This is a genomic window from Microlunatus ginsengisoli (assembly GCF_039537205.1).
GTDB classification, from domain to species: domain Bacteria; phylum Actinomycetota; class Actinomycetes; order Propionibacteriales; family Propionibacteriaceae; genus Microlunatus; species Microlunatus ginsengisoli.
Genome location: NZ_BAABAB010000004.1, coordinates 35,306 through 76,569 on the forward strand (window position 1 = coordinate 35,306; position 41,264 = coordinate 76,569).

The 41,264-nt window shown below is 68.2% G+C and carries 32 protein-coding genes and 2 pseudogenes; 17 read left to right on the top strand and 17 right to left on the bottom strand.

Annotation, left to right across the window (positions count from 1 at the left end):
• The 6 genes from ABD747_RS02155 to ABD747_RS02180 form a co-directional block, all read right to left on the bottom strand.
• On the bottom strand, window positions 1-797 hold a 797-nt coding region (locus ABD747_RS02155; protein ID WP_344801437.1), incomplete at its 3' end, for a thiamine pyrophosphate-binding protein.
• 2 nt (window positions 798-799) lie between these two features.
• Entirely contained in the window at window positions 800-3,820 is a 3,021-nt protein-coding gene (locus ABD747_RS02160) for an FAD-binding and (Fe-S)-binding domain-containing protein (protein WP_344801438.1), read from the bottom strand.
• Window positions 3,817-4,284: a hypothetical protein gene (locus tag ABD747_RS02165; RefSeq protein WP_344801439.1), complete on the bottom strand. Its 468-nt coding sequence runs from the start codon at window positions 4,282-4,284 to the stop codon at window positions 3,817-3,819. Before ABD747_RS02165 ends, ABD747_RS02160 begins: the two co-directional genes overlap by 4 nt.
• A 124-nt stretch (window positions 4,285-4,408) precedes the next feature.
• Window positions 4,409-6,181, bottom strand: a complete 1,773-nt coding sequence (locus ABD747_RS02170) for a glycoside hydrolase family 15 protein (RefSeq protein ID WP_344801440.1) — start codon at window positions 6,179-6,181, stop codon at window positions 4,409-4,411.
• Window positions 6,178-6,543, bottom strand: coding sequence for a hypothetical protein (locus tag ABD747_RS02175; RefSeq protein ID WP_344801441.1), 366 nt, complete (start codon window positions 6,541-6,543; stop codon window positions 6,178-6,180). The genes ABD747_RS02170 and ABD747_RS02175 overlap by 4 nt, the downstream gene beginning before the upstream one ends.
• Entirely contained in the window at window positions 6,540-7,544 is a 1,005-nt protein-coding gene (locus tag ABD747_RS02180) for an SDR family oxidoreductase (protein ID WP_344801442.1), read from the bottom strand. Before ABD747_RS02180 ends, ABD747_RS02175 begins: the two co-directional genes overlap by 4 nt.
• Before the next feature lie 99 nt (window positions 7,545-7,643).
• On the opposite strand from ABD747_RS02180, the gene ABD747_RS02185 reads away from it, so the two are divergent.
• Genes ABD747_RS02185 through ABD747_RS02200 form a run of 4 tightly spaced genes read left to right on the top strand, consistent with a single transcriptional unit; the run spans window position 7,644 to window position 11,237 of the window.
• Window positions 7,644-8,105, top strand: a complete 462-nt coding sequence (locus ABD747_RS02185) for a MarR family winged helix-turn-helix transcriptional regulator (protein WP_344801443.1) — start codon at window positions 7,644-7,646, stop codon at window positions 8,103-8,105.
• 58 nt (window positions 8,106-8,163) lie between these two features.
• Complete coding sequence (locus tag ABD747_RS02190) at window positions 8,164-9,330, top strand: permease (protein ID WP_344801444.1); 1,167 nt, start codon at window positions 8,164-8,166, stop codon at window positions 9,328-9,330.
• A 52-nt stretch (window positions 9,331-9,382) separates the two neighbouring features.
• The gene (locus ABD747_RS02195; protein ID WP_344801445.1) at window positions 9,383-10,759 is read left to right on the top strand and encodes a DUF2254 domain-containing protein; all 1,377 of its coding nucleotides are present in this window, start codon (window positions 9,383-9,385) and stop codon (window positions 10,757-10,759) included.
• A gap of 10 nt (window positions 10,760-10,769) precedes the next feature.
• The gene (locus tag ABD747_RS02200) at window positions 10,770-11,237 is read left to right on the top strand and encodes a hypothetical protein (protein WP_344801446.1); all 468 of its coding nucleotides are present in this window, start codon (window positions 10,770-10,772) and stop codon (window positions 11,235-11,237) included.
• A 68-nt stretch (window positions 11,238-11,305) separates the two neighbouring features.
• Here ABD747_RS02200 and ABD747_RS02205 read toward each other — a convergent pair whose 3' ends face one another.
• Together ABD747_RS02205 and ABD747_RS02210 are read right to left on the bottom strand one after the other, a co-directional pair.
• On the bottom strand, window positions 11,306-11,986 hold the full coding sequence (locus ABD747_RS02205; RefSeq protein ID WP_344801447.1) for an LmeA family phospholipid-binding protein: 681 nt from the start codon (window positions 11,984-11,986) through the stop codon (window positions 11,306-11,308).
• Window positions 11,987-12,092: 106 nt separating this feature from the next.
• Window positions 12,093-14,339 (bottom strand): MMPL family transporter, encoded by a 2,247-nt coding sequence (locus ABD747_RS02210; RefSeq protein ID WP_344801448.1) that lies wholly within the window; start codon window positions 14,337-14,339, stop codon window positions 12,093-12,095.
• A gap of 97 nt (window positions 14,340-14,436) precedes the next feature.
• Here ABD747_RS02210 and ABD747_RS02215 point away from each other — a divergent pair, with 97 nt between their 5' ends.
• Window positions 14,437-14,973 carry a hypothetical protein gene (locus ABD747_RS02215; protein ID WP_344801449.1) on the top strand — a complete coding sequence of 179 codons (537 nt, stop codon included), beginning with the start codon at window positions 14,437-14,439 and terminating at the stop codon, window positions 14,971-14,973.
• Between the two features lie 341 nt (window positions 14,974-15,314).
• Window positions 15,315-15,590 carry a hypothetical protein gene (locus ABD747_RS02220; protein ID WP_344801450.1) on the top strand — a complete coding sequence of 92 codons (276 nt, stop codon included), beginning with the start codon at window positions 15,315-15,317 and terminating at the stop codon, window positions 15,588-15,590.
• Between the two features lie 59 nt (window positions 15,591-15,649).
• Here the strand turns inward: ABD747_RS02220 and ABD747_RS02225 are convergent, their stop codons facing one another.
• Entirely contained in the window at window positions 15,650-16,672 is a 1,023-nt protein-coding gene (locus ABD747_RS02225; RefSeq protein ID WP_344801451.1) for a glycoside hydrolase family 25 domain-containing protein, read from the bottom strand.
• 172 nt (window positions 16,673-16,844) lie between these two features.
• Here ABD747_RS02225 and ABD747_RS02230 point away from each other — a divergent pair, with 172 nt between their 5' ends.
• From ABD747_RS02230 to ABD747_RS02240, 3 genes are all read left to right on the top strand, one after another.
• Window positions 16,845-17,045: a hypothetical protein gene (locus ABD747_RS02230; protein WP_344801452.1), complete on the top strand. Its 201-nt coding sequence runs from the start codon at window positions 16,845-16,847 to the stop codon at window positions 17,043-17,045.
• A 65-nt stretch (window positions 17,046-17,110) separates the two neighbouring features.
• On the top strand, window positions 17,111-17,818 hold the full coding sequence (locus tag ABD747_RS02235; protein WP_344801453.1) for a maleylpyruvate isomerase family mycothiol-dependent enzyme: 708 nt from the start codon (window positions 17,111-17,113) through the stop codon (window positions 17,816-17,818).
• Window positions 17,818-17,943, top strand: coding sequence for a hypothetical protein (locus ABD747_RS02240; RefSeq protein ID WP_344801454.1), 126 nt, complete (start codon window positions 17,818-17,820; stop codon window positions 17,941-17,943). The genes ABD747_RS02235 and ABD747_RS02240 overlap by 1 nt, the downstream gene beginning before the upstream one ends.
• Before the next feature lie 37 nt (window positions 17,944-17,980).
• On the opposite strand, the gene ABD747_RS02245 is transcribed toward ABD747_RS02240, so the two are convergent.
• On the bottom strand, window positions 17,981-19,630 hold the full coding sequence (locus ABD747_RS02245; protein ID WP_344801455.1) for a hypothetical protein: 1,650 nt from the start codon (window positions 19,628-19,630) through the stop codon (window positions 17,981-17,983).
• Window positions 19,631-20,045: 415 nt separating this feature from the next.
• Between ABD747_RS02245 and ABD747_RS02250 the strand changes: the two genes are divergently transcribed.
• A complete protein-coding gene (locus ABD747_RS02250; RefSeq protein WP_344801456.1) occupies window positions 20,046-20,507 on the top strand; it encodes a nitroreductase family deazaflavin-dependent oxidoreductase in 462 nt (153 codons plus the stop codon).
• A 1,400-nt stretch (window positions 20,508-21,907) separates the two neighbouring features.
• Entirely contained in the window at window positions 21,908-22,378 is a 471-nt protein-coding gene (locus tag ABD747_RS02255) for a MarR family winged helix-turn-helix transcriptional regulator (RefSeq protein WP_344801457.1), read from the top strand.
• 592 nt (window positions 22,379-22,970) lie between these two features.
• On the opposite strand, the gene ABD747_RS02260 is transcribed toward ABD747_RS02255, so the two are convergent.
• Window positions 22,971-24,263, bottom strand: coding sequence for an ArsB/NhaD family transporter (locus ABD747_RS02260; protein ID WP_425562468.1), 1,293 nt, complete (start codon window positions 24,261-24,263; stop codon window positions 22,971-22,973).
• A gap of 34 nt (window positions 24,264-24,297) precedes the next feature.
• Complete coding sequence (locus tag ABD747_RS02265; protein ID WP_344801459.1) at window positions 24,298-24,744, bottom strand: CBS domain-containing protein; 447 nt, start codon at window positions 24,742-24,744, stop codon at window positions 24,298-24,300.
• Window positions 24,745-25,198: 454 nt separating this feature from the next.
• On the opposite strand from ABD747_RS02265, the gene ABD747_RS02270 reads away from it, so the two are divergent.
• The 4 genes and pseudogenes from ABD747_RS02270 to ABD747_RS02280 form a co-directional block, all read left to right on the top strand.
• Complete coding sequence (locus ABD747_RS02270) at window positions 25,199-26,104, top strand: ABC transporter ATP-binding protein (RefSeq protein ID WP_344801460.1); 906 nt, start codon at window positions 25,199-25,201, stop codon at window positions 26,102-26,104.
• Complete coding sequence (locus tag ABD747_RS02275; RefSeq protein WP_344801461.1) at window positions 26,101-27,738, top strand: ABC transporter permease; 1,638 nt, start codon at window positions 26,101-26,103, stop codon at window positions 27,736-27,738. Before ABD747_RS02270 ends, ABD747_RS02275 begins: the two co-directional genes overlap by 4 nt.
• 183 nt (window positions 27,739-27,921) lie before the next feature.
• Window positions 27,922-28,023, top strand: a pseudogene (locus ABD747_RS26650) (Tn3 family transposase); the annotation flags it as partial.
• A gap of 56 nt (window positions 28,024-28,079) precedes the next feature.
• A pseudogene (locus tag ABD747_RS02280) lies at window positions 28,080-28,325 on the top strand (Tn3 family transposase); the annotation flags it as partial.
• Window positions 28,326-28,354: 29 nt separating this feature from the next.
• On the opposite strand, the gene ABD747_RS02285 reads toward ABD747_RS02280, so the two are convergent.
• The 4 genes from ABD747_RS02285 to ABD747_RS02300 are packed head-to-tail and all read right to left on the bottom strand — an operon-like array spanning window position 28,355 to window position 33,250.
• Entirely contained in the window at window positions 28,355-28,804 is a 450-nt protein-coding gene (locus tag ABD747_RS02285) for a hypothetical protein (protein ID WP_344801462.1), read from the bottom strand.
• Complete coding sequence (locus ABD747_RS02290; protein WP_344801463.1) at window positions 28,801-30,405, bottom strand: type IV secretory system conjugative DNA transfer family protein; 1,605 nt, start codon at window positions 30,403-30,405, stop codon at window positions 28,801-28,803. Before ABD747_RS02290 ends, ABD747_RS02285 begins: the two co-directional genes overlap by 4 nt.
• Window positions 30,402-32,129, bottom strand: coding sequence for a hypothetical protein (locus ABD747_RS02295; protein WP_344801464.1), 1,728 nt, complete (start codon window positions 32,127-32,129; stop codon window positions 30,402-30,404). Before ABD747_RS02295 ends, ABD747_RS02290 begins: the two co-directional genes overlap by 4 nt.
• Window positions 32,126-33,250 (bottom strand): hypothetical protein, encoded by a 1,125-nt coding sequence (locus ABD747_RS02300; RefSeq protein WP_344801465.1) that lies wholly within the window; start codon window positions 33,248-33,250, stop codon window positions 32,126-32,128. Before ABD747_RS02300 ends, ABD747_RS02295 begins: the two co-directional genes overlap by 4 nt.
• Before the next feature lie 117 nt (window positions 33,251-33,367).
• Between ABD747_RS02300 and ABD747_RS02305 the strand changes: the two genes are divergently transcribed.
• A complete protein-coding gene (locus ABD747_RS02305) occupies window positions 33,368-36,367 on the top strand; it encodes a Tn3 family transposase (RefSeq protein WP_344801466.1) in 3,000 nt (999 codons plus the stop codon).
• A gap of 103 nt (window positions 36,368-36,470) precedes the next feature.
• Here ABD747_RS02305 and ABD747_RS02310 read toward each other — a convergent pair whose 3' ends face one another.
• Complete coding sequence (locus tag ABD747_RS02310; RefSeq protein WP_344801467.1) at window positions 36,471-40,100, bottom strand: PLL family lectin; 3,630 nt, start codon at window positions 40,098-40,100, stop codon at window positions 36,471-36,473.
• A 785-nt stretch (window positions 40,101-40,885) separates the two neighbouring features.
• Here ABD747_RS02310 and ABD747_RS02315 point away from each other — a divergent pair.
• On the top strand, window positions 40,886-41,264 hold a 379-nt coding region (locus ABD747_RS02315; RefSeq protein WP_344801468.1), incomplete at its 3' end, for a hypothetical protein.

The window sequence follows — 41,264 nt, forward strand, 5'->3', positions numbered from 1 at the left end:
TCATACGACGGTCGGGTGCCGAGCAGGCCGATCGACCCGGTGACCCAGCCGATCTCGTCGGACAACACGTCCTTGCCGAGCAGGGCCTTCGCCACACCGGCGCCGAGGAGGTCGGCGACCTCGCTGACCTCGGCGACGGCGCCGCGGGCGCCCTGGCCGACCAGCATGGCGACCTTCGATCCGGCATTCAACACGTCGGCGGCCCGTTGCAGGTCGGCGGCTGCGGGCTGCGGGACGGCCCAGGTCACATCCAGGCTGGACGGGACCATCTTGAACGCGTGCGCCGGCGGTGTGTAGTCCAGCTCCTGCACGTCCGACGGGATGATCACCGCGGTCACCGTCCGCTGGCTGCCGGCGATCCGGATCGCCCGGTCCAGCACGTTCGGCAGCTGTTCGGGGACGGTCACCATCTCGCAGTACTGGCCGGCGACGTCCTTGTACAGGCTGACCAGGTCGACTTCTTGCTGGTAGGAACCGCCCATCGCCGAGCGGGCCGTCTGGCCGACGATGGCGACCACACCGACATGATCGAGCTTGGCGTCGTACAACCCGTTCAGCAGGTGGATCGCACCCGGGCCGCTGGTCGCGGTGCAGACCGCCACTTTTCCGCTGAACTTGGCGTAGCCGCCGGCCTCGAAGGCGGCCATCTCCTCGTGCCGGGCCTGGACGAACCTCGGCTTGTTCTCCGCCTTCTCCCACGCGGCTAGCAGCCCGTTGATGCCGTCCCCGGCATAGCCGAAGACCTGCTCGACACCCCAGTCCCGCAGACGCTGCAGGACATAGTCGGCGACAGTCATGCTCATGATGGTGGTGTTCCCTTCGTGGTGGTGGTTGACGTGCCGCGCCTCGTCCCGAACGGTCGGCGCGGCCGGCGGCTGATGGCGTGTTCGGGGTAGCGGCCGATCTCGGTCCGGTCCAGGCCGGCGGCCAGCAGCTCGGCGAGGTGGACGGCCCGGCGAGTGGTATCGCCCTGCTCGATCTGGGTACGGCAGCTGAATCCATCGGCCAGGATCACGCTGCGCTGATCGGCGGCCCGCAACCTCGGCAGCAGGACCCGCTCCCCGGCCGCGCGAGACACCTCGTAGTGGCCCTGTTCGAACCCGAAATTCCCGGCCAGTCCGCAGCATCCCGCCTTCAGGTCGGTGCCGTGCACCCCGGCCGCCGCCAACAGCTCCGCGTCGGGCCCATTGCCCATAATGGCGTGCTGATGGCAGTGAGTCTGGACCAGCGCGTTGACGTTCAGCTGCGGCGGTTGCCAGTCCGGCGCCCGCTGCCGGAGCAGTTCGGCCAACGTGACGGTCTGTTTGGACAGGCGGCGCATGTCCTCGTCGCCGCCGAGCAGCTCCGGTCCGTCGGCCCGGAACATGGCGGTACAGGATGGCTCCAGTCCGACGACCGGGGTTCCGGCGCGGATCTCGTCGCGCAGCACCCGGAGCGTGCGCCCCAGGACCCGGCGGGCGATGCCGAGCTGTCCGGTGGAGACCCAGGTCAGGCCGCAGCACACCGGCCGGGTCGGCACCCGGACCTCGAAACCGGCATGGGTCAACACGCGCACCGCGGCCTGGGCGATGCCGGGGTGGAAGTGGTTGGTGAACGTGTCCGGCCACAGCAGCACCGGACCTCGTGTCGCCTGGACCGGCGGCGGTCGGTGGGATCGCCACCAACTGGCGAAGGTCTGGCCGGCGAAGACCGGAAGGTCGCGCTCCGGTGCGATGCCACCCAACCGTTTCAGCCCTGTTGCCACCGGCCCGATCCCGGTGATGAGGTTGACCAGTGGGGCGAGCAGGCTGGCCGGTCGGGTCAGGGCGGGCAGCCAGCCCATCGAGTAGTGAGCCCTGGGCCGCAGCCGGCCCCGGTAGTGGTGGGCGAGGAATTCGGCCTTGTAGGTGGCCATGTCGACGTTGACCGGGCAGTCGGTCTTGCAGCCTTTGCAGGCCAGGCACAGGTCGAGGGCGTCGCGGACCTCGGTGGAGCGCCAGCCGTCGGTGATCACGTCACCGCGGAGCATCTCGAACAGCAGCCGGGCGCGGCCGCGCGTCGAGTGCTCCTCCTCCCGGGTCACCATGTAGGAGGGACACATCACCTGCTCGTCGCTGACCGAGTTGCGGCAGGTGCCGATGCCGACGCAGCGCAGCACGGCCGTGGAGAACCGGCCCTTGTCCTCCGGATAGGAGAAGTAGGTTGACGGTTCGGCGTGGCTGTACGCCGGGCCGAGCCTCAGTTGGCCGTCGAGCGGCTGCGGGGCGACGACCTTGCCCGGGTTCATCCGGTCGTCCGGGTCGAACAGTGTCTTCACGGTGCCAAACAGGGCGACCACATCGGCACCGAACATCTTCGGCAGCAGCTCACCGCGGGCCCGGCCGTCACCGTGTTCGCCGGACAGTGAACCGCCGTAGGAGACGACCAGGTCGGCGGCGCGTTCAATGTAGGCGCGGAAGTGCGCGATCCCGTCTGCGGTACGGAGCTCGAACGGGATCCGGCAGTGGATGCAGCCCTGCCCGAAGTGGCCGTAGAGCGAGGTTTCGTCCTCGGCGTAGCCGAACTCGGTGAGCAGCTCACGCAGGTCACGCAGGTAGTCGCCGAGCCGTTCCGGCGGCACGGCGGAGTCCTCCCAGCCGGGCCAGTTGTCGTGTTGACCGATCGGGTGGGCGGTGGCGCCGAGCCCGGCCTCGCGGACCTCGACCAGCTCGTCCTCCTTGGCCGGGTCGTCGTAGAACTTGACCTGCGGCTCGTGCTCGGTGCCCTCCAGCGCCTCGATCAAGCCCTGGGCCTTGGCATCGGCCTCGTCGGTGTCGGCGCCGGCGAACTGGATCATCAGCCAACCACCGCCCCGCGGCAGTTCCTTGGTCGCTCCGTGCGCCAGCCCGGCCTGCTTCTCGAGTTGGACCAGGACCTGGTCCAGGCCTTCGAGCTGCCACGGTTCGTGCGGCAAAATCGCGGGCACGGCGTCGCCGGCGGCGGCGATGTCGTGGTAGCCGAGCACCACCATGGACTTGGCCTTCGGCACCTCGACCAGGGTCAGTTCGGCCTGCAGGACCGTCACCAAGGTGCCTTCGGAGCCGACCAGGGCGCAGGCCAGGTCGAAGTGATTCTCGGGCAGCAGCGAGTCGAGGTTGTAGCCCGAAACCCTCCGCGGAATTGTCGGGTAGCGGGTCCGGATCAGGGCGAGATGCCGGTCGCGGAGCTCGCGCAACGTCGCGTAGATCTCGGCCCGCCGGCCGCCCGCGGCGACGATCTCGGCGTACTCCTGGTCGCTGGTCGGGCCGACCCACATCCGCAGCCCGTCATAGGTGAGGATCTCGAGCCTGACGAGATTGTCGACGGTCTTGCCGTAGGCCTGGGCGGTCGAGCCGCAGGAGTTGTTGCCGATCATGCCGCCGATCGTGCAGGTGCGGTGAGTGGCCGGTTTCGGTCCGTACATCAGGTCGTGGTCGGCCAGCTGCCGGTTCAGATCGTCCAACGCGATCCCCGGCTCGACCACACACGTCCGGGCCTCGACGTCGACCGACACCAGCCGGTGACAGTACTTGGTCCAGTCGATCACCACCGCCGCGTTGGTGGTCTGCCCGGCCAGGCTGGTCCCGCCGCCACGCGACACCACCGGAACCCCGTACCGGGCACACACCGCGACCGCTGCGACCGCATCGTCGACACTGCTGGGGGCAACAACAGCCAGCGGCGGCTGCCGATAGTTGGAGGAATCCACCGCATAGACAGCCCGGCTGCCGTCGTCGAACCGAACCTCGCCGTCGACGGCCGCCCGCAACGCCTGGGACCACGACGGTGAGAGCTGGACGACTTGCGCGTCGGTGGATGTCACCGGTCACCGTCCTCATGGCGCGGCGGCTGTTCGGGCAGCGAGTGCCTCAGTTGCTCGACCGCGTCGGTTTGCATGTCGGCGTGCTCGACCGCGTCGGCCGGGTTCTTGTGGACGATCTTCGGGTCGCTGCCGAACCACAGCGCATGCGGGTTTCCGGCGGGATGGTCGGATCCGGTCGCGTCCTCCGACGGCCTCAGGCCGGCGGCGGAGTTGCTGAACGGGTCGTCGGGCACCACCCCGTTGCCGACCACGTACAGTCGGCCGCCGGCGATCTCTACCGCGACGGCCTGCATCCACGGACCGGGCGGGCAGGCCAGTCCGGCAGCGGCGAACGCCTCCCGCAGCGCCGGGCCGACGATCTCGACGTCCCGGCCGCCGTACTCCTCGTGGACCTGGTTGATCACGGCCTGTTGCAGGGCGCCGACCACGACCTGCTGCGCTGCTTCCGGGGAACGGTCACTCATCGACCCGTCTCCCTGCCCATTGGGACGCTGCTGTTCCCACCTCAACGATTCCTTTCGCTTCTCCATGTCCGACTACCCAGCTACGACCAGGGGACACCGCTTCGGCTTCCCGGCGCGTCGACCCTCATGGCGGGCCCTGGGCCAGCCGTTGGCTGGCTTCGAGCATCAGGGCGTGGACGAAGACCTGAGGCAGGTTGCCGCGGAGCTGGCGTTGCCGGATGTCGAATTCTTCGGAGAACAGGCCGGGTGTGCCCGCGGCCGTCAGCTGCCGATCGAACGACCGGTACGCGTCGACCCGACGACCGGCGGCCAGTTGGGCGATGCTGAGGGCGAACCCGCACATCGAAAACGCGCCCTCGGCATCGCCGAGCGGGCGCTGGTCGACCGCATAGCGGTAGACGTAGCCGTCGCGGACCAGGTCGCGGCCCACCTTGTCGAGAGTGGCAAGGCTCCGCGGATCGGTGGCCGGCAGAGCGCCCCGCACCGGTGGCAGCAGCAGGGCTGCATCGACCCCGGGCCGGTCGGGTCGCTGCCGCCACGCTCCGTCGGCGCCGAGGCAACGCCGCGAGGTCTCGGCCATGATCTGGTCGGCCAGGGTCGCGGCCCGGGCCGCCTGGTCGTGATCGAGACTGCCGGCGACCGCGCGGAGCCCGGCCACGCACGCGAGTCGGGAATGCGTCCACCAAGCCTGCTCCACCTCCCACACCCCAGCGTCCGGCTGCGGCCAACGCTGCTCGATGAGATCGATCACCTGCTTCGCCGCCGCACGGTCGTCGGTGCTGAGATGATCATGGCGGCCGCTGGTCGCGCACAGCTGGAGGATCTCGCCGAGAGAGTCGAGCTGGAACTGGCCGCGGACCCAGTTGCCGACGACGTCTCGACCGCCTGGATAGCCCGGCAGGTCCAGCGTGGCCTCCCTGGGCGGAAGTCGGCCGTCCAGACGGTACGCCGGCGCCAGTCGGTCGCCGTGCTCGAGCACCCGCGCGGTCGTGTGGGCGACCGCCTCGTCCAGCAGCGGAAGCGGCTGCCGCACCCCGGCGGCGATCCCGACATAGGCCTGGTCGCGGAGCCACACGTACCGGTAGTCGTAGTTCCGCCCGGCCTGGGCCCGCTCGGGCAGGCCCAGGGTGGCGGCGGCGACCGTGCCACCGCCCGGTGCGGTCAGACCACGCATTACCGCGTACGACTGCCGGCTCTCGGTGGGCGCCGCTGTGGCGGCGAAGTCGGGCACCGCGGCCGACCACGCGGCCCCGGTGGCGTGCCAGGCCCGGTCGGGGTCGACCGGTTCGCCCAGCTCGGATTCGGCGATCTCCAGGACGAGATCGTGGTGGCCGTCGGCGGGGACCTCGAGCCGGAGCCGGAGGCAACCGTGCCGGTGCTGCGCTTCCGCGGCGCCAGACCAGCGGGCCCGGATGACGCCCGCGCGCAATGACCAGCGTCCGGTGTCGTCCCGCTCGATCGTCACCTTGCCGGTACGTCCGAAGTCGGGAGCCAGATTTAGCGTCACGTCGACCACGGCCGGCTGATCACCGGCGACAATCCGCCGCAGCAGCACGGCACGTCCCGGCTCGCCGGGATAGGCCAGCGCCTCCCGGCACTCGATCGCGCCGGCGTCGGTCATCCAGCGGCTCCGCCAGATCATCGTGCCCGGTTCGTAGAAGCCACCCCAGACGAAGCGGTCGGCGGGGGTGACCCCGTACGTTCCGGGGCCCCCGATCAACGCCGAGAACACCGCCGCGGAATCCCAGCGGGGGACGCACAGCCACGCGACGTCCCCGCGCGGCCCGAGCAGCGCGCCGCGGTACCCGTCAGCGAGGACGGCGTAGTCCCGCAACGCGTGAGGCGGATAGGCCTCCGCCAGGCCCGTCGGGTCGGGAGCGGTCGCCGGAGGATTCACGAGTTCCTGGCCTCGAGTCGTCGGGCCTGCCGTGTCGCGGCGGCGCCGACCAGGGCGACGCCGGCCGAGACGAGTACGGGTCGGCGGCGACCGGGATCGAGGACCGCGAGCGCCACCATGCTGGCGGCGTGTGTCAGGTCGACGGAGGACCAGAACCGACGAAACCGGCCCGGTGCGATGCCCTCGGCGAGGCCCTGGAGCAGGTGGCGAGTGCCGAGTAAGCGCACGGTGCGTGACTCGCCACGCGACGGCTGCCGGCCCTCGACGACCGCCCACAGCCGGTCGCCGCGGGCCAGCAGCACGGCGCCCCAGACGGCGCCGAGAACTCCGGCGACTCTGACCAGCCGGCCCTGGGTGGTCATCGCCTGCGCGCCAGTCCGAGGACGGCCAGGCCGCCGGCCAGCAACGCACCGGCGGCGGCGAGCTGCGGATAGTGCTGCGCCAGCCACTGCTGCGGACTGTGGGCATGGGCCCGGTCGTCGAACACGCCCCGGGCGCCGAAGTCACGGCCGCCTGGGCCGTCCGCCGGCTCCCACAGGTTCACCGGGTCGCCGTCGATCCTGAGATCGCCGGTCTGCTGGGACGCGAACCCGGTCCGACCCAGATAGCGGTCCAGCACACCGGGGACCAGGGCGTTCGCGGCCAGTGTGGCGACGGTGCTGGCGCCGACCCAGTACTCGCGTCGCCGGGGGTGGTCCGCGGCGTAAAGGATGGCCCGCGCCGCCACCTCCGGCTGGTAGATCGGCGGCACCGGCTGCGGATGCTGCGGAAGCCGCGACAGCACCCAGGAGAACTGCGGCGTGTTCAGCGCCGGCATCTGCACCATCGTCACCCGGATCGGACTCCTCTCATGCAACAGCTCACAGCGCAGCGACTCGTGGAACCCCTGGATCGCGTGCTTGGCGCCGCAGTACGCCGTCTGCAACGGGATCCCCCGATACGCCAGCGCCGAACCAACCTGCACGATCGTCCCCGCGTCGCGCGCGCGCATCCGCTTCAGCACCGACATCGTGGCGTACACATAGCCGAGATAGCTGACCTCGGTCGCCCGCCGGTACTCCGCCGGGGTGATGTCGTCGAACCTGGCGAACACCGAGGTGAACGCCACGTTGACCCAGACCGCGATCGGCCCCAGCTCCTCCTCGATTCGCGCTACCGCCGCCTCGACCCGATCCGGGTCGGCCATGTCGATCGGGATCGTGAGCACCTCGGCGCCCAATTCGCGGACCTCCGCGGCAGCGCCGGCCAGCCCGGCCTCCCCCCGCGCCAGCAGGGCCAGCCGATCACCACGACGCGCAAACTCGCGAGCCGCGGCTCGCCCGATTCCCCCGCTCGCCCCCGTGATCGCGACCACTCGACTCATCCGCCTCACCCTCCCGGTGCCGCCCGCGTGCAACGTAAATTCAAAGCTAGCGTATACGCAATAGTTGCTTATAAGCAATGGTTATGGGATTGTGGGGTTGTGGTTGACAGTTCTGTCGCGGCCGACGTCGACGCCGTCATGCGGGCCGCGCGGGTGATCTCGGCCATCATCGCCGGCTCGGTCGCCCAGACCGACGATGCGGTCACCATGCCGCAGCTACGCGCTTTGGTGCTGGTTGCCACCCGGGCCGAGGTGAACGCGAGCGCCGTGGCCCATTCGCTGTCCATCCACCTGTCCAACGCCAGCAGGCTCTGCGACCGTCTAGTCCAGGCCGGCTGGCTCGACCGACGCCAGTCGAGCGATGATCGGCGCAATCTGGTGCTCAGCCTCACCCCGGCCGGATCGCGCCTACTGGCGTCGGTGATGGATCATCGCCGACGAGCCTTCGCCGCCATCCTGCTCCGGATGCCCACGGCCGGCCGCGCCGCTCTGATCGCCGGACTGAACGAGTTCGCCGACACCGCCGGCGAACCGGACGAACGAGACCTGCTGCTGCCATGACGCATCACGAGCCGCCAGATCAAGCGGCACACCCCACAGCGCTCAAAGAGAGGACCCCATGTCGCTGATCGACCACCTGCTCGACGCGCTCTCGGCGACCGGGCACATGGCCTGGCAGATCGGCTGGTCACTGATCCTGGGATTCACCCTGGCTGCGGCCATCCAGGCGCTGGTGTCGAAGGAGAAGATCGCCGACGTCCTGCCCGACGACTCGCCGAAGACGCTGGCGGCCGCAGCCGGGCTCGGCGCGGCATCGTCGAGCTGTTCATACGCCGCCGTGGCACTGGCCCGGACGCTGGTCGGCAAGGGGGCGAACTTCACGTCGGCGATAATCTTCCAACTCGCCTCGACCAATCTCGTCCTCGAGCTCGGCATCATCCTCGCGCTGCTGATCGGCTGGCAGTTCACCCTCGCCGAGTACGCCGGCGGAGCAGTGATGATCGTCCTGGTCGCCGTCGGTTTCCGACGCCTGGTCTCGGCCCGGGCCGTGTCGACGGCCCGGGACCAGGCCGCCCGCGGACTGTCGGGCTCCATGGAGGGGCACGCCGCGATGGACATGTCGGTATCGGGCGAGAGCGGCTTCGCCCGGCGTCTGCTGAGCTCGGACGGCCGGACCGCGGTCTCACACATCTTCGTCATGGAGTGGGCGGCCATCCTGCGCGACCTTGCGATCGGCCTGCTGATCGCCGGCGCAGCGTCGGCGTGGATCCCCGACTCCTTCTGGCAGTCGATCTTCATCTCCGACCACCCGACGCTGGCCAAGATCGTCGACCCGCTGATCGGGCCCGTGGTGGCCATGCTCACCTTCGTCTGCTCGATCGGCAACGTGCCACTGGCCGCGGTGCTGTGGAACGGCGGGATCAGTTTCGGCGGCGTGATCTCGTTCCTGTTCGCCGACCTGCTGATCATCCCGATCCTGTCGATCTACCGGAAGTACTACGGCAAAGCCATGATGCTGAAGCTGCTCGGCATCTTCTACCTCGCCGCGGTCCTTGCCGGATACGCTGTCGACCTGGCCTTCGGAACGCTCGGACTGGTCCCCACCGGCGAACGACACGCCAACACCGGCGACGCCGCCATCTCCTGGAACTACACCACCATCTTGAACATCATCTTCGGCGCGATCGCCGCCCTGCTGGTGATCCGCTTCCTCCGGACCGGCGGACGCCGGATGCTGACGATGATGGGCGGCGAGGCCGGCCAGCCGCGGCAGCGCGCGGACTAGGTGGCGAGCGAGTCGTCGATCGGTCCAGCTCGCCGAACAGGAAGGAACGTTGTTGTCTCACGCCGTCCGCATCCTTCGCCGTGTCGGGGCGGCGTTCGCCGACACGACCCGCACCCAGCTGTGGCCGATCCCGACCTTCGGGATCGCGCTCGCCCTGGCCGGTGCGGCCGGGCTGACCCAGCTCGACGCCGTCGTCGACCAGCGGCTGCCGGGCTCCTTCACCACCTGGATCTTCGGCGGCGACGCCGATGCGGCCCGCTCGATCCTCAGCTCGTTAGCCACCGCCCTGATCACCGTCACCTCGCTCACCTTCTCTCTCACCGTGGTCACATTGCAGCTGGCCAGCAGCCAGTTCTCCCCGCGCCTGCTGCGAACGTTCACCCGCGACCGGTTCGTTCAGCTCACCCTCGCCCTCTTCCTGGGAACGTTCGTCTTCGCCCTGACCGTGCTGCGAACGGTGCGGGCCGGCGACGACCAGCAGCCCGAGTTCGTTCCGCGGATCGCGGTGACGGTCACATATCTCCTCACCATTGCCAGCGTGATCGGGCTGGTGCTCTTCCTCGCCCACCTCGCCGAGGAGATCCGGGTCGAGACGATGCTGCGAAACGTGCACGCGGAGGCCAGCGAAACCGTCCGGCGGACCCTCGAAGGCTCGGACGCCGATCCAAACGGCCGCGTGGAACCGACAGCGGAAGCTCTCCTGCTGTGCGCGGCACGGTCGGGCTTCCTCACCAGCCTCCGGGTCGAATCACTCATCCGGGTGGCGGCCGAACTGAATCTGATCGTGCTCGTCGACCGGCCGGCCGGGGCATCCGTCGTTGCCGGAACGCCGATCGGATTCGCCTGGTCACCGGCGGGTGCGACGCTCGCCCCAGCCGACCGGGACAGCCTACTGGCCGCGTTTGCGAGCGCGGTGGGTATCGGTTTCGAACGAACGTCCCTGGACGACATCAGCTACGGACTTCGCCAGCTCACCGATGTGGCGACCAAGGCGCTCTCCCCCGGCGTGAACGACCCGACCACGGCCACCCATGCGCTGGGACACAGCTCGGCCCTGTTGTGCACGCTGACCGGTCTGCCGCTCGGTGACGAACGGCTGCGAGACGACGCCGGGACGGTGCGGCTGATCAGACGCCGACCCGACCTTGCCGACCTGCTCGAGCTGGCGGTCGACCAGCCTCGCCGATACGGAGCGGGCGAACCCCAAGTGGTCGAGCGCCTCTACCGTCTCCTGCGTGACGTCGGCTGGTCGACCGGGCGGCGCGACCACCACGACGCAGTGCGGCGTGAGCTCGAGCGACTCCGCACCACCATGGCCGACGCGGACAGCAGCCCGGGACAACGCGAGCGGTACGACCAGCTCGGCCGCGACGTCGAAGCCGCCCTGGAGGGCCGCTGGCCGTTACCCGAGGCAGACAGGCACCGATAACGTCGCAGGTATGTCCCCCGCCGAGACATCCTGGCGCCGGAAGCTTCAGCAAGGGCTGCACGCATCGGTTCGCGGCAATGCCCAGGCGTTCGGCTTCTCCATCACCGTCACCGTCACCTTCGGGGTCCTCTCCCAGCTCGAGCCGAAACCACGCTTGATCGACTTGTTCCTGTTCGCCCTGGCCGGGGTCGCCGCCTTCACCGTCCTCAACATCGTGGTCGTTCTCCGAACCGGCGGCAGGACCACCGACGGCACCGGTGAGCGCGCAACGCTGATCGGGACTGCCACCGACTTCCTTGCGGTCGGCGCCGCGGTCGGCGTGGCGATCGGCACCGGCACGCTCCTGCACAACGGCTGGGCATGGCTGCTGGCCCCGTTCGCCGCCGGCGTCGTCTACGTCTTGGTGCAGTCGATCGAACTGGCCGTGGGTCGCGAGGAAGCCGACGGCCACACACATTCCGGACCGGAGCAGCCGTGATCAGCTCTCAACCCCTCACGCAATCAGTCTGCCATCCAGCGGGCTCGACCACCGGTCCGGGAGCCCGCTCAGGGTTCGACGATGACCGCCGAGCCGACAGCTGTCGCCTGGATACCGTCGGGGGTCGGGGTGACCCTGGTCAGGTCGTGACCGAACGGCAGGCTCCCCAGCGGGACGGTCAGGCTGAGACGCTGTCGCAGCAGCAGCCGGCTGGCGCGGTCCAGGTCACCCGAAGCGGTGTCCATGTGGCGCGGAGTCAACCGTAGGGAGCCGTCCTCGGCGGTCAGTTCCACATCCGCGCTGGCTTGGAGGCTGCGGCCCAACACGTCGACCTTCCCGGTGATCGTGACCAGCCCGTCGTCGGCCGGGGCAACCTCCAGCGGCCGCCCGGTGGCGTCGAAGTAGGCGTTCAGGTCCGGATAGGTGATCGCCACATCTTCCGTCGACTGGCCGACGCCGATCCGCCGGACGTCCTGCACGAGGACGTCGTGGAACGGGACCCGCACGTCGAGCAGCTGGGAGTCGAGGCGGTCGACACGCAACGGGCCGCTGGTGATACCGCGGGTCGTCACGTCGACCTCGTCGTAGGACCCGCGGATGACTTGCGGCAGGAAGAACCGGCCCCGCACCGTCACCTCCGGACGTTCAGCTGCGCCGGCGGCACTCTGGATGTTGCGTTCGAGAAGGGACTCCGCCCCGACCCGGGCGAGACTGTCCGCTCCCCACAGCAGCAGCAGCACACCCGCCACGAGCGCCGCAGCCTGCCAGCCGGTGCGCCAGCGCGCGGCTGCTGTCCGTGGCCGCCGGCCAGTCCTGGATCGAGGCGGATTTGTCCGACTCGTTTGACTCGTCTGATCAGTCATCGGCGCCCACCGTAGTCGGAGGATCGCCGCGATAGGGAACGCGTCGGCTCGGCCAGCCGGCCGACCGGCCGAGCAGGGTGAGCACTGCCGGTGTGAGCAACGGTCGGACGACGAGGGTGTCGATCAGCAGGCCGGCGGTCATGGCGAAGGCTATCTGACGAAAGGTGGCGAGCGGGATGATGGCGACCATGGCGAACGTCGCGGCCAGGATCACTCCGGCGGTGGTGATCGCTCGCGAGCTGCGCGGCACTGCGATCATCAACGCCTCCCGCATCGGGCGGCGGCGTGCTTCCCCCCAGATCGATCCGACCGAGAACACGGTGTAGTCCGCGCCGAGCGCGATCAGCAAGACGGCGGCCGCGAACGGTGCGTAGAAGGTGAGACCTTCCTGACCCAGCAGGTCCTGGAACACGAACGCGGTCAGGCCGAGGGCGGCGGCGACGCTCAGCGCGCTACAGGCCAGCAACGCTAGCGGAGCCAGCACCGCCCGCAGATAGAGGATCAAGATCACCAGCTCGATCAGCAGGGCGACCAGCACGGTCACCTGAAGGCTACGACGGGTCAGCTCAACCACCTCGGATGCGATCAAGGTCTGACCGGTCAGCGAAACGCGGGCGTCGGGAAGCCCGGCCTCCGCGACAAGAGCGGTGGCGTGAGCTTGGAGCTGCCGCGCCTGGCTGATAGCGGTCGCGCCCAACGGGTCGGTGCCGTAGACGATGATGTAACGGGCGGCGTCCCCGCTTTGGGCCAGCACCAGGCCTTCGGCCTTGGTGGTGGGCAGGTCGGCCGGACCGAACACCTTGGTGATGCCGGGCTGGCGGCTGATGTCAGTCTGAAGCCGAGCCAGCGCTGCTCGATGGGCGGCGATGCCGGGTTGTTCGACCAGGATCTCGGTCGGGGCGGAGATCCCGCGCAGACCGGACAGGCTGAGCAGGTCCGCTCCTTCGGCCACCGCGTCGTCTCGCGGCAGTGCGGCGGTGAAGGACAGGTCGAGACGTGCATGCGTCAGCGGCCAGGCGGCCAGGCCGAGGAGCAGCACGACGCCGACGGCGGCGACCGCGGCCGGGCGACGCCGGGTCAGCAACCGGATCGCCCGGCCCGACCGCGACCGGCGGCCCTCCACGGCGAGCCCTCCGGGCGCCGGCGATCCGCGCACCGGGAGCACGGTGAACAGCCGCCAGCCCAGGATCGTCATCACGGCCGGCGTGAGTGTCAGGCAGATGGCCAGGCCGACCAGCACGGTCAACGCGAGTGCCGGCCCGAGGCCACGGAAGATCCCGAACGGGGCGGCGAGCAGCGCGATCGTCCCACCCGCCACGGTCAGGCCGGCGACGGCGACGACCTTTGAATCCCGGGCCAGGGCGTGCTGTGCCGATTCGATCTTGGTGTGACCGTGCACGAGTTCGTCCCGGAAGGCGGAAAAGAACAGAACGCAGTAGTCGGTGACCACTCCGAGCAGCAGGGCGACCAGCACCGGCTCCAACTGGGACGGCACCTCGAACCCCAACGCGCCGGCCAGGGTGGTCAACAACGGGAAGTAGACCAGGTACCCGATCGCGGCGATCCCCACGACCGCGAGCGGCGCCAGCAGCGACCGGAACGCCAGCGCCACGACAACGATGATCAAGATCACGCTGGCGATCTCGAACAGATGCAGCCGGGCGTCCAGATAGCCACCTTGGGCAATCTGGGCGGGCACGAACCCGGTCACGTAGGCGCTCGCGGACGGCTGGTTGTTGAAGTGTGCCGCGTACTGGTTGGCCAGCAGCACCGTTCCCCACAGCCCGGTGCCGGGCGACACGTAGAGGTAGGTGACGGCAAGATCGTGGCGGCTGGTCGGCACCGGGATGGCCGCGATCAGCCGATCCGGAGGGATCGGTCGGTCGGCCTTCAACGCGTCCTGCGTTGTGGCCAACGCCCACAGGGTTGCGTCGGCCCTGGTCAGCAGGCTCAGCCCGCCCGGCTGATGCAGCACCACCGTTGTCCCGGACAGCACCGGCACCCGGAAGGTGTCGAGGATGTGCTCCTCGACCTGCAACACCGGGGCATCGGACGGCAACAGATCACCGAAGTCGCTGCCCGAACCGGCGTTAGACGGGACGGCCAGCGTGACCACGGTTGCCGCCGCGACCCAGCCCGCCACGACGACCCACCGGCCCATCGTCACCGCCGCGCGGTAGACCCCGCCGAGCACAGTCCAGATCCGCGAGACCCGGCCGACCACCGAGGAAGCGTTCACCGGGCTCGCTCCCTTCGATCGGACCGTCGAGTCTCGGGCTGGATACCCCGACCTAGCATGGGGAATCACGCGTGCCAGTTCATCCTAGGAGGCAGCGATGCCCGGCTCCGATGCCGCGGGTCCCGACGACGATCAACCAGCGGCCGAGGTGGCGGAATCGTCGACCGAGTCCGCGTCACGCTGGTGGGTCGCGGCGGTCACCTTCGTGGCGGGTGTGGTGACCGGCGTGCTCGCCGTCGGACTGCTCAGCTGGGGCAAGCCGGACTTCGTGACCGCCGTGGAGAACGTACCCTCGACGGGAACGACCGCACGCGTCCCGACCGGCATCGAGACCACCGGTGTCACCGGAACGGTTGAGGTGAATGTCGCTTGCCTGCGGGTGATCAACGAGGCGCAGGACATCTACACGATCTTGACCGGGGCCGATCAAGCTGTTCAAGACGTCGACCTGCAACAGCTCGACGACATCGTCCGGCGGCTGCAACCGATCGAACCGCGGCTCGAACGTGACCTGGTGGATTGTCGAGTTGCCGGCAATGTCGACACTGGGGCGTCCGGTGCAGCGCCGTCGCCGGTCATCCCGACCGCCGGTTCTGCTGGACCGGCGACCCCGACCGCCACCTCGACCCGCTGACAGGCCCCACCGGAGCAGGGTCGCCGGACGTGACCGGCCGCACGCCGTCGTCCGATCCTCGTCCTTCACCACACCGCGGTGTACGTTGTCGTGAGTCGGGCCTATCGAGGAGACGTTTCCTGATGCCACTGCACCCCATCCACAGCACAGGAGCGGCGGCGGCTGCGACAGCGGCCGTGCTTTGCGCGACCGCGGTCCTCTCCGGGTGCGGTGGCCAGCCGCAACCCAGTCCGAGCAGCGCGCCTCCGTCGACATCGGCGCCGAGCCCGACCCCGACGGCGCTGACCGCCGCATGCGCCGACATCGAAAACCTCAAAGCATCTGTCGAGACGCTGAGGCAGGTGAGTCCCGCCACCGACGGCGCAGCGGCTCTGACCGCCGCCATCGCCGACGTCCAGGCCAAGCTCGCCGCCGCGGAAAAGTCAGCCGCCGCGTCACCAACGCTCCAACCCTCCCTGGCGCAGGTCCGTCAGGCCGTGAACGAACTCCAAGACAGTGCCAGCGGCGTGACCACGGGCAATGTCGCGCAGAAGGCGCCGGCGATCGTGGCGGCAACCCGCAAGGTGGCCACCGCGATGTCCGAGCTGTCCGCGGTCGTCGACCAGGTCTGCTCCTGATCTCAGAAGAGCGCCGAGCAATCAACGGCCCTGGCCGGCGGAGCGCGGCACCCAGCGCCTCACAGGCAGCTGTAGTTGTGGTCGAGATCGTCCTCGATGTACTGGATCATCGTGACCGGTCCCCCCGTCAAACCAGCGTCGGATGTGCAACGGGTTGAGGCATCCTGCTGGTCGGCTGCGCCCGCCAGCCAGCTCGGTAACCCGATCAGGTTCCGACCGACCGCGGACCCGGACGGATCGACGTCGCGCACCGTGGTTCCGACGATCTGAGACCATTGATAGCTGGTGGAGTAGATGCCGACGCTGGCGCCTTCGGCGAGATAGAACTGCGTCATCCCTTCCAGCGTTGCTGTGTTCCTCGCGTCCGCGTCCGCGTCGCCGTGCTGCCAGGAGTTCATCGTCTCCACGTCCAGCCACCAGCGGTAGTCGGCAGCGTTGTCGCTGACACCTGCTTGCCGTGCTGCCGGTCCAAGGCGCTGATCGACGGACTCGACCGCACGGTTCCAGCCGTACTGCCACGAGCAGGCGAGATCATTGCTCAGGCCGCGCACGGTTTGTGTCGAGATCGTGCATCTGCCGTACGGGTTGCGGCGTGACTCGTCGGCGGGACCGTAGGAGTTCTCTCCGCGGCCGTCCAGATTGTCGATCGGCCAGGTGGTGACGTTGTACAGCTCCAGTACGTCACCAGGATTTCCCGTGTTGATGTAGAGCTGGACGGCCGGCTGATGCGGGTTCGCCGCAGTGGTGGCGGTGAAGGCCCAGGCGAGTTGGTCGGCCAGGCACGGGTTCGTGTTGGCCGCCGTGCCCCCGTTGACACCCACGATGGCGTAAGCCGTGCCGGCCGGCAGTATCCGGCCGCACTGTGGCCAGGACACGTCGAGGCCGGTTCGCGGACCAAGGTCGCCACCGCCCTGTTCCGCCCGAGCCGTGCTCACTTCGAAGCCGAGCATCAGCAGAACCGCCACGAGGAGCAGAATGGGCACTCGAATTGCCCGAGAGAACATCTTTTTGACGCTACCACACCCGTATCCACGTTCAACTCTGCTTGCGCTTCCCGGCCGTGCGGCCGAACTCCGGTTCACGCCATGCAGGGAGCGTGACCCTCCTCGTTGATAACGGAAAGGTCACAACAGTCCGCAACGTTTGCATAGTGGCAACTACTGCAGAAGAGTGGAATGGATCGCCGCAAGGCTTCCGGGCCTCACTTCCCGGCTCCGGACTCCATATCAACCGAGCGAACAGGAGACAGCTGAGATGAGCACTGCAACGATTCTCTGGATCCTCGCCGCGATCGTCGTGATCGCGATCGTCGTGACCTTGCTTGCCGTGCGGGCACGGCGGCGGCGTGTGCAGTCAGCCCAACGCATCGGGCTTCCCGATCTCGGCGCCCTGTCCACCGAGGGCCTCGACAAACAGCACACCGGCGGCTCGGCCAGCCGGCAGCCGGAGCAGTAACGCCGCTCGACCGAGCCCCGTCGCGGTGTTGTGGCCCTCCGCCTGCGGACCCTGCAGAGTGCAAAGTGGCTCCGCTCGGGGTCACCGAAGGGCCGTTGTCGTGCAAGATCGTCGTGTGGTGGCCTCGGTGTTTCCCGGACGACAGCCGCATCTTTGGTGCGATCGGGATTCGCCAGGCTGGCCATCACGACTCCTCCGCACCGGTTTCGGCGATCACCCCGTCTGGAGGACGTGATGTCGTGAATGGCCTCGAGATGGCTACCGCCGAGCGGACCGAGCTCGCCGATTTGTTGGCGACGCTGACGCCCGCGCAGTGGGAGGTGCCGTCGCTTTGTGTTGGCTGGCGGGTACGTGACGTGGTCGCTCACGTAATGAGCTTCGACGGCGTCACTCCCCGTGCAATGCTTCGCCGCGTCATCCGCGGCCGGATCGTCCACGCCAACCAGGTCGCCGTTGACGAACTCGCATCGCTCACTACCGAACAGCTCCTTCACAAGCTCCGCACCCATCTGCGGCCACAGGGACTGGCCACAACCTTCGGGGGGCGGCTCGCTCTGCTCGATGTCACCATCCATCACCAAGACATTCGCCGCCCGCTCGGTATGCCGCGCCAGATCCCGGCCGAACGGCTGCGTTGGGTGCTACCCGACAGCGTTCGTAGCCCTGAGCTGCCGGGCTGGCGACTCGCCGAGGTGTGCGCCTGGCGCCAACCGATCTGGACTGGAGGCACGGCTCGGGACCGGAGATCACGGGACCGGCAGAAGCCCTGCTGATGGCGATCACCGGTCGGGCAAGTGCCATCGGCGAGCTGACCGGCCCCGGGCAGCCCGTGCTGGCCCGCCGGCTCACCCGCCGACCGCACCGGCGCACCATCCCAGAGCACGGCCAGGATCGCTAACGCCGATTCTCGCGCAGCGGATTCGACCCCAGTTTGGTCATCGGTATTCGTAGCGGAGTCGGCGTCCGCCCCACCAGGGGACTTCGGTGGTTGGTAGATCGGCTTGGCGGAGGATGGGTGAGTAGGCGCGCCGGTCGAGTCGGACGACGGTTTCGTCTTGGTGGTTGAGGATCTCGCCGCCGGTGCTGAGGAAGCGGCGCTGCAGGGTGTCGGGGGTGGCGGTGTGGTAGCCGGGTAGCCGGCGGCGGAGAGCGGCGCAGACGGTGTGGGCGAGCACGGACAACACGACGTCGAGGTCGACGTTGAGGGCGACGGCTCCGGCAAGGGCGTCGAGGCCGAAGGAGCGGATCGCCTCGGCGAGGCGCTGCTCGATGTTCATCCGTCGGGCGTAGCTCTCGATGATCTTCTTGGCCGGGCTGGTGAGGTCGTTGGTGATCAAGAGGGTGGGTTCGTCGTGGCCCAGTCCGGTGACGGCGATTTGTCGCAGCGTGCCGGGGTAGCTGCTGAGCGTCGCGGCCGGGTCGTCGATGACCTGGACCCGGCGGGTCTTGCCGCCGGCGCGGGCGATGCTCATCGCGGTCCAGGCGCTGGTGGGCAGGGCGTGCAGGGCGGCGGTGAGTCTGGGGGTGCGGGCCCGCAGGGTGATGAATCCGATGCCTCGGTCGGTGAGCTCGCCGAGGTGGTGTTGGGTGGTGACCTTGCTGTCGAAGATCAGCAGTCTCGGGTCGCGGCCGGTGACGGTGTGCCAGTGGTCGGCGAAGGCGAGGACTTCGTTGTTCTGGGTGGCCTTGGCCAGGTCGGCGTTGGCGTAGAGCAGGGTATGGGAGTCGGCGTCCTCGGCGAAGAAGGTCAACACGCTGCGGGTGCGTTGGGACCTTCGAGGCACGTAGTGCTTTTCCAGCGCCGGGTCGCCTCCCCAGTGCATGACGGCGTGGAAGTCCAGGTTGATCGTCTCGCCGGTGGCGAGCCCGGCGGTCAGGGTGGCCTTGTCCAAGGCGGTGAGGAACGCGGCCTGCTTGGCGTGGTCGAGCCGGTAGGAGTAGGTGGTCAACGCGGTGGCCTTGGGCAGCGAGGTCAGGCCCGCGAACAGTGCCGCACCGGGGTCGGTGGCCAGTTCCTCGACGTGGGAGACCCGGCGGGTGCCGGTGAGCTTGAGCGCCAGCAGCGCCAGCATCGAGCTGACCGCCGGGATGACGGTGGTGCCGGGGTAGCCGGCCGCTGTGACCAGGCCGGGCAGGTCCAAGGCGACCAGGTCCGGGATGGTCAGCAGCAGCCCGGCCAGTTTCGTGTCGAGCCGCTGCGGCCATTGGGTGAAGTCGAGCACCCCGCTCCGCGGCTGGATGTCGCGCCGCGGCAGTCCACGCTCGGCGTGCGGGCGGGGCCACAGCCGCGGGAAGCCTTCCTCGGCGAGCACCTCCGCCACCCCGGTTCGGTTCAGCGGGAGGCCCTCGGCGGCCAGCACCTCGGCGATCTCGTAGGCCGACCGGCCGGCCCGCCGCAGCTCGATGATCCGGCCGCGGGCGGCCTCTTTGGCCGGTGCGCTCTTGGGGCCGGGTTTGGTGTCGGTGAAGAAGTCTCGCCGACCGGCCCGGAAGTCCCGCGCCATCGACGCCACGCTGGCTGCGGTGTAGCCGAACCGGCCGGCCACCTCCGCTGCCGTGGCGCCCTCCAGCAGGTAGGCCCGCAACGCTTCGTACCGGCGCTGGTCGGCAGTGTCGGGTGCAGCGAAGAACTCAGCACCCGGCCGCGCCGAGGATGGGAGTGATATCGCTGTCTGTTCGATGCGCCCACTACAGCAGCCCATTGTGCGACCGTCAACGTAGACGCGCCGGGGACCGGGCCGAGGGAACAGTATCCATGTATTTCTTAGCCGTTTACGGCACCGAGCGGGTCCGTTCGACGGCTGGCCGCTCGCTACGTGAACAGCGCCACGGACATACCAGACAGCGGGACCGGCCCCACTATCCCGGTCACGCGCCGGCGCCGGACCCAGGAAACCCTTACAGCACAGACGAAGCCATGCCTCCGTCGGTCACCGACCACCGCCCACGCCCACCGAACCGTCCGGCGCGAGAATCGGCGCTAAAGAAGGGGGTGGAGGCGTGGATGTTGGCGCGAAGTTCCTCGGCACACGTTGGGCGGCACGAGCCCCCATAGCCCTGTTCAAAGCGCACCTGGGCTTCCTCTTCGCCGGCCGCATGCTCCTGCTGCTTCACCGCGGCCGCAACAGCGGTGCCGAACGATCCGTCGTGCTGGAGGCCGTAGACCGCGAAGACCCCGACAAGGTGCTGATCGCGTCAGGGTTCGGAACCACCTCCCAGTGGTACCAGAACCTGAAGGCCGAACCTTCCTGTCGGGTATCGATCGGATTCCGAAACCGCGTCCCGGCCACGGCCGAACTCCTCGACACGTCAGCCAGCTCATCGCTTCTCGCACGGTACGCGGCAGACCACCCGAGACTGTGGAAACACCTCAGCCGATCGATCACGACACTCACAGGCGACAGCGACGAGAAGCTCGACATACCCATCGTCCGGCTGCATCTCGAACGACGACCCGACTGAACGAGATCGACGGGGTCATCCCCATTGCACAGGTCCGGGGAGCGATCGCAAATCTGGAGGTCGGCGCGTCGCGGACGGCATCAGTGAGCCAAACCGGGATGCCGCTATCGGCCAGCCCTGACCTGGCCGTGTTCTGCCGGAAACGATCTTGCTGGAGAAGCTTCAACCGGAGCCCCGAAACCGGAGCCCCGGATGAATCTAGCCCGGAGCCTGGCTGAGGTGCAGACCGAGCGGTGAGCTTCGAAGGCGATTGCATCGACCGGATGTCTTGCAACGTCTACCAGCCCAACCCCCTCACCGACGCACGACGGGCGCACAACCGCGCGCATCCCACACGACGGCCACCACGACGCGACAGACCGATGGCGCGTCATCGCGGAATGATCAACTCAGCAGCAGCAGGATCGGCTGCGGAATGCGCCATCGATCGGCGACCGGAGTCAACACCACGACACCGACGACCAGAGCAGCGACCAGCAGCAGGTCCACTCCAGCAGCCTGAACCAACGTCGTTGCCGCTGTGGACCGACGCGCCCGGCGCGATCCAACCCGGCCGGGCTGCAAGATTTGACCACGCGTCATCCGCGGGACCAGGATCTGCGTGCTCAGACGCTACCGGCGGTTGGCTGCGACAGCGCTCAACTGCCCGTCGCTCCGTCCGACCGGACCGTATCCGGGGCGCGCATGGCACGTCGCCCTCACGGTCAACCCCGCGTCGGTGCCGTGCCGGACGTCATCGACCCTCCCAGCTGTCGTGGAAGCGGCACGTGCGGTGGCCGCTGCCCTCCAACAGCTCCCGAGTCGTCACTCAAGCGATCGCGGCAACCGGTACGCCCGCCGCGTCCCCATCGACACGACGGACCCCCAGACCGGTACACCACGACGGCCTTCGCGCCGGAGGAGGACGGCGGCCACCTGTTCAGGGAACACCCGAGCGGCGCCGCACATCGACCCGATCCGATGCGGGACGCTGATACCCGCGACGACCAGAATCGTGTCGGCACCACCGATCGATGCTCATCCGCGCCGACCACGACGGCCCGAGTTGGTCGACCACCCGCCCGATCAAGCGCCCTGACTGTCCACTATCGAGCAACAGTTGCAGGCAAGCAACCTCCGGACGGCCATCGTGACCGCGGCGTTACCAGGCCGGGTCTTGATCAGCTTCCCCACAACGCCAACAACAAGATCAACCGCATAACGCCTGGCACCGATCGCTGGACAAGGTTGCGTCGACCTCATCTGCGGTCGGTCAAGCCACCCCAGCCGGCCGAACGGAGGACCGTGGCTCGTCACGTGACGAAGGTTCGACCGCGGCCACTTCGGGCCGCTCCCGGTCGAAAATGCGCCCCGATCAGCGTGCCCTTGCCGGACCGGTGCCGGATGGGTTGGATGGACCCATGACCGACCGTCGACGCGAGCCTGGTTCCCGGCAACTGGCCACCATGATCGACGCCGCACGCGTCTTCGCCGGAATCACGGCCGAATCGATCGCCCAAAGCGGTGCAGCTCTGACCCTTCCTCAGCTTCGCGTCCTGGTCCTCGCGTCACTCGCTGAGCCGCTCAATGCGACTGCCGTCGCGGCGGCGCTGGAAGTCCACCTCTCCAGCGCCAGCCGAATCTGCGACCGGCTGGTCAGAGGGGGATTGCTGGCCCGGCGTGACCGCCCCGATGACCGGCGACACCTCGAACTGACCCTGACCGAGGAAGGTGAGCGGGTTCTCGCCGACATCACGGCCCACCGAAAACGCGTCTTCAGCCGGATCCTGCGCCGGATCGATCCCGCCGACCGAGCGCTGCTGACCGATGCGCTCGGACCCTTCATCGATGCCGCCACCGAGTACGACAACCGCCGTTCCCTGATGCCCTGACCGCCGCGCACGGGTCGTCCCATGGTGCCCGCATCGGAGACTGTTCGGCCGAATTGGCCGGGAAGCTGTCGATCGTCGTGCCGAAGAAGTCCCTGCCCCATGCCTCATTGCCGGCAGAGCCGGGAGGTCGTGACCTCGATGCGACACGACGAGGAGGCGACTCGGTTGGCCCAACCCTGGATCCGGATCATCAGCAGCCGGCGCGATCGGCCAGCGGGCGCGGCCGGGAACGCAGGATGTCCCGCCTTGGATCTCCAGCCGAGCCCGACATCCGCCTGCGCACGCTCCCCCGACGCCCGTCGTCCGACGGCAGCGTGGACGATTCAGGAGCGGCTAGAAGCGAGGAGACGTGGCTGCTCGCTGCGGCGATGCTGCCGATCCTGATCATCGCGGTTGCCGCAGCAACACTTCGCCGTGTCACTCAGGTGGACCGAATGCATACACCGACGCTACGACGGTCCCGCCGGGCTCGACAAGAGCAGCCCCACGATGATCTCAGCGTCCTCGGATGGTGGAAATCGAGTGGCGAACCGGCAGGCGGCGGGCACCCGGCGCCGAACTGCGGCGGCAGGCCCCGCCAGAGCGACCCGGATCAGTGCCCGAGGACGAAGTAGCGCAGCCACAGATAGGGCGCGGCCAGCAGGACCGTCACCGCGGTCACGACTGCGCCTTTGCGGGTGAACTCCCAAAACGAGATGGGTGTGGCGGAGCGGGCGGCGATGCCGATGACGACGACGTTGGCGCTGGCCCCGATCGCGGTCAGGTTCCCGCCGAAATCGGCGCCGATGGCAAGCGCCCACCACAACGCGTTGGCTTGGCTCGGATCCTCAATACCGTGGCTGAGCTGGGCGACGATCGGGCTCATCGCCGCGGTGTAGGGAATGTTGTCCACGATCCCGCTGAGGAGCGCCGACACGAACAAGATCAGCATGGTGGCCGTCAACGGATCACCGCCGGTCGCCCGCGCCGCAGCGTCGGCCAGCCGGCCGATCACCCCGGTCTGCACCAGCGCACCGACCATGATGAACAACCCGGCGAAGAACAACAACGTCTCCCACTCCACGCTTGGCATGAACTCGGCGGGTCTGCTCCGCGACAGCAAGACCAGCAGGCCCGCCCCGATCAACGCCACCACCGACGGTTCGACGTGCAGCACGGCATGGCCGATGAATCCGGCGAAGACCAGCGCCAGCACGATCCCGCAAATGATCAGCAGCCGACGGTCCTTGATCGCCTCCCGTTCATCCAGCGCCATCACCTCGGCCGTCCGAGCCGGATCGACGGTGAAGGAACCGCGGAACAGCAGCGGCAGCATAGCGACCAGAACAATGATCCCCAGTCCCGCGATCGGTGTCATGTGGATCAGGAAGTCGTTGAAGCTCAGCCCGGAACGGCTGGCGATGATGATGTTCGGCGGGTCACCGATCAACGTCGCCGCCCCGCCGATGTTCGACGCGAACACCTCCGCGATCAGGAACGGCACCGGGGACACGTCGAGCCGTTCACAGACCAGCAACGTCACCGGCGCGATCAACAACACGGTGGTCACATTGTCCAAGAACGCGGAGGCGAGCGCAGTGATCAGCACCAGCAGCACCATCACCTTCAGCGGGGAACCCTTGGCGCGTTTCGCCGCCCAGATCGCCACATACTCGAACACCCCGGTGCGGCGCAACACACCGACGATGATCATCATCCCGAGCAGCAGGAAAATGACATCCCAGTCGATCCCGGTCTCGTGGGAGTAGAACACATCCTCTGAGGACAACACACCGAACGCGACCACCATCGCCGCCCCGGTCAACGCGACCACTGTCTTCGGCACTCGCTCCGTCGCGATCAACACATAGGCGGCGATGAAGACGCCGACCGCGACCACGGCCATCACCGGTTGTCACCTACTCGCGGGACCGGCCCGGTTATCGATTCGGCAGCGACAGCTCCAACAGCCGCGACGCGGTGATCACACCGATCAGCCGACCGTCCCGCATCACCGCCACCAGCGGGCACCGCAGCCGGGCCATGATCGCCGCCACCTCGATGATGGTGTCGTCGTGGTTCACCGCCGCCAACTCGCTCCGCTCCACTGGTAACACATCGCGGACCCGCTTGCGGCCCAGCTTCTCCCCCGCCCGGTCCGCCATCGACTCGCTCATCACCCGCGCCAGCGACGGATCGTCCTGCACATATCCGGGCACCAGGAACCGGACCACCTGCGATGCCGGCAGAATCGAATGCGGTGAACCGTCCACGTCGGTGACCACCAACGCCGGCAGACGCCGGTCGGCCAACACGTGCGCCGCCTCCAACGCATTGGCGTCCAACGACACCAACGGCGCGTCCTCCGCCATCTGCTCGGCGTGCACCACCACAGGCTACGCGCACACACACCGGCCGAGCCCGCAACGAACTCACCCGGCCACCAGCCACTCGACCAAGCACACGACCCGCCTCGCGTCGTCGAAACGCGGCGCAGCAGGACACCGCACCGCGTGCCGACCAGACTTCCCGGCGCACCCTCGCCCCACGGCGAAGTCGACATCGTAACGCCCCCCCGATTCCGACCCCGGCGACCTGCGACGTCGGTGCACGGGCCGTCGCAACCCTGGGCCCCTCCGGCATGGCATCACGGAGCCGGCGCCGGTACGGCCTGGTTGACGGCCCGGCATGAGCCGCTGGAGGCGACGGTCAGCGACCAGGCGCATGACAGGACGGAGAATCTGCTGGCCTCAGCGGCGCCCACGGGTCTAGCGTGGCTTGTGGCGTGCCGGGAAGCCTGGTCGGCGTTGACATCAGCGTCGGCTGCGAAGGAGCCTCGCCATGAACACGCCCACCCAGCCTGCCATTCGCACCGAAGGTCTGACGAAGAGGTTCGGACCCACCCTGGCCCTGGACCACCTCGACCTCGAGGTGGAGACCGGGGAGGTGTTCGGGTTCCTCGGCCCGAACGGGGCCGGCAAGTCGACCACGATCCGGCTGATCCTCGGCCTGATCCGGCCGACCGCCGGCCGCGCCCTGATCTTCGGCACCGACGCCGCGGATATCGTCGCGTCCCACAGCCGCCTCGCCCACGTGCCCGCCGACGTTGCCCTCTGGCCAGACCTGACCGGGGCCGTGGTGCTGGCCCTGCTTGCCGCGTTGGGCCCAGGCACTGACCGCGGCTACCGGGCCGAGGTGGTCGACCGGTTCGCCCTGGACCCCGATCGACGGTGCGCCACCTACTCCACCGGCAACCGCCAGAAGGTGGCCCTGATCGCCGCCTTCGCCACCCGCGCGCAGCTGCTGATCCTGGACGAGCCGACCACCGGGCTGGATCCCCTGATGGAACAGCAGTTCCGCATCTGTCTGCGCGAGGCGACGGACCGAGGGCAGACCGTGTTCCTCAGTTCCCACCAGCTCGCCGAGGTCGACGCGGTGTGTGATCGGGTCGGCATCCTTCGAGCCGGCCGGCTCGTCGACGTGGCCGGCCTGACCGAGCTGCGTCGGCTTCGGACGACCGAACTCACCGCCACCTATGCCGGCGCGGTGCCGGCCGGCCTCCGAGCCGACCTGCCGGGTGTCGAGGCGGTGCACCGCATCTCGGCCAGCACCATCGCCGTGGTGCTGTCCGGGGCACCGGGAGCGGCGCTGCAACAACTGGCCACTGATGATCTTGTCGCCGTGGACGTCCGAGAGCCCAGCCTGGAGGAGATCTTCCTCGGCTACTACGGCGGGGCCGGCTCGTGACCGCGGCGGACATCCGAACGGGACGCGTCGTCGCACCGCCGAACGAACGGGCGCGGTGGCTGCGGCTGCTGCGACTGGATCTGCGGCGGATCACCCGCGGCGCCGCGATCCTGGGTGCGCTGACCGCGGGCTTCACCGCACTCGTCGTCCGCGTCTATCCGAGCACAGTCGCCAGCCCGCAGGATGCGGCCGCGCTGGAACTGGTGGCCCACAACCCGGCGATCCGGCTCCTGTTCGGGATACCGCGAGCGCTCGACACCGCAGGCGGGTTCACCGTGTGGCGGACCGGCACCATCGCCGCCGTGGCGATCGCCGCGTGGGCGCTCGCCACGGCCACCCGGCTGACCCGGGGCGAGGAGGACAGCGGCCGCAGCTGGCTGCTGCACTCCGCACCCGTCCCGATCCCGACCACCGTCGTCGCCCACCTCACCACCATCGTCGCAGTCGTGACCGCAATCGGCGCGGCCACGGCCGTGGCCATGGTCGCCGCCGGCGCCACACCCGAGGGCGCCCTGATCTACACCGCCGGGCTGGTCGCGGTCGGATGGTTCTTCACCGCCATCGGCGCCTCCGCCAGCCAGTTGCTGGGTGAGCGGTCGCAGGCCGGCGGACTGGCCGCCGGGCTGCTAGTGGCCGCACTGATGACCCGCATGGTCGGCGACGGACTCGAGTCGGTCGGCTGGATCGGCTGGCTGACCCCCTTCGGTCTGCTGTCGCTCAGCGCCCCCTACACGGGTAATCATTGGCTGCCGATCGTGGCACTGATCGCTGCCTCGCTCGCCGCCGCAACACTCGCGGTCTACCTGGCCGGACACCGAGACCTCGGAGCGGGTCTGATCGCCGTCCGCGGCACCAGGGCCGCCCGAACGAGGCTGCTCTCAAGTCCGGTCGGGTTCGCGACCCGCCGAACGCTTCCGTCCCTCCTGGGCTGGGGTGCCGCCATCGTCGGCTACTTCCTGCTGATCGGGTTGCTTGCGGTGTCGCTTACGGAATTCCTGACCGCCAACCCGCGTTTCGCCGAACTCGCCGCCGCCGCCGGCTTCGGCGACCTCGTGCGCGTCGAGGGCTACGTCGCCGCGCTGTTCAAGCTGCTCCCGATCCCGCTCGGACTGTACGCAGCCGTGCGGATCGCCAGGCTCGCGGCGGCCGAGACACGCGGGCAACTCACCCTGCTCTTCAGCACACCCGTACGACGTGTCGCCTGGCCCCTGTCCGAGGCGTTCGTCGTGACAGTGGCATGTCTGCTGCTGGCAGCTGTGACAGCCGTCAGCGCCTGGATCGGCACGACCATCGTCGCCGCCGACCTGACACTCGGCGACGCGTTTGCCGGCACGGCCAACGTGTTGCCCGTCGTGTTCTTGTCGGTGGGCGCCGCCATCGTGGCCTGGGGATGGTGGCCACGGGCCGTCTTGCCGATCGGGGCACTGCCCACCGTGGGCGGCTTCATCTGGTGGGTGGTGGCCGAGTCTCTCGACTGGTCCGAGCGGGTCCAAGCCATCTCCCCCTACCCGCACCTGGCATCGGTGCCGGCAAACCCCCCGAACCTCCTCGCCGCCGCAACCATGACCGGAGTCGCCGCAGCCCTACTGCTCGGTGGGCTGATCGGCTTCTCCCGCCGCGACCTGCGCACGTGATCATGCCGAAGATCCCTCCCGCGAGGCGTTGACCCCCACCGCAAGCACCTCGGCTGTTCCTGACGCTCAGTCGGCAACACGTCGGGAGTGAACCAGCCAACGACGCCGACCAGCGACCACAGCGCGAGTGTTGCGCGGATTGAACGCGGCCGGTCGAACAACGGTCCCTGAGCAGGCCAGGAATACGGCCGGCTCGTCCGCACCACCTACCTGAGCCGCTACATCGCCAACGAAGAGCTACGCCGCCGGGTGCGGCGGCAACTGAACAAGGGTGAGAGTCTGCACGCGCTCGCCGCGACCTATCTTCGCCCACCAAGGCCAGATCCGACGCCGGCACCGACGACCAGGTCGACCAGGCACTCTGCCTCACCCTTGTCACCAACGCTGTCGTGCTGTGGAACGCGACGTACCTGGGCGACACTCTCGACGCCCTGCGCGCCGAGAGCTACCCCATCACAGCTGAAGACGCGGCACATCTGACACCCGCGCAACACGATCACATCAACTTCTACGGCACCTACTCCTTCGACTTCGAAACAGAGCTCCGTCGTGATGGACACCGCCCGCTTCGCTCACCGGCCGCCTAACCAGCGGCAACCTGACGACGGAAGGGACATCATCGGGCGGCGACTCCCAGGAGTTGTTGGTTCTGCTGGTCTTGTTGCCACCGGTCGGCGTGTTGGCTGGCGCGGTCGAGGATGCGGGCGAGGGTGTCGTGCCAGTAGACCAGTTCGAACGAGCCTTGTTGAAGTTTGAGCTGGCGGACGTCGGCGATCTTGAGCCCGAGCAGCTCGGCGCGTAGGGGTGGGATGTTCTCCCACCGGTCGGGTGGTCCGATTTGGGCGTGCAGGCCGTATTCGTCGACCAGCGCCTCCACCCATGCGCGGAGGTCTTGGGCGTGGGCGGCAGTGTTCCCGGCCTGTACGTCCGGCTGTGCCGGGTTGAGTTGTCCGAGTTGTTTGGTGTGGGCGAGGACCTGGCCGGCGAGGTCGTTGAGCATGGTGGCCAGTTCGTCGATCGCCGGCCACGGATCCGGCGGCGACGGGTTCGGAGGTGGGCTGGTCACGGCCGACCGGCGGGGAGGAGCCGGGCCAGGCCACGCCGGCTGGTCGGCTGGTCGTCGGCGAGGTCGAGAGCGAACGCCTCATCCATCATCTGCGCGACGCCGGGGTCAATGAGGTCCCGCATCGCCGGTGACTCGAACCACGCCGGGACGGTCAGTTTGATCGGCTTGTAGTGGTCGACGATCGCCAGGGTCTCGTCCGGGCCGAGCCTGCGCAGCTCCCCTGGGGTGGCGAGGTCGACCTCCTCCTCGGACATGGAGACGGATCGGCGTTGGTCGTGCAGGTCGCGGCTGTGGTTGATCGTGGACCGGATCGTCTTCCCCAACAGGGTGGACAGTTCGTTGAGGGTGCCTACGTCGCTGATGCCTTTCAGGTACACCTTGGCGATGTGGTTCGACTTCACCTCTTCGGCGGCGGCACCGTAGATCCGGCGGATCTGGGCGAGGTCCTGCCACACTGATTCGACGATGATGCCCTGGCCACGTCCGGAGGACACGATGTGGGCCAGGTCGCGGAGTGGAGCGATGTTAGCCGCCTCATCCAGGCTGAGGAGTAGCGCGGGGCGGAGGGGGCGGCCGGAGGCTTCTTCGCGTTCCTGGACGCGGCGGACGGTCGCGTTGATGACGGACTCGAACACGGCCCGGTAGATGTGCTGGTCGGCGTTCGACGCGATCAGGTACAGAGTGCCGCGCTGGTCGAGGAGCCGGTCGATATCGAGCAGATCCCCTTCCCCGTCACGGGTGTTCGTCACCTTGCCCATCACTTCCGACGACCAGCCTTCGAGCAGGTTGTACGCGGTCGCCACGATCGACGACTTCGTCTTCTCGTGCGTACCGCGGTGCGCCTTCCAGGCCCGGACCGCCCGCTGGTCTCCGACGACGTCGAGGCGTTGGGTGATGAAGTCCTCCGCACCGATCTGGATCCAACCGAACACGTCGTCCAACGTGTGGTTCTCGCGGGCGGCCAGGAACAGGGCGGGGGCGAGCATCCGCCGGGCCAACGAGTCCCAGAACTCCTGTCCTTTGATGCCGCCGTCGTCGGCGTGGCCGGCGTCGGACAGCCACTGCCCGGCCCGCAACGCGTCGTCGAAGGAGTGGATGTACATCAGCGGCGAGAACCGGCAGGTGCCGAGCCCGGCCGACTCGGACGGGTTCAACACCCAGATCGGGCCTTGGTCGGCACGTCGGTGCAGGGTCAACCACAGCAGGTCGGTCTTCACACTGGTCACGACCGCCGGGCCGCGGTGCTGGAGCAGGTCGGGGACGAGCATCCGGGCGGTCTTCCCGCCGCCGGCGGGGCCGACGATCAGCTTCGACCCGCCAACCGGACAGGCCAGCATCATCGGCCGGCGGCTGGCCACCGCCAGCTCCCCCAGCGGCAGCCGGCGGGAGTCGGGCTGCTTGATCACGAGGCCGAACACGTCGCGGGCGCCGGCCCACTGGGAGGACCGGTCCCGTTGCTGCTGCAGGGTGCCGCGGCCGGAGGTGCCGCGGATCCGCAGCCACATCCATGCCGCGTACACGATCAGCCCGACCACCAGGACGATCCAGACCCACCACGGGATCCAGCCGAGCAGGTCACCGTAGATGTTCAACCCGGTCACCGGGTCATCACCTCCTCACGATCATCAGCCGCGACCTCGTCGCGGGCGCCAGCTGCGGGTGCATCGTCGTCTTCGTCGAAGGGGCCGGGTGGGGCGTCGGCGCCGCCGGTGATGGCGGCGTCGGTGTAGTTGGCCCACCGGTCCAGGTCGGTCCTCACATGGCAGACGACCCGGGGTGGGCGGAGTTCGGGCCGGCCCTCGATCAGGATGTGGGTGCCTTTCGCCAGCTGTTGGATGGTTTCGGTCAGGTCGCCGAGGCCGAGCAGGTCGTTGGTGTGTTTCGCCTCGGCCAGCTGCGCCTGCCGCAGCAGGTGGATGACCCCGGTCTCCCGGAACAGTGCGGCGAGTGGGGAGTCGGTGTCGATGTCGGACAGGTGGTGCAGCACCAGCACCAACGACACCCCGACCCCACGGCCCCGCTTGGCGAGCGAGCGGAGGATCGCTGCGACGGAGGGGAAGTCGGCGGTGTAGCCCTCCTCGATGATCACCACACTCTGCCGGGGGCTCATCGACCAGACCGAGGAGATGAACGTCGACATGATCGCCATCACCAGCATCAACGCCGCCGACCCGTCCTGCAGCGAGGAGGTGTGGACCACGATCAGGACCGCGCCGAGGTCGAGATCGTGGCCGTCGGCGTCGCGGGTCGGGCCGTCGATCAACCCGGACAGGGTGCCGTCCAGGGCGCCGTGCAGGTCGAACCCGAGCCGCAGCCCGTAGCCGAGCATGTCCTTCGCCCCGACATGACCGCTGGCCGCCAGTGCGGCCGGCAGGTACGCCAGGTCGGGTTGGAACAGGGCGTCGACGACATCACTCAACACCGGGACCCGGCCCTCCCGGGCGGCGCCGGCCATGGCCTGCCGGTGCGCCGCGGACAGGGCGAACCGTTCCTCCGACGTCAGCGGTCCGTGGAGCAGCTCGGCGACCATCTGGAGGAGCTCGTCCTGGCCGACGGTGTCGTACTGGTCGCCGCCGCGGGCGATGATCCGCGGGTCGAGGATGTTGACCCGGGCACCGTTCCCGGCCCGGTCGAACCTGATCCGCGCCACCCGTTTGCCGGAGGCTTCGACGATCCGGGCGGACGGGTCGTACTCGGAGTTGCGGTCCCGGTTCCGTTTCCGGTCGAAGCAGCAGACCTGACGGCCGGCGTAGATGGCGTCCTGCAGGTAGTGGTTCTTCACGAAGCTGCTCTTGGTGACCCCGACGTCACCGACCAGGACGACGTTGATCGACTCCACGATCCCGCGGTCGTACAGGACGAACGGATCGGATCCGACATACATGCCGGTCTGCTCATCGAGCCCGGTCGGGCCGCCGCTGAACGGCGGCTGAGACCGGATCAGCGCCGGGTTCGTGGCCACCACCTGCCGGGTCGAGGTGATCGTCGCGTCCCGATCGGCCACCTCATACCAGCCGAGCCGGTCCAGGAACCGGTACCGCCGCAACCCCCTCGGAACGGGGCCTTTCAGGTCGTCCCACTGACCCCGATCCGCCAAAAAAACACCGTCGTGGCCGGCGGCCGGCTCGTCGTCGCGTTCTTCCGGGTCGGGGTCGGTGCCGAACAGGGCTGCGGCTGGCCCCTGACGTCGCCGGGCGGACCTCTGGGCCTGCTCCTCCCGGCGTCGTTGCTGGTCCGCGCGTCGGCGTTGGCGACGGTTGGGCGACTCGTCGACCAGCTCCTCCAGCTCGGCTGGGGCATCTGGTTCGGTGTCGGGGAGTGTCATCGGAGGAGTCCTCGTCCCAGGGGTTGTGAGAGCACCATCGCGTCGGCCTGCCGGGTGTCGCACCAGGTGAAGGCGTCGACGTTCAGGTCGGCCATCGCGGAGTCGACCAGGCCGCGGGCCTGCAACAGGCCCAGATGGGACGGTGCGGAGCAGGTGACCCGGACCGACGGGATGACGCCGGCGGACTGGTGCCGCAGGTCGTACAGGACCTGGTGGCCGGCGTCGGCTTGTTCCTGGTCCTCACCGGTGGTGATCTTCCCGGTGTCGCGGGCGACCCGGGTCAACGTGTTGAGCAGCTGGTCGGCCATCTGCTTCTGGGATTCGCGCCGGTCCAGCAGCCGCCATGACGCCGTGACGGTGCGGATCACCGACGGTGATCCGGCGTCGAACACCTGCGCCACGGCCGGCAGCATCCACCGCGACGACACCCGATCCGCGGGCCAGCCGTACGGGGCGATGTAGCCGGTCGCGTGGTACCAGAGCACGTCCCGACCCCAGTCCGGCACCTGCAGGGCTTCCGGCAGCGGGGGTGGGTAGCCGACGAACGCGTCCCGGGCCGAGACGATCCCCGTGAGGTCGTCGATGCTGCGGCTGGGCACGTACAGGTGCCGGATCAGGGCACCCAGCCGGCGGGGGCTGAGCCCGTGGACGACCCGCAGACCGGCACCGTTCAGCAGCTCGGTCACCTCGCCGACCTGGTGGTGCACCGCATGGCAGATCGTGTCCCGGTCCGTCGCCCCGCGATGCTCGGCGGCCCACCGGTAGATCCCGGCCTCCGGGATCCGGATCGTGGCGAACATCCGGTAGGAGTCCGAGACCCGGTCCAGGTTCGTCATCCGCTGCTCGATGTTGTCGCCCAGCATCGTGTGCTCGAGCCCGTCGGCGCGCATCCGCCGGACCTGCTCCTTGTACGCGGCCGGGAGGCCGGGTTGGGCGCGGGTCATCAACGAGATCTCGTCGACCGGGCAGCGGGCCTCGGCGAGCCGGTTCAGTACCCGTTCCAGCTCGTGGTCCTCCCGCTGCGTCGCCGCCACCGACCGCAACCCGTCACCGCGGCCTTCGATCTCCACCGTGGCGGTGAAGTAGGCGCCTTTCGTGCCGGTCGTCGAGTGCCGGATCACGACCTGCTCGGCGGCGTCCTCGTCGACCGCGACACCGAGGATCAGGATGTCGCCGACCGGGGGGTGTTGGTAACGCTGCTGTCACCAGCCCCAATGCGCTCGTGATGATTGCCCGTTATGGAGTACCTGTCGGACGACGTGGATGATTTGGTCGAGTTCTGGACCTTGCTCGATGAGGACCGTCTGCTGCTGGAGGGCAGGCGAGGCGCCACGGCGTTGGGCTTCGCTCTGCTGTTGAAGCACTACAGCCGTCATGGCCGGTTCCCACCCGGACCGGCCGAGTTGCCGGATGCCGTGGTCGAGTTCGTGGCCCGTCAGGTCGGGGTGTCCGGGGCGGACCTGGGCAGCTACGAGTGGTCTGGCAGCACGATCGAGTATCACCGCAGTCAGATCCGCGCCCATCTGGGCTTCCGGGTCGCCACCATCAACGATCAGGAGAGGCTGACGACCTGGCTGGCCGCGAACGTGGCCCGCGCCGAGCGGCGGCCTGAGCGGGTCCGTGCAGAGCTACTCGCCCAGTTCCGACGAGAACAGATCGAGCCGCCCACGCCGGCGCGGCTGCTGCGGATGGTCCGTTCGGCGTTGCGCACCGCCGAGCAGGACTGGACTGGACGAATCTCGGCCCGCCTGGACACGCCGGTGAGGGGCCGCCTGCTGTGTTTGATCGACACCGAGGCTGGGGTCGACGACAGCGGCGACGAGGGCGGAGCCCACGGTTCGGAGACCGTGCTGGGATTGATCAAGTCGACGCCGGGGAACGTCGGCCTGGAATCGATGATGACCGAGATCGGCAAGCTGGAAGCGGTCCGGGCGATCGGGCTGCCCGCCGGCTTGTTCGCCGACGTGGCGCCCAGGGTGCTGGACGGCTGGAGGGTCAGGGCGGCTGTCGAGGCGCCATCGCATCTGCGCCGGCACGCCGAGCCGTTGACCCTCACGCTGCTGGCTGCGCTGGTCCATCAACGGGAACGCGAGATCACCGACGCGCTGGTGGACCTGCTCATCGCCACCGTCCACCGGATCGGCGCCCGTGCCGAGCGGCGGGTCACCGATGAGCTGGTCAACGCGTTCAAACGCGTGTCGGGTAAGGAGAACATCCTCTTCTCGATCGCCGAGGCGGCACTGGCGAGGCCCGACGATGCGGTGCGGGCTGTCGTCTTCCCGGCCGTGACCGGCGGTGAGCAGACGCTTCGGGAGCTGGTGCACGAGTTCAAGACCAAGGGCCCGGTCTATCGGCGCACCGTGCAGACCACGCTGAAGGCCTCCTACACCGGTCACTACCGCCGCGGCCTGATCGCGCTGCTGGAGGTCCTGCAGTTCCGGAGCAACAACACCGCGCACCGTCCGGTGATCGAGGCGTTGGGGCTGATCCGCCGGTACGCCAAGGCCGGCAACCTGACCTACTACCCGCTCGGAGAGAACGTGCCCGCCCACCCGGGCACCACCAGGGACTGGTCCGACCTGGTCTACCGATCCGACACAAGGGGCCGGCGACGCGTCGCCCGGATGGTGTACGAGGTCGCCACCTTCCAGGCGCTGCGAGAGCAGCTGCGATGCAAGGAGATCTGGGTCGTCGGCGCCGACTCCTGGCGCGACCCGGACGAGGACCTGCCCGCCGATTTCGAGGAACGACGGCCGGAGAACTACCGGGAACTGCGCAAACCGCTAGACCCCACCGTCTTCATCGACGGCCTGCGCGCGGAGATGACGGCCGCGCTCGGCGAGCTCGACACCGCGATCCCGACGCTGGACTGGGTCGACATCACCGACCGTGCCTCCGGGGCGATCACGCTGACCAGGCACGAGGCGGCACCCGAGCCAACCAACCTGGGACGGGTCAAGGGCGAGGTACGGCGGCGCTGGGGAACGGTCACGCTGATCGACATCCTCAAGGAGACCGTCCTGCGCACCGGCTGCCTGGACCAGATCAGCGCCGTCGCCGGCAGCGGCACCCTGCCGGTCGCGGTGCTGGCCGAACGGCTGATGCTGGCCATCTACGCCTACGGCACCAACACCGGCATCCGATCGGTCGCCGCGGGCGGCGGTCACGGGCACAGCGAGGACGAGATCCGCTACGTGCGGCGCCGCTACCTGACCCGCGACACCGCCACGGCGGTCGCGATCGGCATCGCCAACGCCACCTTCGCGGCCCGGCGAGCGACCCTGTGGGGTGAGGGCTCGACCGCGGTCGCCTCCGACTCCACCCACTTCCGCTCCTACGACCAGAACATCTTCACCGAATGGCACTCCCGCTACGGCGGCCGCGGCACCCTCATCTACTGGCACGTCGAACGCGGATCGATGGTCGTGCACTCCCAGACCCTGCGCGCCTCCGCGTCCGAGGTCCACGCGATGGTCGAGGGCGCGATCCGGCACGGCACCACGATGACCGTCGAGGGCAACTACACCGACACCCACGGCCAGTCCGAGATCGGGTTCGCCATCACCCGGCTGCTCGGCTTCGACCTGCTGCCACGGATCAAGCAGATCAACCGGGTGCGGCTGTACCGGCCGGCCGCCGGTCACCCCGACGCCTACCCGCGGCTGACCCCGGCACTGACCCGCCCGATCCGCTGGGACCTGGTCGCGCAGAACTACGACCAGATGATCAAGTACGCCACCGCGATCCGACAAGGGACCGCCTCGACCGAGGCGATCCTGCGCCGCTTCACCCGATCCGCATCCCACCCCACCTACCAGGCGATGCTCGAGGTCGGCCGCGCCCAGCGCACCATCTTCGTCGCCCGCTACCTGCGCAGCCGTGAACTGCAGCGCGAGATCACCGAGGGCCTCAACGTCATCGAGACGTTCAACGGCGCGAACTCGGTCATCCACTACGGCAAGGGCGGCGAGATCGCCTCCAACCGCAAGGAAGAGCAGGAGATGACCATGCTGTGCCTGCGGATTCTGCACGCCGCACTGGTATACCTGAACACCCTTCTGCTCCAAGACGTCCTCGCCGAAGACGACTGGGCCGACACCCTCACCGCCGAGGACCGCCGCGGCCTCACCCCGCTGTTCTGGCAGCACGTGCTGCCCTACGGCGAAGTGAGACTCGACATGACCGCCCGGCTCAGCATCCGAACAACCCCGCCGGCAACGCCCATCCAAAGCCCGTAGGGAACGTCCTCACCTGAACACCAACGCGACGATGCCGTCACCAGAAGGCACCGGCATTGGGGCTCGTGACAGCACCGTTACCAACACCCCTCTGAGGGGTGAATTACGTGCTCTCTATCGTGTCGTTGAAACCCATGGTGGCCGATGCTGCGCCGGCGAAAACGGATATGTAGGACACGACGAACGCCGGAACGGCGGCACCGAACGCCGCGATGAAGGGCTCGTTGACCACTTTGAGTCGTGCGAAGCAGAGGTAGTCCTGGTAGCCGAACAAGAGGTCGGATGCCAGGCGCCATCCTCGGTCGGTCCCGCCTTTGCCGAAGACCACGAAGGCGAGAACGATGTGGGCCACGCCCCATAGACCCACGATGGCCGGGCCCGCCTCGCCGGACCACCGGGCCAGAAGAGTCCGGAACTTCCGCGGCGGCTCGTTGCCGATGGGCTCGTATTGGAACGGCTCGGGCCAGCAGAAGAAGATGAGGTCGATCAGGATCGGCAGACCCTCAAAGCACCATTCGAGGTTGGCAATCTCCTCGCCGTCGTCACAACCCGGAAGTTTAGAACCCGTGCCGAGCACCCACGGCACTGAAAGCGCCCAGGCGGCGAATTCGAAGACCAGTGACGCCACTGAGGACAGCTTCTGTATGAGGTCCCCGCCGCCCTTGTAGCTTGGCCCCATTTTGATGGCGGACATCGTGTCGGCCGGCCAGAACACGAACGACTTGATCAACCCACAAACATCAGAGGCGATGTAGAAGATGTTCGGATGCGTAGCGACGGACACGGTGCCGGTGGGGCCGACGGCCGCGAGCTCCGAGCTCTGGAGGCCGCTGGCCTGCAGCAGGGCGGCCGGTGTGTAGGCGGCCACGAACCCCTGGACCGACTGATCGGTCGGGTAGGGGGCGTTCCCCGTGGCCAGCTTGAAGGCGATCGTGGTCGGCGCGGCGAGCACGAGCGCGGCGAGGTCGAGCGTACTGAGCGGGCTGTGCACGAACTTTGCGTAGAGATCACTGACGAACGGGATGGGCCATGGAGCCGTGAACAGGGCCCTGATGCTGGTGAGCAGATCGGCGGCTGCGGCCAGGATCTGGTCTACGAGAGCGCCGGTGTTCTGCAGCGTCCATACCGCGATGCCTTTCATGACGCTCAAGGCCGCGGCTGTGGCGTTGACCAGGAAGGTGTCGGTGTGCTCGAGAGCCTTTTTGAGATAGGTCGCGGCGTCGCTGAACGCCTGCGAGGCGCTGAAGCTGTTCGTCGTTGACTGGATGCTGTCCACGAGTTGACTGGCGGCATCGCCGGCTACCGCCATCATGGCCATGTGCTCGGATTCGTTGAGCTGCGGAACCGGAGCGGCGGCCAGATTGTTGACGAGACCGTTGATGAGAACGTCGTGGTCGAGCATGTCGGCCGCCGGCGGTGACGCCGGCGTGTTGGTCTGCTGGATCTGGACCAGGCTTTGAGCGCCCAGTTGGGCGATCAGCCCGTCGACCGCGGCCGAGGCCTGCTGCTGGAGCCCGGTGAAGTAGGTGCTCACGCCGGTACGGAGGTAGTTGGTCACCGCGACGCCGAAGTCGAGGCACGTCGTGACGGCCGTTGACACGACGGTGTGGGTGCGGACTATGTCGTCCCAGTCGAACAGGAAGCCCAGCCACTGGAACAACCGGTCGAATCCGACCTGGACCTGGTCGAAGATTTCCTCGGCGATGTCGGCCACCTGTTGTAGGGCAGTGACGACGGCGGTATAGGCGGAGTTGGCGAAGTTCAGCACGACCTGGACGGCGCCGGCGGCGGCCGAAAGGGTCACCTGGACCACGGACAGGAAGCCGGTTCGGATCGCACTGTAGATGTCGCCCCAGCTGACGTCCCAGGTGAACAGTGATGCAGCTTGGGCTCCGGATGCGGCCTGCGTCAGCACGTCGTCGGCCTCGACCGAGGTCAACGTCCGGAAAACTGGATGACCAGTTGAGAAGTCCATCTGCCAGTGCTGATCCGGCACCAACGTGGGGTCGATTCGCCCGGACGGCCTATCGCCATGACCGCTCACGTAGCGGCCGACTCGTGCGTCGTTGCGGGGATGCAGGTGGGACGCCTCGCTTTCCTCCACGCTGTCCGGTAGGGTTTGGGCGAGGGTCATCAACTGGTTCAGGCCGGACGCGACCTGACCCGCGTCGGCCTGGTTGTTGAATTGATCCGGCAGCAATGAGACCTGATTGCCGTTCGGGTCGCTGATCGTCTGACCCAGCAGATCTTGCGCCGTGACCGCGCCCAGCTGATCCCGGATCGGTTTGCTCGGGTCTACCAGCACGCGGTCGTCCTCGGGCATGGTCTCGACCCACAGCCGGAACACCGGAGTACCCAGAGCGCCGGTCGGGATGGACATCGAAACCTTCCCCGCCGCATTCGAAACCCCGGTCCAGGGACGCTGTACATCAAGAAAACACGTGACGCCATTGATCGTCATGCTGGTGGGATCATCGACGGACAGCCGGACACCGGCCCCAACCCATGTCGCTTGGGTGTCTTGGTCGTACACCGTCAATTGGACGTCGTAGGAGTCGAACTGTTCGACAGCATTGGCGCCTGTGGCCGCAATCTCGACCTCGTCGAGATGCCAATCCTGCGACAACGGCTCCTGCCAGTACTGGAAAAGCCGGTTGTCGCTGGAGGTTATGAACGCCCGGCTGCGCCCATCTCCGTCTTGGATGACCCGCAGCTGTGCCCAGTTCATCGTCGTGTTCAGCGGTATGACATCACCCCACGTGCTGCTGCCAGCCGTGTCCTGCATCACGTGGTAGACGTGGCTGTCCTGCCCGATCGCAAACACCTCGAGGGCACCGTCTTCCCGCATTCCGGCACCGATGACGGCCCACGCCGCGGACCCGGACACCCGAACCGGCTGATATCCCGTCTGAGCCGAGACATCGACGGACAGATAGTCGCAGGCGCCGCTCGACGTGAGCGCGAACGCCTCGGAGTACCCGGCCCCGCCCATGGTCGCGGACACCTGCGTGTACGCCCCGGCCGCCGCGAACCCGGTCACGAAGTCACCGGTCCCCGGAATCGCCACGCCAAGCCCGGTTCCAGCTGCCTGCCCATTGGCCGCGGCAAAGACACCAAGATAGGAGTCCCCGGACGGGGTGGGAACCACTCCGGCGCACCAGCTGTTCGTGGTCATGGGCAGGCCCACGCTGCCACACCCCTGCCATGTTCCGTCGGGCTGGAGGAAAGACGGATGCGTCGTTCGCCCGGTCGAGGCGTAGTTGACCACAAGAGTCCCCGTGCCGTCCGGATCGACCGACACGTCGAGGACCACCGAGCCCGTCGCCGGCGTCAGGGCGGGCAAAGCAGTCCAGCCGCTCCACCGCCGATCCGAAATCGAGTACACCTGCGCGTCGGCAGTCGCCGCGTACACGGTCGTTCCCGACGCCGGCTCGTGAACGGCCGCCACGGCAACGGCCGCTCCACCGGGGAACTGCATGTCTGCCAGACTCCAGTTGGTGTCGCTTCCGGAGTCGGGATAGATGTTGTACAGGTGCCCGTCCGTGCCGATCGAGAAGACCTCGACCTCACCGGACCCCGTCGGCGCCAGCGCGTAGTCAGTACCGGCCGCTACCGGTGCGGACAGGCGATAGTTCTGCATCAGTTTGGAGCCGACAGAGACGGTTGCCCCCACCGGAGACGGTCCGGCTGCCGGGCCGCCCGGCAAGCCGGCGTGGGTGGCGTCTGCACTCATAACAAGGGTCCCTCGGCCGAACGGGGCGGATTCACACCCGTCGCGCACTATTGTCCTGCTCGCGCCCGGTGTCAATACTCCTGGTCAATGTCGACACGCTGTACGGACAGTCTTGCGGCGGAAGACCCTTGCTTCAGCCGCCTTCGAGTCGATCCCGCCCTCGCTCCCGTCCTGGAGGCGTTGTGATGATTGACGGCGGGTCAGTAGGCCACGGACAACGGCGCGGTGGCACGGCACAGATGTTGTCGACTCAACAAGCACGTCGTTCGGCTTCGCGGGTCCGTCGGGCAGGACGCGAGAGACACACCGAAAGGGCTGCATAATCCCGGTTATGCAGCACTGACCGTCGGAGGCGAGGCGGCTGGCCCGGATATTCAGCCACGGGAACGTCGTCTTGGAGGGCGGCCGGGCGTTCGATCGGGCCGTCGTCCTCGACCATGCGGCCCTGTCGGCGCCGCGGCCGAACCGCAACCCGCGCGAGCGGGCAACACCTTCTGCGTCGGTCGATTCGGCCAGGCAGTAGGCACTGCCGTGGCGTGGCCCGGACGCAGCGCGCCGTTCTCCTGGGTCGTTTTGTACAGGGTGTAAAGGTACGCAAAACTGCCCATGGACGCCCCATCCCATAACCCCGATCATTGTTTGACTGCACGAAGGGGACTGGGGCTGCATCCGCACTCAATGCGCTGGTCGCGTTGGGAGACGAGCCGCAAACAGCGTCGAAGGTTGATAGTTGGTGGAGCGTGTCTTGATCGGATGCAACCCGTCAATTGGAGGGACAATACCAGGTGACAATCAACTACAATTTCGCGTTCCCAGCCACCACGGGAACCTTATGGGCATATCGCCCTGACTTGGGCGAGGTGGACCGCGGGATCAGCGTGGCCGCTGGTACCAACCCGTCCATCGCAACGTTGGATACCGAAATCTCGGGGCTATTCGCCGTCGCATTTCACGGCGACAACGGCAATCTTTGGACGCTTGACCCCGACCTTCACCTCGTCGATCGCGGATTGAACATGGCTCCTGGGACGAGCCCATCTATCATACGCTTAAGGGACCGCCTCTATGCCGTCGCATTTCATGGTGGCAACGGCAGCCTTTGGACGATGGACCCCGACCTTCACGCTGTCGACCGGCGCCTGGGAATGGCATCCGGCACCAGCC

Excerpts from the sequence above, each read along its gene's own strand:
- ABD747_RS02165 (WP_344801439.1), bottom strand. The coding sequence starts at position 4,284 with ATGAGTGACCGTTCCCCGGAAGCAGCGCAGCAGGTCGTGGTCGGCGCC.
- ABD747_RS02175 (WP_344801441.1), bottom strand. The coding sequence starts at position 6,543 with ATGACCACCCAGGGCCGGCTGGTCAGAGTCGCCGGAGTTCTCGGCGCC.
- ABD747_RS02180 (WP_344801442.1), bottom strand. The coding sequence starts at position 7,544 with ATGAGTCGAGTGGTCGCGATCACGGGGGCGAGCGGGGGAATCGGGCGA.
- ABD747_RS02190 (WP_344801444.1), top strand. The coding sequence starts at position 8,164 with ATGTCGCTGATCGACCACCTGCTCGACGCGCTCTCGGCGACCGGGCAC.
- ABD747_RS02200 (WP_344801446.1), top strand. The coding sequence starts at position 10,770 with ATGTCCCCCGCCGAGACATCCTGGCGCCGGAAGCTTCAGCAAGGGCTG.
- ABD747_RS02215 (WP_344801449.1), top strand. The coding sequence starts at position 14,437 with ATGCCCGGCTCCGATGCCGCGGGTCCCGACGACGATCAACCAGCGGCC.
- ABD747_RS02230 (WP_344801452.1), top strand. The coding sequence starts at position 16,845 with ATGAGCACTGCAACGATTCTCTGGATCCTCGCCGCGATCGTCGTGATC.
- ABD747_RS02240 (WP_344801454.1), top strand. The coding sequence starts at position 17,818 with ATGGCGATCACCGGTCGGGCAAGTGCCATCGGCGAGCTGACCGGCCCC.
- ABD747_RS02255 (WP_344801457.1), top strand. The coding sequence starts at position 21,908 with ATGACCGACCGTCGACGCGAGCCTGGTTCCCGGCAACTGGCCACCATG.
- ABD747_RS02260 (WP_425562468.1), bottom strand. The coding sequence starts at position 24,263 with ATGGCCGTGGTCGCGGTCGGCGTCTTCATCGCCGCCTATGTGTTGATC.
- ABD747_RS02270 (WP_344801460.1), top strand. The coding sequence starts at position 25,199 with ATGAACACGCCCACCCAGCCTGCCATTCGCACCGAAGGTCTGACGAAG.
- ABD747_RS02295 (WP_344801464.1), bottom strand. The coding sequence starts at position 32,129 with ATGACACTCCCCGACACCGAACCAGATGCCCCAGCCGAGCTGGAGGAG.
- ABD747_RS02305 (WP_344801466.1), top strand. The coding sequence starts at position 33,368 with ATGGAGTACCTGTCGGACGACGTGGATGATTTGGTCGAGTTCTGGACC.
- ABD747_RS02310 (WP_344801467.1), bottom strand. The coding sequence starts at position 40,100 with ATGAGTGCAGACGCCACCCACGCCGGCTTGCCGGGCGGCCCGGCAGCC.